Origin of the sequence: Colwellia sp. MB3u-41 (assembly GCF_014076845.1) — a bacterium.
Classification (GTDB): domain Bacteria; phylum Pseudomonadota; class Gammaproteobacteria; order Enterobacterales; family Alteromonadaceae; genus Colwellia_A.
The window spans coordinates 1-55,321 of sequence record NZ_JACGUT010000080.1 but is presented as its reverse complement, the minus strand read 5'-3'; the positions used below and the strand labels follow the sequence as shown (position 1 = coordinate 55,321).

The 55,321-nt window shown below is 36.8% G+C and carries 45 protein-coding genes; 29 read left to right on the top strand and 16 right to left on the bottom strand.

Annotated elements, in window-relative coordinates; all coding sequences use genetic code 11:
• Positions 1-147: 147 nt before the first annotated feature.
• The gene (locus tag H4J73_RS13435) at positions 148-1,368 is read right to left on the bottom strand and encodes a response regulator (RefSeq protein WP_182181237.1); all 1,221 of its coding nucleotides are present in this window, start codon (positions 1,366-1,368) and stop codon (positions 148-150) included.
• A gap of 503 nt (positions 1,369-1,871) precedes the next feature.
• The gene (locus tag H4J73_RS13430; protein ID WP_182181236.1) at positions 1,872-2,042 is read right to left on the bottom strand and encodes a hypothetical protein; all 171 of its coding nucleotides are present in this window, start codon (positions 2,040-2,042) and stop codon (positions 1,872-1,874) included.
• A gap of 207 nt (positions 2,043-2,249) precedes the next feature.
• On the opposite strand from H4J73_RS13430, the gene H4J73_RS13425 reads away from it, so the two are divergent.
• From H4J73_RS13425 to H4J73_RS13415, 3 genes are all read left to right on the top strand, one after another.
• Entirely contained in the window at positions 2,250-3,452 is a 1,203-nt protein-coding gene (locus tag H4J73_RS13425; RefSeq protein ID WP_259366699.1) for a GNAT family N-acetyltransferase, read from the top strand.
• Positions 3,445-4,047: a DUF938 domain-containing protein gene (locus H4J73_RS13420; RefSeq protein ID WP_182181235.1), complete on the top strand. Its 603-nt coding sequence runs from the start codon at positions 3,445-3,447 to the stop codon at positions 4,045-4,047. The genes H4J73_RS13425 and H4J73_RS13420 overlap by 8 nt, the downstream gene beginning before the upstream one ends.
• A gap of 70 nt (positions 4,048-4,117) precedes the next feature.
• Complete coding sequence (locus H4J73_RS13415) at positions 4,118-4,729, top strand: alpha-ketoglutarate-dependent dioxygenase AlkB (protein WP_182181234.1); 612 nt, start codon at positions 4,118-4,120, stop codon at positions 4,727-4,729.
• A gap of 243 nt (positions 4,730-4,972) precedes the next feature.
• On the opposite strand, the gene H4J73_RS13410 is transcribed toward H4J73_RS13415, so the two are convergent.
• Positions 4,973-6,793 (bottom strand): alpha/beta hydrolase, encoded by a 1,821-nt coding sequence (locus H4J73_RS13410; RefSeq protein ID WP_182223431.1) that lies wholly within the window; start codon positions 6,791-6,793, stop codon positions 4,973-4,975.
• Between the two features lie 134 nt (positions 6,794-6,927).
• On the opposite strand from H4J73_RS13410, the gene H4J73_RS13405 reads away from it, so the two are divergent.
• Together H4J73_RS13405 and H4J73_RS13400 are read left to right on the top strand one after the other, a co-directional pair.
• Positions 6,928-8,343 carry a winged helix-turn-helix domain-containing protein gene (locus tag H4J73_RS13405; protein WP_182223430.1) on the top strand — a complete coding sequence of 472 codons (1,416 nt, stop codon included), beginning with the start codon at positions 6,928-6,930 and terminating at the stop codon, positions 8,341-8,343.
• 5 nt (positions 8,344-8,348) lie between these two features.
• Positions 8,349-8,960 carry a hypothetical protein gene (locus H4J73_RS13400; RefSeq protein ID WP_182223429.1) on the top strand — a complete coding sequence of 204 codons (612 nt, stop codon included), beginning with the start codon at positions 8,349-8,351 and terminating at the stop codon, positions 8,958-8,960.
• On the opposite strand, the gene H4J73_RS13395 is transcribed toward H4J73_RS13400, so the two are convergent.
• Both H4J73_RS13395 and H4J73_RS13390 read right to left on the bottom strand, forming a co-directional pair.
• Positions 8,957-9,514 (bottom strand): class GN sortase, encoded by a 558-nt coding sequence (locus H4J73_RS13395; protein WP_182181231.1) that lies wholly within the window; start codon positions 9,512-9,514, stop codon positions 8,957-8,959. The two genes, H4J73_RS13400 and H4J73_RS13395, sit on opposite strands and share 4 nt — an antisense overlap.
• The gene (locus H4J73_RS13390; RefSeq protein WP_182224971.1) at positions 9,498-11,684 is read right to left on the bottom strand and encodes a marine proteobacterial sortase target protein; all 2,187 of its coding nucleotides are present in this window, start codon (positions 11,682-11,684) and stop codon (positions 9,498-9,500) included. The genes H4J73_RS13395 and H4J73_RS13390 overlap by 17 nt, the downstream gene beginning before the upstream one ends.
• 360 nt (positions 11,685-12,044) lie before the next feature.
• Here H4J73_RS13390 and H4J73_RS13385 point away from each other — a divergent pair, with 360 nt between their 5' ends.
• From H4J73_RS13385 to H4J73_RS13370, 4 genes are read left to right on the top strand one after another with little or no spacing between them, the layout of a single operon-like run.
• A complete protein-coding gene (locus H4J73_RS13385; RefSeq protein ID WP_259366701.1) occupies positions 12,045-13,469 on the top strand; it encodes a COG3014 family protein in 1,425 nt (474 codons plus the stop codon).
• A gap of 10 nt (positions 13,470-13,479) precedes the next feature.
• Positions 13,480-13,917 (top strand): YcfL family protein, encoded by a 438-nt coding sequence (locus tag H4J73_RS13380; protein ID WP_182181229.1) that lies wholly within the window; start codon positions 13,480-13,482, stop codon positions 13,915-13,917.
• A gap of 39 nt (positions 13,918-13,956) precedes the next feature.
• Positions 13,957-14,559 (top strand): penicillin-binding protein activator LpoB, encoded by a 603-nt coding sequence (lpoB, locus tag H4J73_RS13375; RefSeq protein ID WP_182181228.1) that lies wholly within the window; start codon positions 13,957-13,959, stop codon positions 14,557-14,559.
• Between the two features lie 30 nt (positions 14,560-14,589).
• On the top strand, positions 14,590-15,063 hold the full coding sequence (locus H4J73_RS13370) for a glycine zipper 2TM domain-containing protein (protein WP_182181227.1): 474 nt from the start codon (positions 14,590-14,592) through the stop codon (positions 15,061-15,063).
• A 50-nt stretch (positions 15,064-15,113) separates the two neighbouring features.
• Here the strand turns inward: H4J73_RS13370 and H4J73_RS13365 are convergent, their stop codons facing one another.
• The 4 genes from H4J73_RS13365 to H4J73_RS13350 form a co-directional block, all read right to left on the bottom strand.
• Complete coding sequence (locus H4J73_RS13365) at positions 15,114-15,299, bottom strand: hypothetical protein (protein WP_182181226.1); 186 nt, start codon at positions 15,297-15,299, stop codon at positions 15,114-15,116.
• 203 nt (positions 15,300-15,502) lie between these two features.
• Positions 15,503-16,996: a M28 family peptidase gene (locus H4J73_RS13360; protein ID WP_182181225.1), complete on the bottom strand. Its 1,494-nt coding sequence runs from the start codon at positions 16,994-16,996 to the stop codon at positions 15,503-15,505.
• Between the two features lie 521 nt (positions 16,997-17,517).
• Positions 17,518-19,503, bottom strand: coding sequence for a M28 family metallopeptidase (locus tag H4J73_RS13355; protein WP_182181224.1), 1,986 nt, complete (start codon positions 19,501-19,503; stop codon positions 17,518-17,520).
• A gap of 236 nt (positions 19,504-19,739) precedes the next feature.
• Positions 19,740-21,926, bottom strand: a complete 2,187-nt coding sequence (locus tag H4J73_RS13350) for a M4 family metallopeptidase (RefSeq protein ID WP_182181223.1) — start codon at positions 21,924-21,926, stop codon at positions 19,740-19,742.
• Between the two features lie 1,485 nt (positions 21,927-23,411).
• On the opposite strand from H4J73_RS13350, the gene H4J73_RS13345 reads away from it, so the two are divergent.
• The 3 genes from H4J73_RS13345 to H4J73_RS20820 are packed head-to-tail and all read left to right on the top strand — an operon-like array spanning position 23,412 to position 29,075.
• Complete coding sequence (locus tag H4J73_RS13345) at positions 23,412-23,930, top strand: shikimate kinase (protein WP_182223427.1); 519 nt, start codon at positions 23,412-23,414, stop codon at positions 23,928-23,930.
• 40 nt (positions 23,931-23,970) lie between these two features.
• Entirely contained in the window at positions 23,971-25,281 is a 1,311-nt protein-coding gene (gene sbcD / locus H4J73_RS13340; protein WP_182181220.1) for an exonuclease subunit SbcD, read from the top strand.
• On the top strand, positions 25,278-29,075 hold the full coding sequence (locus H4J73_RS20820; protein WP_182223426.1) for an AAA family ATPase: 3,798 nt from the start codon (positions 25,278-25,280) through the stop codon (positions 29,073-29,075). The genes sbcD and H4J73_RS20820 overlap by 4 nt, the downstream gene beginning before the upstream one ends.
• 48 nt (positions 29,076-29,123) lie before the next feature.
• Here H4J73_RS20820 and H4J73_RS13330 read toward each other — a convergent pair whose 3' ends face one another.
• From H4J73_RS13330 to gloB, 4 genes are all read right to left on the bottom strand, one after another.
• Positions 29,124-29,957 carry a hypothetical protein gene (locus tag H4J73_RS13330; protein ID WP_182181218.1) on the bottom strand — a complete coding sequence of 278 codons (834 nt, stop codon included), beginning with the start codon at positions 29,955-29,957 and terminating at the stop codon, positions 29,124-29,126.
• A gap of 212 nt (positions 29,958-30,169) precedes the next feature.
• A complete protein-coding gene (gene asnB, locus H4J73_RS13325) occupies positions 30,170-31,834 on the bottom strand; it encodes an asparagine synthase B (protein ID WP_182181217.1) in 1,665 nt (554 codons plus the stop codon).
• Between the two features lie 210 nt (positions 31,835-32,044).
• On the bottom strand, positions 32,045-33,661 hold the full coding sequence (locus H4J73_RS13320) for a LysM peptidoglycan-binding domain-containing protein (RefSeq protein ID WP_182223438.1): 1,617 nt from the start codon (positions 33,659-33,661) through the stop codon (positions 32,045-32,047).
• Positions 33,662-33,855: 194 nt separating this feature from the next.
• Complete coding sequence (gloB, locus tag H4J73_RS13315; RefSeq protein ID WP_182181216.1) at positions 33,856-34,686, bottom strand: hydroxyacylglutathione hydrolase; 831 nt, start codon at positions 34,684-34,686, stop codon at positions 33,856-33,858.
• 73 nt (positions 34,687-34,759) lie between these two features.
• Between gloB and H4J73_RS13310 the strand changes: the two genes are divergently transcribed.
• Positions 34,760-35,506, top strand: coding sequence for a class I SAM-dependent methyltransferase (locus H4J73_RS13310; protein ID WP_182223425.1), 747 nt, complete (start codon positions 34,760-34,762; stop codon positions 35,504-35,506).
• Between the two features lie 30 nt (positions 35,507-35,536).
• Positions 35,537-36,298: a Nif3-like dinuclear metal center hexameric protein gene (locus tag H4J73_RS13305; protein WP_220460091.1), complete on the top strand. Its 762-nt coding sequence runs from the start codon at positions 35,537-35,539 to the stop codon at positions 36,296-36,298.
• Between the two features lie 175 nt (positions 36,299-36,473).
• Here H4J73_RS13305 and H4J73_RS13300 read toward each other — a convergent pair whose 3' ends face one another.
• Entirely contained in the window at positions 36,474-37,232 is a 759-nt protein-coding gene (locus H4J73_RS13300; protein WP_182223424.1) for an ElyC/SanA/YdcF family protein, read from the bottom strand.
• An 87-nt stretch (positions 37,233-37,319) separates the two neighbouring features.
• Between H4J73_RS13300 and H4J73_RS13295 the strand changes: the two genes are divergently transcribed.
• Positions 37,320-37,613 (top strand): hypothetical protein, encoded by a 294-nt coding sequence (locus tag H4J73_RS13295; protein WP_182181213.1) that lies wholly within the window; start codon positions 37,320-37,322, stop codon positions 37,611-37,613.
• Positions 37,614-37,667: 54 nt separating this feature from the next.
• On the opposite strand, the gene H4J73_RS13290 is transcribed toward H4J73_RS13295, so the two are convergent.
• Complete coding sequence (locus H4J73_RS13290) at positions 37,668-38,726, bottom strand: alkene reductase (protein WP_182181212.1); 1,059 nt, start codon at positions 38,724-38,726, stop codon at positions 37,668-37,670.
• A gap of 145 nt (positions 38,727-38,871) precedes the next feature.
• Between H4J73_RS13290 and H4J73_RS13285 the strand changes: the two genes are divergently transcribed.
• The 14 genes from H4J73_RS13285 to H4J73_RS13225 all read left to right on the top strand — a co-directional run bounded on the left by H4J73_RS13285 (position 38,872) and on the right by H4J73_RS13225 (position 54,463).
• Positions 38,872-39,453 carry a TetR/AcrR family transcriptional regulator gene (locus H4J73_RS13285; RefSeq protein ID WP_182181211.1) on the top strand — a complete coding sequence of 194 codons (582 nt, stop codon included), beginning with the start codon at positions 38,872-38,874 and terminating at the stop codon, positions 39,451-39,453.
• Between the two features lie 65 nt (positions 39,454-39,518).
• Entirely contained in the window at positions 39,519-40,622 is a 1,104-nt protein-coding gene (locus tag H4J73_RS13280) for an efflux RND transporter periplasmic adaptor subunit (protein WP_182181210.1), read from the top strand.
• Positions 40,623-40,660: 38 nt separating this feature from the next.
• A complete protein-coding gene (locus H4J73_RS13275; protein WP_182181209.1) occupies positions 40,661-43,717 on the top strand; it encodes an efflux RND transporter permease subunit in 3,057 nt (1,018 codons plus the stop codon).
• Positions 43,714-44,382, top strand: a complete 669-nt coding sequence (locus H4J73_RS13270; protein WP_182181206.1) for a response regulator transcription factor — start codon at positions 43,714-43,716, stop codon at positions 44,380-44,382. The genes H4J73_RS13275 and H4J73_RS13270 overlap by 4 nt, the downstream gene beginning before the upstream one ends.
• Positions 44,383-44,429: 47 nt before the next feature.
• Positions 44,430-45,770 carry a HAMP domain-containing sensor histidine kinase gene (locus tag H4J73_RS13265; RefSeq protein WP_182181205.1) on the top strand — a complete coding sequence of 447 codons (1,341 nt, stop codon included), beginning with the start codon at positions 44,430-44,432 and terminating at the stop codon, positions 45,768-45,770.
• A 459-nt stretch (positions 45,771-46,229) separates the two neighbouring features.
• Positions 46,230-46,775 (top strand): TorF family putative porin, encoded by a 546-nt coding sequence (locus H4J73_RS13260; RefSeq protein ID WP_259366708.1) that lies wholly within the window; start codon positions 46,230-46,232, stop codon positions 46,773-46,775.
• Between the two features lie 64 nt (positions 46,776-46,839).
• Positions 46,840-47,574 (top strand): ABC transporter substrate-binding protein, encoded by a 735-nt coding sequence (locus H4J73_RS13255; protein ID WP_182181204.1) that lies wholly within the window; start codon positions 46,840-46,842, stop codon positions 47,572-47,574.
• Between the two features lie 449 nt (positions 47,575-48,023).
• The gene (locus tag H4J73_RS20590) at positions 48,024-48,245 is read left to right on the top strand and encodes a hypothetical protein (RefSeq protein ID WP_259366703.1); all 222 of its coding nucleotides are present in this window, start codon (positions 48,024-48,026) and stop codon (positions 48,243-48,245) included.
• 23 nt (positions 48,246-48,268) lie between these two features.
• Complete coding sequence (locus H4J73_RS20585) at positions 48,269-48,430, top strand: hypothetical protein (RefSeq protein ID WP_259366704.1); 162 nt, start codon at positions 48,269-48,271, stop codon at positions 48,428-48,430.
• Positions 48,431-48,492: 62 nt separating this feature from the next.
• The gene (locus H4J73_RS13245) at positions 48,493-49,986 is read left to right on the top strand and encodes a methyl-accepting chemotaxis protein (protein ID WP_182181203.1); all 1,494 of its coding nucleotides are present in this window, start codon (positions 48,493-48,495) and stop codon (positions 49,984-49,986) included.
• Positions 49,987-50,323: 337 nt separating this feature from the next.
• Entirely contained in the window at positions 50,324-52,105 is a 1,782-nt protein-coding gene (locus tag H4J73_RS13240; RefSeq protein WP_182181202.1) for an ABC transporter ATP-binding protein/permease, read from the top strand.
• 34 nt (positions 52,106-52,139) lie between these two features.
• On the top strand, positions 52,140-52,688 hold the full coding sequence (locus H4J73_RS13235; protein ID WP_182181201.1) for a DUF1415 domain-containing protein: 549 nt from the start codon (positions 52,140-52,142) through the stop codon (positions 52,686-52,688).
• A gap of 89 nt (positions 52,689-52,777) precedes the next feature.
• Positions 52,778-53,566, top strand: coding sequence for a hypothetical protein (locus H4J73_RS13230; protein WP_182181200.1), 789 nt, complete (start codon positions 52,778-52,780; stop codon positions 53,564-53,566).
• A 42-nt stretch (positions 53,567-53,608) separates the two neighbouring features.
• Positions 53,609-54,463 (top strand): glucosaminidase domain-containing protein, encoded by an 855-nt coding sequence (locus H4J73_RS13225; RefSeq protein WP_182181199.1) that lies wholly within the window; start codon positions 53,609-53,611, stop codon positions 54,461-54,463.
• Between the two features lie 48 nt (positions 54,464-54,511).
• On the opposite strand, the gene H4J73_RS13220 is transcribed toward H4J73_RS13225, so the two are convergent.
• The gene (locus H4J73_RS13220) at positions 54,512-55,291 is read right to left on the bottom strand and encodes an outer membrane protein OmpK (RefSeq protein ID WP_182181452.1); all 780 of its coding nucleotides are present in this window, start codon (positions 55,289-55,291) and stop codon (positions 54,512-54,514) included.
• Between the last annotated feature and the right edge of the window lie 30 nt (positions 55,292-55,321).

Genomic DNA, 55,321 nt, shown 5'->3' with positions numbered 1-55,321 from the left:
CTAATGACTAATGACTAATACTATCGTCAATTACTTGCTTAAAGAGAAAGTGGTCAAAGTTATTTATGATTTATTATTTATAGTTATAAATAATAAATAAGTAAGTAAGGGGGCGGTTGATTTTTGAGCGTACTATTCACAAAAACCTTACGGCTTAATTGTATTTTCAATTAAAGGAATATTATTTTCCTTAAACAGCTTAGATATAATGTTTTGGGTTAAAGGTTTAATTAAATAGCCTTTAGCGCCTAATTCAATCGCTTTTTTAACTATTTGTTTATTCTTATTGCCTGTTAACATGATCAACGGTGTATCAAGATTTTTTCCATTGGTTTGTTTCATTTGGCCCAAAAGATATAACCCGTTAGTATCTGGTAGGCTAACATCGAGCAAAACAATATCGAAATGTATATTGTTAAGAGCAAGCAATGCTGTTCTTCCGGTACTAGCGGTTTTGACATCTAGCTTATATTTATTCAGTAAAGTATTTGTTAAATGTATGCTAATGGGATCATCTTCTACTAATAACAATTTAATAATACGCGAATTGTTATTATTTTGTATCTTCTCTAGTTCTTTCTCAGCATTCTCACTACTTGCATTGTAAAGTTTGTTAAAAGACGTTGGCGGGTTAATATCATTATTATTTTGAGCGTTATTTTCCAGCGCATTAATTAATCCACTTAACAAATCTAATGCTTTATTTTGTAATTCTACCAATCTGGGGCGAATTTCGTCAGAGCGTATTGACGCTAAAATATTTTTAACAACACCAAGGTTAATGTCAACATTGTGATGACATTTAATTTGTTCTGTGGCTTTGTTAATAGAATTTTCAACGTCGGTAATACTTTCTTCAAAAGACAGTCTAAGCTTTTCCTTTAGCTCTAGGCCATGCAGTACAGTTTCTCTAATTTCTTTTGCGTAAGACTCTTTTTGATAAATATATTCTAATGCCACACTTTTTTTCAGACCTACTCCGAGTTTAGCCAGTAAATTTGAACACACAACAACCGCACGTTTTTTCTCATAAAGTGGATTTGTAATTATATAATCATCAATAATATCATTCTCGTAAGCTTCATATGCTTCATTTTCTTCCCCTGCAGAAATAACAGAGATAATAAAGTGCTCACAAGTTGGCTTTACTAATACAGATTTAAGCGAACTATAATAGATCATTAAAGATCGTTGAAAAGTGGTTGTATCGATAAGAATTATTTTAGGTGTTTCATCTTGAAGCTGATTTTCAAGTGCAGATAAAGCGGTAACGACCAGTACTTTATCAAAGTGATCAATTAAGACTTTAATTAATAACTCGCTATCGCCACGCTCAGCGGTATATAAAATAATGTTGTGATGTTGCAATTGCTCTACTCCTTAAGCCAAAAATCTACTCTTAACTTCACTAAGTTCGACATTTTATTATTAATTTTAAGGTACTTACATTTATCGAATATAAGTTAGCATTTATACCTTCCTTGCTAATATGAGTATAACCCAACATTGTTATCAATACTTTGGATATCTTTCATATCATGAAGTCGTTCAATATATGAAGATTAAATGTTAAATTATGAGGGAGAAGGCTACAACGAGAATTTTTTTCAGGGTTAATGACAGCGGTTGACGTCATTAATGACGTTTTAGGATATCGCGTATTAGGCTTTGAACATATAATGAAATACGTACACTGTGATGGATTTTTGGGGCAGTAATACTGACACCATCCGTTATCGCCAACACCATGGTATCAATTAGCTATTGGCAATCGTCGCTCAGTATACGTTTAACTTCAGTCGTTCTTTTCCATAAAACGGCATTGCCTCATTGAGCGATGGAATAGGGTTACTTTTAGTTTGATGTATTTATTAATCTTTTGTTGTAATCGTCACTTCAATATTTTTACTGTCGCCAGCAAACCACTTTTGCACGTAAATAGATCCTAAAATAGGCGGCATGCCATTTTCTGGTACTTCTTTATATCGAACACTGTTTTTATTATGTTTCTCAAATTCGAATTTAATGACTTTTTCTGACACCGCTAGCTCAACCTTTATTTAATATTTTCCGGTATTGTATAAGCGTCAGTCAATAAATCCTAGTATTGTACGTTGCTTTTATTGCGGTTACTTTTTATAAATACTTTGTTTTGTAGTGCACCAAGCTTATTATAGGAGTGCTAGCTATATTTGAGTAGATTGATGAAATAAACCTTACCTTTTAAAATTTCTTTAATAAGACTCGACTTGGCGGTAACCTTACAGGCATTAAATTATAAACAGCCATCGTTGGTGAGAAAAATACACTTGAATACTGAGCTAAAAATTGATTTTATTAATGACATTGAGAAGATAAATGCGGGTGATTGGCAGCATTTAAAGGATTCATCTTGTCCCTTTCTTTCTTATGAGTTTTTTAAGGCGCTTGAAAAAAGCCAATCGGTAAGTACTGAACAAGGTTGGCAAGCCCATCATTTGGTCGTAACCACTGAAAATGAAGTAACGGCGATCATGCCGATGTACTTGAAAAGCCATTCGTGGGGGGAATATGTTTTTGACTGGGACTGGGCAGATGCTTATAAACGAAATAATATTCATTATTACCCTAAATTAGTGGCTACCATTCCTTTTACACCAGTGAGTAGCGATAAATTACTCTCTTCACAGGTTGAAATAAAGGCATTATTTCAGTCATTAATGGAGCATTGTCAGCGAAAAAATATTAATAGCTGGCATATTTTGTATTGTAAAGAAATAAAGGCCCCCCTGCCTAAAGATGTTTACCAGCGTAATACCGTGCAATTTCATTGGTCTAATTACGGTTATAAAACATTTGATGATTTTCTGCATACTTTTACTTCGCGTAAAAGAAAGAATACTCGTAAAGAAAGGTTATCAATTCTCGATCAAGGTATTGAAATACGTCAGCTGAAAAAAAATGAAATAACAGAAAAAGATCTCGACTTTTTTTATTTAACGTACCAACTAACCTATTTAAAAAGAGGCCATCAACCTCACTTGAACTCTGCGTTTTTTAAGCAAATATTGCTTAACATGACGGATAATATTCTATTGATTATTGCCAGTCATGACCAAGAAGATATCGCTTGCGCGCTATTTTTTTATGATGATACGCATTTATATGGGCGTTATTGGGGCTGCACTCGACACTATAATAATTTACATTTTGAGCTTTGTTATTATCGAGGTATCGAATTCTGCATTCAGCATAACTTGAAGGTTTTTAATCCCGGCACACAAGGTGAACACAAAATTCAAAGAGGTTTTGAACCCATTTTAACGTACTCTTACCACTGGATAAAACATCCTGCTTTTAAAGAGGCAATTAAAGCGTTTTGTCAACAAGAGCAAAAGCATATGCTAATGTATCAACAACAATGTCAGCAATTATTACCTTTTAAACAGGTGTTAAAAAAACATAATGAATAAGCCCTTTTCTCAAGCATGTGACAATAATAAATCACCCATTTTAAATGTTTTGAAAAAAGTGTTTTCAAGCAATAAGCATGTGCTAGAAATTGGTTCAGGCACTGGGCAACATGCTGTTTATTTTGGTCAGTATTTACCCCATTTAATATGGCAAACCAGTGATCTATTAATAAACCATCAAGGTATTAATACGTGGTTAGATGAAACACCAGCGACTAATGTACAAAGGCCTATTGTTGTTGACTTAAATCACGACTGGCCTGTGCCTAATAAAAATATGCGGTTTGATAGCGTATATACCGCTAACACATTGCATATAATCAGTTGGCCCTTGGTGATTAAATTTTTTGAGGGCCTTGCACAAAACTTAACGGCTAAAGCAAATGTCTGTATCTATGGGCCCTTTAACTATCAAGGCAGATTTTCTAGCGAAAGCAATGCTAATTTTGATCTTTGGCTTAAGGAAAGAGATATAAATAGTGGTATTCGCGATATAGAAGCCATTTTATTATTAGCAACTTCAGCGGGCCTTCATTTAGTTGATGATCATGTAATGCCAGCGAATAATCGTTTATTAGTTTTATCAAAAAAATAAGATACGCGTCAAAAACTGATGTTGTCATATAAACAGCTAAACTTTGCATACGAGGTATAATAGTAGAGCCATGAACTTATTCCCCACCTTATTAGAACAACCGATTAATCTTTTACCTTACGATGGCGAGGTCCATTATTTTGGCGAAGTTATGTCATTACTCGACTGTGATTATTATTTCAGCTGCTTGCTTAATCATAGCGATTGGCAGTGCGACAAAGCGATAGTCTTTGGTAAACTTATCGAAACTAAAAGAAAGGTTGCTTGGTATGCTGAAAAAAGTTTTCGTTATACCTACTCAAACATCATGAGAACCGCTTTACCTTTTTCACCCGTGTTACTTTCCTTGAAAGCTCTTGTTGAACAACATACCGGTGAAACCTATAATTCTTGCCTGCTTAACCTTTATCACAACGGGGAAGAGGGTATGGCATGGCATAGTGATGGGGAAAAGAATTTACAAGAGTTAGGTGCTATTGCTTCGTTGAGTTTTGGTGTCGAAAGAAAATTCGCTTTTAAGCATAAACAATCAAAAAAAGTGATTGCATTACCCTTGAAAACAGGCAGTTTATTAGTGATGAAAGGGGTTACCCAACAGCATTGGTTGCATCGTTTACCACCGAGTAAGTTGATAAAAGACGCAAGAATAAATCTAACGTTCAGAACTATTGTTGATGATTAATGTCGTGTTTACACTGCAATTTTCGATAATAAGCTAAGTTATAGCAATATAGAGTAAGGTTGTTGATACGGCGATAAAGTAGATTTGACGCTCCGTTTAATACAACTGATTATACAGCCTTAATGCAAGTTAATATTATGTCAGTGCTATGTTGATGTTAAGTGCTCTGAACGTTAATTCCCCTCACACCTTGCACTATGGATGTGAGGGTAAATTTATGTACTTGTTGTTATGTTAGCGATGTTAGTTATTTTCCAAGTGTAATATCGTTTTTATAATTTCATCAGGATGCTGAAATACCGCCATATGATCACTATTTATTAGTGGAACATATTGACCTCCCGATGCTTTGCTGATGAATTGACTCCACTGTGATCCTTCTTGCTGCCATAACAATAAAGTATCAAGATACTCTGGTTCTGCATTTTTTATATCATGAGATTCAAAGTCAGTGTCAATTACCGTGATTGGAATTGATGTTGACATTTTACTGCCTAATACGGCGGCTAAGTCGTCATGATAGTTGATGATTTCTTTCGCTCGAATAAGTTGTTTATCAATATCTGCTCTGCCTTGGCTGATTAAATCAAAATATGACCAATCCATCATATCCTTGTAGTCTAAAGGGATGAGTTCGTTGATTGTTGAACGCTCATCGTTGAGTTTATCTAACGTTTTTTGTGTCCAATTACCTTGTTGAATATGTTCGATTAACGTATCCCCAGCTTTTCGATACCAAGAGACAGGCCAGTCTTGGTAAAGGGCGATAGAATGTGGTAATAAAATGTCGGGGTCAATCCAAACCATGCCTTTAAGATGGTCTGTGACTTGTAAGGTTTGAGAGTTCTGCCATACATGAGCTAATATATTTGCGCTGGCGAAACTAACCATAATGAACTCGTCTTCATTAAGTATGGCAAGTGTTTTATCTAATGCCGGTGCAAACGATGCATAAGAAGGTTGTTCAACTAAACTACTAAAGCCATTACCGTAACGTTCTATAACATGCACACGATTGGTTCTGGCAATTAAAGGTTGTAATAGCGAATACCATGCACTGTCACTATGATAATTTTTATTAAATCCTGACAGGAGAATAATAGCGGGTCCGGAATGTTCAAGCCCCATGCTTCGCACATTTACATCTTTGCTATGCTCTTTTTCTATCCGGTATAAACTAGTGTGTTTATCGAACTTTTTTTTACTCACTGAATCAAAAAAGTTAATCACTTGTTTGGTCGTATCAAAATGAGTAAATGCCCAACTATGGCCACCATCTTCAATAGCGACTAGTTGATTAATATGGGACTCATTTTTAAAGGTATACTTTGAAATATCGTTACTTTTTTCAAATTCTACATCAGCATCAATGTTGTTTTCTTTGGCGATTAAATGAATGGCCGATTCACTTGAAATCAGTCCAAAATTTGAATGTATTAATCCTTCAAATGGCAACGTGGTATCCTTTTTACCATGGACCATCAAGTAATTAGTGCTATGTTCAATTTGACATTGCAGAGAAAGATTATCTGACATAGGTGAAGCAACAGAGGCTATCGAATTAAAATTTAGTTTACTGTTACACATCAAATTTTGGGTGAAAAGCCCGCCTTGAGAGAAACCTACTGCGTAAAGTTCATCGTCAATAATATTGAACTTCGTTTTTACATCAGCCACTACATCTTCAACAAAACGAAGGTCGTCAATGCCTAAACGGTGCGGTTTATTACAATGACAACCTTCATTCCACTCTTCTACTTTTGACTGCGGGTAAACGACAATATAATTGTCTGAAGCAAATTCAAATTTAGTCAAACTTCGCATGCTTTTTGCGCCCTGCATAGAGCCGTGAAACGCAAGTAACAGTTTATAAGATTTTTGAGGATCAAAGTTTGTATTGGGTGTGGCGATATAATAACTTCTATCGCTTAATGTTATTTTTGTTTTATCATTTAATTGCGAAGTTGTAATACTCGCGGTCGAATTTTTTTCGTTACTATTACAGCCTAAAAGTAGCCACATAATGACGACTGTTTTTAATGAAATGTATACATATAAACGCATTGTCTTTACTCTTTTTAGATAGGGGTTCTAGCAAATCATCTATTTATTTCAGCATAAACAGATCGAGCTTATGTTTTTAATATGTTTATGTTATCTTTTAAAATATAAAGTTATTTCAATATCATAGAGATTTTATGGCTGTTCATATCGCCAATGTTATATTCGATGTAAAGCAGAGAATACTAAAAAATGGTACTCAAAGTCGAAATCTTGAACCCAAAGTTTTCAACTTATTAACAACGTTGTTAGCTGCTGACGGTCAAATTGTCACGCGTGATCAACTGATAGTAAAAGTATGGAACAATCGTATTGTTGGTGACGGAGCTATTAATAGAACGGTGTCTCTATTACGTGGACACTTTTCGGCATTAACCGATGAAGCTGTTGTTGAAACAGTGCAAACTCAAGGTTATCGATTAATAGCCAAAGTGCTTGAAACTGAGCAAGAAACAACTGAAGTTGAAACAAAATCAGCCAAAAATGCCCCGGTAATAAAAGCAATGTTTAGCTTGAAATCGATCAGTTTTATGGTAATTGCCTTACTGGTGATAATTGCCTTACTGGTGAACATGGTATTTTTGAACGATTCATTTAAGCTGAACAGTTTTACTCATCAAAGTAACCTTTCGTTAGTCAGTGGGCCATTAATTGGTTTGAAAGGATGGGAGTATCAGCTTTCAACAACCGAATCTGGTGATAAAATATTATTTCATCATTTAGATGAAAACAACAAACAATCGGTGTATTTATACGACTCTAAAACACATACTAAACAGCTTGTGTTAATGAATGCCTTTGCGGCAATTAATGGCAATGGAAAAAATATTGTTTTTTCAACAACCATTGATAATCAGTGTTCAATGGCGGTTTATGATGTATTAACAAAGGAAAAGCACACATTATTTACCTGCGATGAGCCACCAACCTCATTAGTTTGGGGACAAAATGATACCTTTTATTTTAATAAGCGTTTCAGTAAATCTCATCCATACCAAGTATTTAGTTATAATATAAAGACTAGCCGATTAAGACAAATAACAAATCCAAGCAGTAAAGATAATACCAAGGGTGATTTTCACTTCTCTTATAATAGTCAAAATAATCACTTAGCTATTATTCGTTATATTAATGAAAATAAATCCAAAATCATTATTAACGAAGCAGAATTTCAAGTGGCAGAATATACGGTAGATCTGCGGGTGAGTAACCTTGTTTGGCATCCAAATAAAAGTGCATTAATTATTGCAGATAATAATAATCTTTATGTTTTAAACGCTGACAGCCGATACCAGCCATTAAAACAACTAGCATTCAAAATTAACTCATTAGCGGTTATTCCAAGTATGAAAGCGCCTTCATTATTAGTGAGTAGTTCCAGTATTGTTAGTGAAATTGTGAAATATGACATTCACAATAATCGTGATGTCGTTTGGCAACAAAGTGCACGAGCAGAGCTACTGCCGCGCATGCAAGCTAATACAAAATTAGTGTTGTCAACGCGTTACAAGAGTCATCATTGGTGGAAAATAGAAGGCAGCGAAGCAACTTAATTGATGTGAAATTACCCTTTGATTTGCAGTTCGTTCGCTATGAACTGTCTGACGACGGGAAACGTGTATTATTTACTAAACATGGTGTCGTTTTTGAGTTAGATCTCGAAAAAGGTGTTTCTGAAGCGGTATTTTCTGAGCCAAAAAGTAGTTATGTTGCCAACTATGATAAGCGTAATAAAGAAGACATTATCTATAGTAGCAACCATTCTGGACATTGGCAGTTATGGTTATACCAACGCGCTACGAATAAGCATAGTCAACTGACTTATTCTGGTGGATACAGTGGCAGAATTATTGGGCAGTATCTTTATTATTCTAAGTTTACTGTAGACGGTTTGTGGCGTAAAAAACTAGCAGAGCCAACAGAATGGCTTGTAATTGAAGATTTTAATCGCATCAATTGGCTTAATTGGCAGGTTATTAATAACCAACTGTATTTTTACCGAAAAGCTACGGGGATTTGGCAGCATGACATTGAAACGGGTGAAGAACAATTATTGATGACAAAACCTCATGATTTTGTTCACCAATATGTAGTGTCGCCTGACCAATTAAATATTTTCTGGGTACGGCTAAAACCGATTGAAGGGGATATTTATCAATATGAATTTTAGATTTTTAGTGCGGTTATCACATACCTTTCATTGCTGTTGATCGATGTATTTGTAAAAGGGTAGCAAGTGATTAAAATTAACTGCGAGTCATTGGCTGAAATTGGTAGATAGCCTGCTGAAGCGTCAATAATATCAATCGTTTCAACGTGATAACGCTGGTTTTGACCATTTTCGTCAGTCAATGAAATTATATCGTTGATAAATACCTCGTCGAGAAATGAAAAGTGACTATCTCGATGTCCGGCAACCACAAGTGGTTGCTTACTCATGGTTTGATTAAAAGGGGCAATGGCACCGACTGAAAAAGCCAATGTGGTGGCATCTCCGCCGTTAAGCACGACAACACGTTTGTTTAAACGTTGAAATAAAAGTTCTGCAATTGGGTAAGTGTCAGCCCAAGGCCAAGGTTTAATTTTTTGCTTTAAATCAATGCTTTGATGCCAACTGTAACTCATTAATTGTTGAGATAGCCATCCTTTGGTGGGTAACCAACTGGCATGGAGACAAAGTAAGCTACCGATAACAAGCAGTGAGGTTTTAATGATGCTTTGCACGGCGAAACCTCCATTTGAAGCGTTTACTTGCGAGCCAGGTAAAGTCATAGAGGATGACCAATAATAATATCGAGAGGCCGAGCATAAATTGCAACTGCCAACCTATAGCTGTTTGCGGCATAGCAACCCGCAAACTCTCGTGGGCTTGGATCACACTGTATTTAGCTTTTTCAATAGCTGATAAGCTTTTTTTAGCGAGTAACAACGTAGTTTGGGGTTGTTTTTCTACGGCGATAAAACTGGTGTACGGAGAAATTATTTGATGATCTAGCGATGTACTAATAACGGCTGATTTTACCTGTTGGCTATTAGCTCCACTGACTAGACTATCGAGCAAACTCTCTATTTTTCTTCGAGCCCAAAGTGTTGAAGTACCTTTGAATGATTGCTGGCTATTAATAATTAATTGTTGGTACCAAGGCGCCGATGCTGTATTTCCCGATAATTGGATACTCGTCATAGGAAACTGGGATTTAAGTGCAACTTGCAATGGCTCACCGAAATACAAGTCAGGGATCTTTTTAGGATAAACTTCAACGTATTGATGAACTTGATTATCAAGTATTAATTCAATGTTCGTGATTGCTGGTCGACTTATTTTTTTCATGAACGCGCTCATTTTTACTTCAATTTCTTTGTTATTTTGTATAAATACATAACTCCCTCTACCAAACTGAGCCGCTTTCTTCATAAAATAGCCATTAGGTGCGCCACCAATGCCTACGGTATATAAACGAAAATTTCCTTGAGCGTTGCTCAGTAGCTGCATAAGCTCAAATTCGTTAGCGACAGCACCATCAGTCATAAAGACTATCTGGCGAATAGCTTTTGCTGATTGCATTGCACTTTTTTTCATTATTAAGGCGTTACTCAGTGGTCGATACATTTCAGTGCCGCCATCGGCCGTCAATTCGCTAATAAATTGCTGTGCGGTTGTAATATTTTTTTCTGTAGCCATGGTAGTGAAGGGAAACAATAATTGAGTTTCGTCATCGAAAGCGATGATATTAAAGCTGTCTTTTTCGTTAAGTTGTAATATCGCTAGCTTTAAACTTGCTTTCGCTTGTTCAATCGAGGGACCTTGCATTGAACCTGAAGTATCAATGATAAAAATAATATCTCGTGCAATGACTTGTGCTTGGTCTAATTTTGGCGGAAAGAATGTGAGTAAAGTATAATGTTCCCCTGAAATTTCTTGCGAAAAGCTGCTGACTTGAGCTTGAACGCTTGGCAATAACTGCCAGCTTAAAGTAAAGCTTTTATTAGACACCACGGGCGCTTTTTTTAACGTAATATAAAAACCGTTTTGATCACTATTTAACGGGCGCATTGTTATTTGATGACTCGCACTGAAGATAGAGGTAATAGCAACGCCAGCAGTTAACTTAATAGTTATTGATGATTGACTGCGAGCTATTGGCGGATAATGTAGTGTTGAACTTGTCGTTGAACTTGTCGTTGGGTTTTTCTTGGGACCATCAGTTATTTGATGGTATGAAAGTGGTTGATACCTTTTTGTTATAGCAAGAGGCAGGCGAAAATTGAATTTATTTTGATGATAAGATACGGGCATAATGAAAGTTAAAGTCACAACAACAGTTGATTGTGCAGGGATGTTTGCTATTTTATTCATAAATAAATTAGGACGATGTTGTTCAACTAAACTTGCTTTTTTACCTTTTGTTTTCGCTTTTTTATAAACAGCTCTTGCTGTTTCTTTTTCCATTATTTTACCCACTATCTCTTTATCACCAACGCTTATTAGTAATTTTTTTACCGCGGCACCTTCCGGTAAGGGAAATTGATAGGCCCCCTCTAAGGTAATCGCATGAGGGTTAATGAATGTTTGTTGCATTGTTACATGAGCCACCAAACCATTAATTTCAACGTCGGCCTTAATATCAACAGGAAACGTTGCACGCATTGTTGGGTTAGGGTGTTCAAAATGCAGTTGAGGCCCCTCAATGAGCGAATTATCATTCGCTATCATTTTGTCCATATCCATATTATTACTTTGTGCGAATGGTATGAAAAATAGGGCGAAAAACCCGATAAGTAATAATATAAGTGATATTTTCAACCATTTATTACGACGCTTTTTACGCTGTTGTCGGTAATAATAGGAGTCTTGATAATCTACAAATTTTAGGCTTTTTTTAGAAGAGAACATGCTTTGCTCTTGTTTTTATGTGGTGTGGGTATTTAAACAAAGCATTGAGTGTTAGTGCGGGCAGTATAAGGGCGAAGTACTGACAAAATATGTTTAAAATATGGCAGATAAGGTTTTTGTTGCACGTGAGCAACACCAAGCGTAATAAATTGGCTAAGTACGGGGCGAAATTTAAGCGCTAATGATTACCTATCAGTAAATATTGATCAAAAATTACAGAATTCTTACAATTTACTCACAATTTTTATATTGCCTAATTTACTGTTTAGTATTAATTTTACCGCTTAGCTAATGAAGAGTAGGAGTGGTTAATTAAGTGTTATCATATCCTCAACAATTTAGGGTTACTTGAAAGACTTTATGCTTAAAAATTTATCAATAAAAATTTGTCTTATGTTTTCAGTAGCAATGCTTGTTGGCTGCACATCTATAGGAATGAGTGACTTATTTTTTGGTTACAGTCAGCAAATGCAACCTTCTCGTTTAGCCCAGTTAAAAGGTGAGTTTGTTACCGCAGAAACATCGATTGTATCTGTTAATAAGCATCATAATAATTATGGCTTGAGTCAATTAGAGAAAGCACGCTTGCAGTTCCTTAATAATAATTGGGTAGCGAGTCAAAAGAGTTTTGAAATAGCCTACCAGCAGGTGCAGGCACAAGAGCAAGCGGCAAAAATACAAATAAGTAATGGGCTTCAAAAGGTCAGTGCAGTGGTGACTAATGATAATGCTATTGGGTATGAAATTCCTTCATACGAACAAGGTATGCTGCATTCTTATCAAGCTTTGAATTATTTATATCAAGGGCGGTTAGAAGGCGCTTTAGTCGAAGTTCGGCGTGCTAATTTAGTTCAAGAAAATGCGCTAAAAACAAACCAAGCCGAACTTTACAAAGCTCAAGAAGCTATGGCTGATAAAGGTCTTAACGCAAATGAATTAAACACAAATTATCCATCAATGGCTGGCTTAATTGGAGAGGTTAAAAATAGTTTTCAAAATGCTTTTACTTTTTATCTCTCAGGTTTGCTGTACGAAGCAGGTAAACAGCCTAATGATGCGTATATTGATTACAAACGGGCAATAGAAATTTATCCAAATAATACTTATTTGCAACAAGATGTACTGCGCTTGGCAAAAAAATTAGGCATGCATGAAGATTATACGCGCTTTGAACAGAAATTCGGACCGTACCAAGCGGTAAATCAAGAAAACTCAGGTCAAATAGTTGTTATTTTTGAACAAGGTATTGTCAGCGCAAAGCAGGAAGCCAGTTTGAATTTACCTGTTTTTAATACTCGCGCTGATTTTAAATTTTTTACTTTTGCTTTACCCGTATATCGGGGCAGTTTATCAACATTAATGCCACTGAATATTCGTCTTGATGAGAAAAGTTATCTATCACAAGAAATTGTTAGACTTCAGTCCTTAGCGAGTAAAGATTTGCAAGAAAAATTACCAGGATTAGTGACAAGACAAGCGATCCGTTTAGTTGCCAAAGAACAAATACGTCATAATTTGAGTAAGTCTGGAGGGGATGTCGGTAATATTTTAGCAAGCCTTTATAATATAGCATCGGAAAAAGCAGACACGCGAAGTTGGTCTAGCTTACCTGACAATGTACAAATAATGAGAATAAATAATATTGAGGCAGGGCATAAGACATTAGTAATTTCGTTTGCAGGTAAAAAAGAAGTGATTAATGTTGAGGTTACGAAGAATAAAACCACTTTAATTAATTTTACCGCAATAGGCGATTACACCGGTTATCAAACTATAAATATGTAAGGAGAAGAGTATGAAAAATTTCATTAGTCTTTCAGCGTTTATTATTATCAGTTCGCTTATTTTATTTGGCTGTGCAATGCCCATAACATCAGGAGCAGGCACCAGTGAGATGACGCAAGGCGATGACTTTTCAAAGCATTTAGAAGTACATAATCCTAAATTGGGGCAACAACTAAAAATTGTCGATGTTAAGTCTAGAAAGGCAAACGGCTTATTAGAGGTTAACGTAGCACTTAAAAGTACTTATAAAAAGTCTCTGAAATTGCAATATCATTTTAACTGGTTTGATGTGCAAGGTTTTGTTGTAGAATCACGAAAAACACCGTGGCAGCCAGTTGAATTACATGGTTTTCAGTCGACAATCCTAAAAGGACTCGCACCAAATGATCAAGTTGCTTCATTTACTGTCTATGTGAGGGAGGTTCCCGAAAAGGCATACAGATACTAAAAATTTAAAATTATTACGTTATTTATTAAGGAAGTACAAATGAAAAAATTAATTATTGCTACGACTGTTGGCTTAGCTATTACGATGGTTGCTGGTTGCGCACAAAAATCGGTTGTTCGCTATGGTGATGCTACGGCTGTTGAAACAACAGACATTAACTTTGGCTCTACCGATTTACAAAAAGTAGCAGGAGATATGACAGACTCTCTATTATTATCACCTGTTGTTGGTACGTTAACGCAAAATAAACGGCCAATAATGTTTGTTGAGCGCATTAAAAATAAAACGAGCGAGCACATCGATACAGAGTCAATAACTGATTCTATTTCTACTAAATTGTTACGTTCAGGGAAATTTCGGTTTGTTGATATGGGTCGAGTAGAAGCTGCTCGTGAACAAATCAAATTTCAACAAGGTGGTGGTATGGTTGATACAAGCAAAGCCGTGCAGTTTGGTAAGCAAATAGGTGCTGAGTATATGCTTTATGGCAATTTATCAAGCATTGTGAAATCTAACAAAGACAAATCTGATGTTTATTATAAATTTACTTTACGTTTAATGGATTTAGAAAGTGGACTTGTTGAATGGGCAGATGAAACTGAGATACGTAAAACTAAAGCGAAAGAATCGGTAGGTTGGTAACACCGCCATTAATCATTTAAGGAGGATATTGTGAAAACAATTCTATTTTCTTGTTTATGTCTATTGACTGTTTTATTAAGTATACCAGCGAATGCTGATTATGACAGGAACAAAGCGGTTCCTGTTAAAAAAGTCTTGTTCGGGACTGTTCAATCAGTAAGAAATATTACTGAAGAAGAGCTCATAGAAGATAAAAATAAGGGGTGGGAAGTTTTTGGTGGCGCACTTATCGGTGGCGCGATTGGAAATCAATTCGGTAGTGGCAATGGACGAGACGTTGCAACGGTTCTTGGTGCCTTGTTAGGGGGGGCTATTAGTCATAGCAAAAACCCTCAATATCAACGCAAGACCCTTCATTTAGTCGAGTTAATGATAAAAACAGAGGAAGGTAAGTTGTTTATGGTTGTGCAATACTTAGACTCAAAAATGATTTTCCAACGTAACGATGCTATTCGACTTATCTATCTGGAAAACGGTTCGGTACGACTTGATAAGCAAATGTAGAGAGTTTACAGACGAGTAGGGATTAACTTAATGGCTACTCGTTTGCTCTTTTAAATAATGACGACTTCGATATCTCGATCAATATATTGTTCAATATACAATTGTGCAATATCGCTATTACCAAACAGCTCCCTGATTTTTCTATAAGCACAAAACTTTTGTTTTGCGAGTCGTGGATCTTTACTTTTAATAAGAAATATCCATGTTTTGACCAGTGAAGGAGGGATTCTTCTCATATTATTACTCCATCAATAACATTTGACTAAGTATAGATAATAGAGGTAAAAAAGCTAAATTTTATTTTGTTATAATCAGAATATAAAATATGTATCAATGACTTTTAATGTGAAGATAAATTGTGCTTTAAGCTAAATGTAGGCATAAAGCCGCTAGATATTATTATGTAGCGGCTATTTTAGTTTTAAACTGTCCGTTAGATTTAGTGCTGAATTCCTCGTTTATTATCTTGCCAGCCTTGTTGTAAACCGAAGGTTTTCATTGCTTGTTCAATATTAAATTTTTCTACCATTTCTACCACCTGCTCTGCGGTTTGGCGTTGCCATGGAATTTCGTCAAGGTTAGCAATACCTAAAATAGTTGCGCCCATAATGGCTGAGTTTATTTTCAACTGCCACTGGTCTACTTTGTCAAAGGTGTCTGATTGTGCATGATAGTTTGAAGCATAATTAGCATTGGCTTGGTTAGCGACTAAATTTGCAATACCTTGCATCATAAAATCATAATTATCAGTACCAACAACCGGATCGATAACTTGGCTGAATGGACCTAATTCAGCAACTGGATGTAAGACACTGTCAACAGATGCTTTGATTTCTTCTCGACCATTAATAAAAAAGCCTGAAATAGCCCCCGTACCAATATCTATGATGGTAGCTAAAATATGATTATCTAACTCATCTATGTGTGTTTGCGTATACCCCCACGAACCGTACATACCTTGTTCTTCACCATTAAAGAGTACAAAGCGGATGGTGCGTTTAGGTACAATACCCAGTTTTTTGATTTGACGTGCAAGGTCAATGACTAAACTCACATTTGCGCCATTATCTAATGCGCCGGTCCCTAAATCAAAAGAATCTATATGCGCTCCTATCAAGACTATTTGTTCTGGGAAGGTGTCACCTGTTATTTCAGCGACAACATTATTAGCTTGATAAGATTTTTCACCTAATATATTTATCTTTGCGGTTAACTTAAGTGATTCGCCTGAATTGATTAAACGCTGAGTACGTTGAGCACTTTCTCTTTCCATCACAACAATAGGTAACTTGTTATCAACCCCAGAGCTTGGTAAGTGTCTATATAATAGGTTTTTTGGCCGTGAAGACATATAAATAATACCTGTGGCCTCTACAGCTAACGCTCTTTCTTCAATCGTTACGGCATTGGTATACTCTTGAAAAAGGCCATTAATGCCAATTTTATCATCCAAGATGTCGGTTTCAATAAGGAGCCATTTGTCTTTGAGATAAAGGTCGGTATTTACTTTTTCAAAATCAGACTCTGTGCCTTTATTTAGGTTAACAATTATTGCCGTAAGGCCTCGATAATGTGTCTTTTTAGTGAACGGCATAGCAACTATGCGTGGTGAAAAATTTATTTGGCGATTAAACACTTTAGCACTAATCGTTTTCTCTGACCAAGCCCGTGGCATTGTGAAGGGCTCTTTTTTTGCTGTTACACCGGCTTCATGAAATTTTTTCAACGCCCAGTTAACCGATTTTTTATTTGCCTGTGTGCCTGTTAAGCGGCCACCAATTTCATCAGTGAGTTGTTTTAAGTCACTAATAATCGGTGTAGGTGCTTTCAATGTGGTAATTAAGTTTTCAATGTCACTATTAAAAATCGACGTTGCGTAAGCCGCATTCATTAACAATGTAGGAATAAGCACTAAAGGAATAATTTTTTTCATAGGATTTCTTTTAATTTTTACCTATTCATAACGCTTGATGAATAATCAGTCAAGTTTGTTTTAGGTTTTACACGCATTTTCATATAAACATTCAACTAATGTGTCAGGAATTAGTTACGTAGTACATACCTTGACATCATTGATAAGACCACTTTTTAGAATGAAATATCTGATGGTGACTTTAATTTATTGTTATATTTGAATTTTATTTAACAAAGGTAATTTTTATACTATGTACAGACTAAAATTAAAAAACGCTCGAAAGCGCTTTTATTAGTTTTTTGTTAAATGTTCATATTTTATGAGATCACTTGATGCCCAGCATTGAACATCTTTACGTTCGTTTAGCTGTGCTTTCATTATCATAACGATAACTTTCATTGGCTTGGTGTCTTCATCATCAGTTTGTCGAACTAATGACGTTGTAATTAATCTGTTTTACTTAAGACACCATGATACTTAAATACTTAAATACTTAAATCCTTAAATCCAATGGAGGAAACCTTTCTTAAAAAGTTATTTTATTGCATCGAAGTCGCACCTATCATGTTAGCGATTATAGCCGTATTAATCCCTTGGTTATAACTGCCGGTTAGGTTCAAACCAGAAAATGCAGCGTAGCCATTGATCATTATATAATAAGTGCCACTACCATTACTGAGGCTACATAATTCGTTATTACCGCTAATATAGGGGCGACAATCATAGCTTGATGAAGTTGGTTTACTGGCATACTTTACAAACAGGTCTGCGTCACCACTGCCACCATTAATCGTAAATTTAATATTAGTAGCACCTGCAGGCACTTCCATGGTGTATTCCAAATTTTCATACCTTGCACCACTTAAATTTGTTTTGGGGATATTATTTTGTAACACATTAGTATTATCTGGTGGGATTGTTGATGTATCGTAACTTGGTAGTAGACTGACGTTACTGATTTGATCCCATGCTAATACCATTACGTGATAAGTGCCCGTTTCTATAGCTGTTATATCGCAGGTTTCATTACTCGTTGAACTCGTGCCCTTGCAATCGTAAATCGATGAAGTGGGCTCAGCGCCAAATCTAATATACAAATCAGCATCGCCACTGCCCCCACTTGTCTGAAAACTTAATGACGTAGCGTCAGCAGGTACTTCAAAGGTGAACTTAGTTTGCTCTTTTGCTGTGGCGGTGACCGTAACTGCTACATTGTTCTCTAATGTCGAGTCGTTTGGTGGGATAACAACGTCGCCGCTTTTAGCCAGTTCGCCAACAAAAGTAGCAGAAAGGCGTGCAAACTTTAATGCATGGGCTGAGTTAAAGCTACTGTCATTAGCGGTATGTATACTGCTGTTAATATCTGACATCGTAGATTCAAATGGCATCGAGGCAGGGTAGCCTTGGTTGTGCCACGAAGCATGATCTGAACAACCATAGCCACATTGGTCGAAGCCATAACTAATGTCAGACAAATAGGTATCGATGAGCTGAGTCATAAAGGTATTTTGGGCACCATTTGTGTAATCGGTCATAAAAACAATGTCTTTATTAGCGGTACCTTTGTAGCCCACCATGTCAAATTGTGCGACACCGATAATATTCAATCCTTGGTTTTTATAGTCTTGAGCAATAGCTTTTGACCCTCTCAAACCGACTTCTTCAGCAGCATAACCGATAAACTTGATTGTGCGTTTTGGTTTAAAACCACTCGCTATAATTGCGCGTAAGGTTTCGGTAACCACAGCAATACCAGAGGCATTATCATCGGCACCCGGTGCACGACTCGTACTTGGGTTAGACAAGTTTATCGAGTCTAAATGTCCACCTATGATGACGATTTCGTTGCTATTTGACGTGCCAGTGATCGTTGCAATAACAGAAGGTTGCTGAAAAGTATGATTGTACAACTCAACAGAAATATCACTACGTTGACTACTTATTGAAGCCCAATGGCTTTTTAACCAATTAGCCGACTGTACTCCTGTTGAACTCGTATAATAACGATTATTGTAGTTGCTGAGGGTATTAACGGTAGCTGTTAAGTTTGATGAAGATAATTGATTTAATAAGGAATTTACGCCCGTCGGATTATCAATAGTGTAACTCGTCACTACTTGCGGAGCTAATGCGATGTTTGTTGTGTATTGTTGAGCGGCTTCTAGTGATTCATGAAATATATATCCGCCACAGCGTTTAAAGTTATCATGCATGAATTCGCTTAAGTTATTTAATTGAGCTTCATCAATACTGACAATATTAATAGCATGGTTATGTGTAAGTGTTGTTGGTGTTTCTGAAATATTAAGCACTGACTGTTTAGGTTGAATATTTGTCAGGTTGAATTGTTTGCTGTAACTCTTATTAATCATAGTTACCGCATCGTTGCCAATGGAAATCCAAACTTTTTTATCATTATCTAGCGGACTTATATTAAGATCTATATTGTTATTTTCAAGTGTCGAAGCGGTACTCATTCCACTGAGTAAACTAAGCACAAGTAGGTTATTAGCTATCTTGTTCATGCATTTCTCTTTTAATTATTTATTATTTTTTTGAAAAATACCTTTTAGTACTCCATCTTGATTACCGTTACTTTTAGCGATTATTATAAAGCAGCAAAGCTGAATTTTAACGAAATAAAACTGTCGCGGTAAAAAAGGGAGTGGGCAAACATTGCTGAGTAAGCCTCTATAAGAAAAGGTAGAGTTTGTTGGAAATAAAAAGAGGGGCTTCGCCCCTCAATATTTTTATATAAGCATTAATTCGCTTTGATATTTAATGTTATATTTGACGAGGCGTTGTATCCTCTAACATCAAAATACCATGCACCTGTAGCAGGGCTGGTAAAATTACATACTTCTTCATTACCATTTTTGTATGGACGACAATCGTAATTCGAGGTCGTTGACTGAGCACCTTCTCTTACGTAAAGATCGGCATCTCCTGTTCCACCAGAAATAGTGACTGTCAAGTTAGAATATCCACTGGCTAAGTTTTCAGTAAATCTTTCCCAAGCACCCGAATTAATTGCATTAATATTGTAAGTAATATCAATTGGGTCGCCTGGGTTAGTACCACCATCTTCAACAAAGCTACCAGTTAAAGAAGTACCACTGATCGCATTCCAAGCTTCAACCATGACATGATAGGTGCCAGTTTGTGCTGATGAAATATCACAGGTTTCATTACTTGACGAACTGGTACTTTTACAGTCATAAGTTGATAATGTAGGTTTAGAACCAAATTTAACATACAGGTCAGCATCACCGTTCGATCCACTCGTCACAAAATTCAAATCGGTTGCTCCAGCAGGTACTACTAAGGTATAAAAAAGTTGATCTTTTGCACTACCAGACAGCCCCGTTTCTGCAACACCATTGGTTAAAACACTATCAGTTGGTGGTACGCCACAGTTACTTGAACTTGCATCAGAATTAACGCCAACTGACGCTAACGCAGATTTTACATCCGCCGTGCTGTAGCCTAAATCACAAGCTGCATCGATTGCGCCGTCACCGGCAGAATCCCAATTAGTATTCGATGTCCAATAAAATTTGTTAGCATTCGTCATCACCTCAAATGCCTTGCGAGTATTCCATCCCGTTTTATTTGCTAACAAATAGAATGCTTTGTTAAAAACACCTGAGCTATGATGAACATCCATTCCTGACGAATAATCTGACTGATTACCTATAGATCGGCCATCGAGGGTTGGATCATCCATGTATCGCAAAGCGCCGTTACCTTTAAATATCTGTTCACCTACTTTCCAATCATTCGTTCCTGTCATAAAGTATTCTGCTGCTTCACCTGCCATATCTGAAAAGGCTTCATTTAAGCCTCCAGATTTTCCCGAATAAACAAGCCCAGAATTTTGCTCGGTATAGCCATGAGACACCTCATGCGCAGAAACATCTAAGCTAACCAATGGATAAAAGGTATTTTGACCATCACCAAAAGTCATTGCTGTACCATCCCAAAAAGCATTTTCGTAATTATTTGAATAATGCACTCGCATCTGCAGTTGAAAAGTTAAGGGAGGCTCGCCAAACCAATCATTGTACATATTATAAATAACGTTACCGAAGTAATGAGCATCATTAAGCGGTGAATAAGCGCCGTTAATTTCTTTGGTGGTATTTTCTGGGCAAGTATAACTAAAGGCATTTGAACCACTAGTGCCATTATTTAAATTAATCGTTTTTACATTGCTATTAATCATCGTACAGGTAGAACCTGACTGGCTTACCTCTAAGTAACCAAAGTCTGTACCGTATTGATACTTACCTGTTTTAGCATTACCGCCAGGGCCAGTGCCATCGGCAGTTTGTAAATTATCTAAATGCAGTAGTACCTCACCAGTATGGGCATCGATAATATAATAAGGTCGAGCAGGCGTTTCTCCATATTGAACAAAACTCACTTCATATACGAGTTTAGCGGTGTCGTTCTCGTCTTGCCAAATAGATAATGAAGACGTTTCATTCAATGTCGTTACTGGGCTTGCTGAGAGAAAACCACCAAAACTTATTCCTTTAGTGCGCAGTAAAGCCTCTTTAGCGGTAAAGGTCGGAGTTACATCCTTAATATCAGCATCTATATTGTTCAGTACAGAGCCATGTGCATGTTTAAAGCTACTATCACTTTTTTGAGAGATAACAGCGTCATCATTAATTACGGGTATTCCCTGGTAAAACTGTTGATAGCGGGTTGTACTATCACCATTATCTAAAGTGAAATTACCTTTAACTTGTAGTGTATTACTGTCAGATAACCCCAGAAGTTGCGCAGGAGCGTTATTTAAAAGACTTGATGTATTTTGAGATAATGCTGAAATAGTTGCATTATCTCCGTTTAATAGCTTTCTTTCAGCCGCGTCTACACTGAACGTGCTTATTAAAGTAATAGACAATGCACTTAAAATAAACGTTTTATTATTTTTCATTTTTATACCTTTTATTATTTTGTTTTACTGCATACCAGGGTATGCACCGTTAGAGATAGAAGTCTGCAGATACTTAATAAACTAAGAGATGATCGTTCAGTAGCCACATTATTTTGGTATGCAAACAACGTATTAATCGTAAAACCGCTTTCTATTGTGCTCACTCTATAAAAGCATTGAATCAGTTCGTTTCGTTTCTTTATTTTACGAAACACCATGTAAAAAAATACAATTAATTGTTACAATCGTGTTGCATAATTGTTAAAGCTAGGCGTTATTTTTGAGAATGCAAGTTTTATAAAAAGTATTAATTTTAGAATGAAGAAATAGACAGAGATGGTAATAATGAGTGAGGGTAGATATACAGTTCGACGTTTATTTGTAAAATCAATGATGAAAAACGCTTTCTTTAAGGAGAAAAAAGTGTTGTTAAAAGTTTACAAATACCTCAAAGGTAACAATTTTTTTAACATCTTTAATACTAATTTTAAACATTTAGCCCTGGTGTAAGTTTGTTCAGTTTAACTTAAGTTACTTGTAGTTAAGGATATTACGATGTTGTACTTAGGTGATGAGTTTAAGGAATGAGCTGAATAATTATAAAAATAATATAATTAATTAAAGGATAATATAATGATAAAAACATCTCCAGTTCCAAGAGCTATCTAATATGCATTACTTGCTGGTGTCTTTAGTTTAATGCTTGTTTATGCTTAAGAAGTAGGCGCAGAAAAAGAAGTTGAGCGAATTTCTGTTACGGACTCTCCTCTTAAAAAGGCAGAGTTTTCGAACGCTTCACCTATTCATATGATCACTGCTAAAGACCCAATGAAAACGGGTGTTAGAACCGTGACCAATTTATTGCAAAATACCTCGATGACAAATGGTCGGCAATTCGATGATTATGGCAAACTACATATCTGCTATGCATTCAGCTGATGATGTAAGTGATACAGCTAAATGTGATGAGTTTATTAAAAATGAAGATTTGGCGGGTAAGCCATAAACCGTTCCGGTTTGTTCAGCAGACCGTGCTGTTTATATCAACACATCATTGACTTATAAAGGTGAAGACTTTTTAGTAACCGCCGGTATAAAAAATGTATTTGATAAAGCACCTGAATTAGTTGACTTAACTACTGGGTTGAATCGTGGCAACATGGTTACTTCATCAGGATATAACTTATACGGACGTGGTTTTTTCTTAAATGCCTCATATCGTTTTTAGCGATTAATGTATTAACCACTTAACAGCAAGGGCAATACGAATGTATTGCTCTTTTTATTAAGACAATATTTACTCTAGTGGCAGAGACCGATAGAGTATTTAATTCACCAGTGTCTATATTTATTATCACGGTGAGCATGGTTAGTCAGACTATTTGAGACAAGATGAACTTGCTGACTTTGTATTAAAATTCTAAATTTTTATAATGAGTTAAGGTACACTACCCTTCATGATAATGTGATAGAAAGGTTAGCTGCTTGCAAAAAATTATTATTTTTGGCAATTCCGGATCAGGTAAGTCTACGCTTGCTAATAAATTAGCTATAGATAAGGGGTTAGCACACTTAGATCTTGATACATTAGCTTGGTTAGCAACATCACCGCCTAAAAGAAAAAGTCTTCTAGATTCAACTTTTGAGATTGATGCATTTACACAACAGCATGAAAGTTGGGTAATTGAAGGTTGTTACAGTGACTTACTTGAGCAGCTTACTATTAATCGAGAAGGTAGATTATTAAAGGATAAAAAGAAAGCATTAGCTAATGAAATTATATTCTTAGATTTACCGATAGAAACATGCATTATCCATGCTAAAAATCGCCCCTGGGAACCTCATAAATATCCATCAAAGCAAGATCAAGACAATAATTTACCTATGCTCATTGATTGGATTAAGGCTTATGAGACCCGAACAGATACTTTTTCAAAGCTCGCTCATCAAAAGTTGTACAACCGTTTTATGGGCAAGAAAACGATTATCTATAAACATGACTAATTATTCACTCATCAGTTTTACAAAACGTTAAGATAAATTTATGAAATTTCGTATTCTTCACACCTCAGATTGGCATTTAGGCCAAAATTTTTACGGTAAAAGTCGGGCAAATGAACACCAAAAATTCTTGAACTGGCTACTAGAACAAGTCAGCGAGCATGCTATTGATGCGGTGATTGTTGCTGGCGATATTTTTGATACCGGTACACCACCAAGTTATGCCCGAGAAATGTATTTTGATTTTATTGTTAATATGCACAAAAAAAAATGTCAGTTAATCATCCTTGCTGGCAATCACGATTCAGTCGCTATGCTTGGTGAATCTAAACAATTGTTATCGCATTTATCGTGTCAGGTTATTACCAGTGCTAGCGATATCCTTGATAAGCAAATTATTACGCTAAATAATAAAAAAGGTCAGGCTGGGGCCGTGCTGTGCGCCATTCCATTTATTCGCCCTCGCGACATAATGACCAGTAGTGCAGGACAATCAGTAAAGGAAAAGCAACAATCGTTGCAGCAAGCTATCAGTGAACATTACCAAAATTTATACCAGCAAGCGCAAGATCTTGCGCTGTTAAGTCATGACGTTAAATTACCTATTATTGCGACCGGACATCTTACGACCGTTGGTGTAACAAGCAGTGAGTCTGTTCGCGATATTTATATCGGCACACTTGAAGCTTTCCCCGCTAATGCTTTCCCTAACGCAGACTACATTGCACTTGGCCACATTCATCGTAACCAACGCGTAGCTAAATCAGAGCATATTCGCTACAGCGGTTCGCCCATAGCATTGAGTTTTGATGAAGCAACTCAAACTAAAAAAGTGTTAATTGCAGAGTTTGAACAAGGTAAACTTAGTCAGGTTATTGAGCAAGACATTCCCTGTTTTCAACCCTTGTTAATGGTAAAAAGTAAATTAGAGCACCTTACCCAAGATATCAATGAGTTAGTTGATACGCTAAATAATTCAGAAAAATTGTTAGCAAAAGATCAAAAGATTTGGCTTGATATTGAAATTAACAGTGCAGAATATTTACAAGATCTAACACCTCGTATTGAGGCACTGGTTAAAGAATTACCTGTTGAAGTCTTACTGGTGCGGCGCAGTAAAAAGTCGAGGCAATCAATGCCAGAGAGCCAAAAAAAAATTACCTTGAACGAATTGTCTTTAAGTGAGGTCTTTGCCACGCGATTACTTCAAGAAAATTGGCAAACTGACCTCGAAGTAAATCAAAAGATTCGACTTGAAAAAATGTTTGCACAAACCTTAGAGCAAGTTCAAGAACAAAATACAGCCAGTGAAAGTCACGTTGAAAAAACGCAAATTGCAGGTGAAACTAAGTGAGAATATTAAGTTTACGATTTGAAAACATAAACTCGCTCAAAGGAGCCTGGAAAATTGATTTTAGCCAAGCCCCTTTTGATAATAGCGGCTTATTTGCTATTACTGGGCCAACAGGTGCAGGGAAAACCACAATATTAGATGCTATTTGTTTAGCGCTTTATCATCAAACGCCTCGCTTAAATATTTCAGACAAACAAAATCAATTAATGACCCGTCATACGGCTAATTGTTTAGCTGAAGTTGAATTTGAAGTAAAAGGCAAAGCCTACCGAGCCTTTTGGAGTCAAAGACGTGCTAAAAATAGTGTTGAAGGAAATTTGCAAAAGCCAATTGCTGAACTTGCAGAAATATCTACATCCTTAGAAGGTAACGATCAAATATTAGCGACTAAAGTGTCACAAGTACGCTTAGAAATAGCGCGTTTAACAGGCTTAGATTTTTCGCGTTTTACTAAGTCGATGATGTTATCGCAAGGTGAGTTTGCTGCTTTTTTGAATGCGCCCAGTAATGAACGAGCAGAGTTATTAGAAGAATTAACGGGTACTGAGATATACGGACAAGTTTCACAGCAAGTTTATCAGAACCATAAAAATGCCAGTAACGATTTAAAAATATTGCAAGCGCAAAGCCAAGGAACGGTCGTTTTATCAGCAGAAGAAATAACGTCGCTTACGCTTAAACTTGAACATCTTACCCAGAATGAAAAACACTTAGCTTTAACCTGTGAACTGTGGCAAAAAGCGCAAAGTTGGCAACAAAAATCCCTTGAAAACCAAGAAAACATTAACGCTATTCAAAGTAAACTGCAGCGCGAAGCGCAAAAAGAAGTTGACGCGAAAGATGATTTAACAAAATTAGCGTTATCAAAACCTGCTGAAAAATTAAGGCCTATTTTTGAGCAACAAGAAAATAAAAAGCAGAGACAAAAACAATTAATTATTAGCAATAATGAACTGCTTACTACCTGTAAAAATGTTGAAAAGGACACCATTATAGCGCAACAAGCTTTCGAAGCATTAACGACAGAACAGGGGGCTAAACAATTAGCTGATCAAGCACTTGAAAACTTGATTATTGATAAAGTGCTCCCACTTGATAACCAAATAGAGTATCTGTCTAAGCAAGAAAAAGAATTAGCTAATAAACTCATCGTGTTAATAGATGCTCAGCACTTATCAAAAAAGAATTGCGAAAATCTTGTTAAAAATCAAGAGCAACAGCAAAGGAAGTTTACTGAAAACGAACAATTTATCAGCAATAATAAGCTGTTAAAAACCTTACCAGAAAAATTACCTTTATGGCAAAGCCAATATCAGCAATTAGCGCTTACAGAACATGAACTACAACAGCTTTTTGCTGACCAAGAAGGCTTACATTCACAACAGCAAGCACTTGAACATCAACAAGAGAGTCAGCAAACATTATTGCACAATCATCAGCAACGTAATGATGAACTGCTTATACAAGTTGAGTACCATCAACAAGAAAAAATCAAAATTTTAGCGAATACGTCACTGATTAATGAACAAGTATTACATGACAGATTACAAGCACTTCAAGGACAAATAGCACCGCAAATTACGGTAGTTGAAAATGCCCGTCGTTTTGCCCTTTTGGCTAATGAAGTGGTAAATATTCAAGCTATTATCACTGACCAAAGTTTAACATACAAAGACGTTTCAGAGCAGATCATTGCCTTGCGCTCACAATATCGAAATGTGCAGTTAACACGTGATGACGTGGCAAAAATTTTAGCGCAACAAAAAACTATTATGTCGTTAAGTCAGCATCGAAGTAACCTACAGCACGAGCAAGCGTGTCCATTGTGTGGTTCAGTTGAACATCCGGCTATTGATGAATATATAAAGTTAGACCGTGCAGAGTCTTCAGAGCACCAACAAAGGTTTGAGCAATTAACAGAACAATTACAGCAACTCGAACACCAAGGCAAGGCGCAAGCAGAGACACAAGCACAGTTAAAGGCTGAGCTTGATGTCGCTCATAAAGTGCAACAGGAAAAAACAAAAGAGCAGCAAGGCTTATTAAGCCAATGGCCCTCAAAAGCACAGCCGCTTGGTTTAGATTGTTCGTTAGCTGATTTATCCTTTATCGAGGCTTTTATTGCAGAACGAGAGCAGTTGCTCGATAACCTGAACAAAACCAATGTAGCACTACAACAAGCTGAACAACGCTTTCAGCAGTACCAACAACAGCTAGCACACGTTGAAAAAGAACAGTCAACCATACAAAATCAAGTTGTGCTCTTAGCGAATAATCTAGAAAACATTCTAAAAAGTTTACAACAATTAGCCACTCTTTTAGCCAAAAAAGAACAAAGTAAAGCTGAAACCTTTGCAGATTTTAAAGCAAGTATTACCTTGGTAGAGCAGCAAATCAACGTTGAAAATACAAAGGTTTCAGCGACGCCGCTCTTCAGTGATAACAATGGATCTTTGCCGAGTCAGGAGGTTTTTTCTAGCTGGTTTATTGAAAAAAACAAACAAGTGAAACACTACCAGTTTACGGTTCAACAACAAGAACTACATTTTCAGGGGTTAACTGACTTAAAACAGCAATTGGTGGTTGCGCAAATACACGATAAGCAACTCAATGAAGACTATGGCGATGTTAGTCAGGCGCAACAGCTATTTATTATTGAACTCAAACAAGCGCAACAGCAACGCTTGAGTCTTTTTGAAAATAAAAGTACGAGTCAAGTGAGAGCCGACATCGCTTTAAAGCGAAAAACCACCGAAGATAAACTTAAGGACTTACAACAAACTTTTCAGCAAAACATGGAAGCACATCAACATCAGCAAGGGCTTTTAAAGAGTGCTGAGCAGCAGTTAAACCATATTAACGAAGAAGTTGATTCACTGAGTTTAGTGTGGAAAAACGCGTTAACACAGAGTGACTTTGTTTTAGAGAGTGATTTTATCAGCGCTTTACTGCCGGTTGAAAAGCAACAGGAACTTCAACGGCTTTTAGATACCATCACGAAAGAAAAACAATATTTACAAACATTACTTGAACAATCTCAGCAACAACTGGGTATGTTGGCACTTGAACAAGCATCGATAGAAGAAGCTGGCATTACTGAGGTGAATGCGCAGGCAATTGCAGAGCAACTGTCAGCATGTAAAGAACAGCTAAAACAAGAACAGATAAAAATTGGCCAGTTAGGTCAAACATTAAAACATGACGAAATTCAGCGTGAGCAGCAACAAGGCTTATTTGAAAAAATAATAGAACTACAAAAAGAGGTTGATGACTTAGCTCACTTAAATGGGTTGATTGGCTCAGCCGATGGCGCTAAATTTAGAAAGTTTGCTCAAGGGTTAACACTGGCACATTTGGTGTATTTAGCGAACCAACAACTTGAACGCTTACATGCTCGCTATCAGCTAAAGTGTCAGCAATCAGAAGCACTAACGCTTGAAGTACTTGATACATGGCAAGCAGACAGCATACGCGATACTAAAACACTTTCCGGAGGTGAAAGTTTCTTGGTGAGCTTGGCATTGGCGTTAGCATTGTCTGATCTAGTGAGCGCGAAAACCAGTATTGATTCTCTTTTCCTTGATGAAGGATTCGGCACACTTGATAATGATACGCTTGAAGTCGCTCTTGACGCCTTAGACAGCTTAAACGCCAGTGGTAAAATGATCGGTGTTATTAGCCATGTTGATACACTAAAAGAACGCATACCTGTGCAAATAAAAGTCAAAAAACGTAGTGGTCTAGGAGTAAGCGAGTTAGAGCGTCAGTTTACGTTTTCTACAGAAAAAGCATAATACATAGCGTAGGTTGTCAATTCACCTACGCTATTATTGTCTAACGTCTTAAGAACCGCCCCCTAAAGGTGGTGCTGTTTTAGCGGGGATGCTTTTAACGTATTGAGATAACGTTGTTTCTAAGTTTTTTACTTGCAGCAATAATTGCTTGTTTTTTTCACCCAGTTTGGTCACTCTGCTTGCCAGTGATATTTGTTGTTTGTCTCGACGTTGCGAATTTGACTCTATTGCTGATAATTCTAATGATAACGTTTTAATTTGCTCTCTCAGTTTTTCCGAATTCTTTAATTGTTCTTTCACCGCGTCAATCGAATATTCTGTTGTTACTTGTTTGTCATTTATTTCTTCAATAGTGGCTAACGTTGAGGTAACTTGTTTTCGCTGAGCTAACGATATATCGGTGAGTGACTTACTGTCTCTTTGTAATGCTTTTATTTGAGACTGGTTCTTTCGCCATGCAGAAGCCCAAAGTTTATCCATTTCATTCCACAGCTTATCACTTGTCTTGCCCAGTGTTTCTAACCTGACTTTCATCTCTATTGTTGACTCACCCATTTCTTCACCCGTAGCTGAGAGTTGGCGCTCTAGTCCCATAATACGTTGCTCAGCTGAAGCGATAATGGCATGAGTTTTGATATCTTGTTGATAAATCCAATAGGCAGCAACACCTAATAATAAGTAGATTAAAAAAGTGGAAAATTTTGATAAAGTTGATAATGATGTTGATACATTTTTCTGAGACTTCTCTACTTTAGGTTTAGCCAAAGTGTTATCTACAGAACTTGGAGGCACTGCAGAATAAGTTCGGGTATTTTTAAACGCTTCAACCTGATCTTTATCAGGGGTAATACTTGGCATGTTGTGATCAATTTGCTTAGTCAAAATATTTTCCTGTTTGTACAATTTTTATCATTATTATTTTATCGGTTATTCTACACAATTATTTTTTGATTTATTCAAATTAATATGATTATTTTTATTTGATTGAGGAACCTTTGCCATCGTCATCCATGACACCATGACATACCGTTCATCCTGAACATAAAAAACCGATAAGTAGGCTTATCGGTTTTATCTTTATTTAACTATCACCGTTAGTAACTTTCGTTATGAACACTCAATACAGCACGGCCTGATGGGTCAGTATTATTTTGAAAGCTTTCATCCCAAGCTAATGCTTCTTGTGTACTACAAGCGACTGATTTACCGCCAATAACACAATCGGCTGCCGAAGAAAGTGGAAAGTTATCTTCAAAGATAGCACGGTAGAAATAAGCTTCTTTGCTGTCTGGTGTATTTACTGGGAATTTAAAATTAGCTGTTTCAAGCTGTTGATCGGTAACCTGAGATTCCACATGTGCTTTTAAACCGTCAATCCATGAATAACCTACGCCATCAGAAAACTGCTCTTTTTGACGCCACAAAATCTCTTTCGGTAAATAACCTTCAAAAGACTCACGTAAGATAGCTTTTTCCATTTTACCATTGCCACACATTTTGTCTTCAGGGTTGATGCGCATAGCAACATCCATAAAGTTTTTGTCTAAAAATGGTACACGGGCCTCAATGCCCCAAGCTGACATTGATTTATTGGCACGTAAACAATCAAACTTGTGCAATCTGTCGAGCTTACGGTTAAGCTCTTCATGAAATTCTTGGGCGTTTGGCGCTTTATGGAAATATAAATAACCACCAAAAAGTTCATCAGCACCTTCACCAGACAGCACCATTTTTATACCCATAGCTTTAATTTTTCGCGCCATTAAATACATAGGCGTCGACGCTCGAATAGTGGTTACATCATAGGTTTCTAAGTGATATATAACTTCTTGAAGGGCATCAATGCCTTCTTGTTCAGTGAAAACAACACTGTGATGAATAGTACCAATACTATCTGCTACCGTTTTCGCAGCAATTAAGTCAGGAGAGCCTTCAAGACCACAGGCAAATGAATGAACTTTTGGCCACCAAGCTTCAGCTAAATCGTTATCTTCAATACGACGAGCCGCAAATTTTTGTGTGATCGCTGAAATTAACGACGAATCTAAACCTCCTGACAATAAAACACCGTAGGGCACATCGGTCATTAAGTGACTCTTAACCGACTCTTCTAATGCTTCACGAATTTTTGTTTTGCTGGTGGTATTATCTTTAATGGCAGAATATTTTTGCCAGTTACGTTTATAATATTGTTGTAACTCACCAACACGGCTGTCTAAAATATGCCCAGGAGGAAACTCACTGACTGTTTTACAAATAGGCATTAACGCTTTCATTTCAGAGGCAACATAAAAGTTACCGACTTCATCGTAACCCGTGTAAAGCGGGATGATACCCATATGGTCGCGGGCAATTAAGTAAGAATTGTCAGTTTCATTATATAAACAAAAAGCAAACATCCCTTGTAGTTTGTCAACAAAATCAACGCCAAATTCTTCATAGAGTGGCAAAATAACTTCACAATCAGAGCCCGTTTGAAATTGGTAATCAATGGTCAGATTTGATGCGAGGGTTTTATGGTTATAAATTTCACCGTTTACGGCGAGAATGTTTTTCTTATTTTCGTTATATAAGGGTTGAGCACCATGCTCAGTATCAACAATGGACAAGCGTTCATGCACTAAAACAGCATGATCACTACTATAGATGCCTGACCAATCAGGACCACGGTGACGTAATAAACGAGAAAATTCTAAAGCTTTTGGACGAAGTGCATCTGCACCTGTTTTTATATCTAATATACCAAAGATCGAACACATTGAAGCGCTACTCCTTTAAATTATTAACAAATTGTGGGGTGACCTATAAATTAAATAGCTTATAGGTAAGAGCCACTGTGCCAGTTATAAAAAATTTATCAAGTGCTATTTGTTCTTAACAACTTATAAAAGGTTATATGTCTAATTTTTTATCATAAAAAAACGCTAGTGAGTAAACCCAATAGCGTTTGGTATATATTGTGCTATCCCTTAAATATTATTGGTCACATCAACCGAGAGCTTTATCATTTGGCCAGGTTGTAAATACTTTGTACGGTTTAAGCTGTTCCAGCGTTCAATGTCACGAATCGAGACATTGAACTTATCAGCAATACGTGCAAGAGAATCGCCACGTCTTACCTTATATCTGATGTTACGCATAATCGCTTGATCTGCAGGTCGATACAATTTCTCGTTTGCCAAATTCGACTTGGTCACCTTAGTTTTTTGCCATATAACAAGTTTTTGTCCCAGCTTTAAAACATCACGTGGTGCCATGCCGTTCCATTTGGCAATACTGCGACTACTCACATTATATGCTTGCCCAATATCCCATAAGGTATCACCAGATTTAACGATATGAGACGATTTCTCTCCGCTACGTTGACGATTCTTGGTCGTTGCCAATCGTTGCTTTTGCGAAAATACGTAACTATCAAGTGATTGTGTAGCAACAGGAATTAATAAGTGCTTGCCGGCACGAATTTGTGTTCCTTTGATATTATTAATTTGTTTAATTAATTTGATGTCAGTATTAAATTTATGAGCAATTTCACCTAAATTATCACCATTTTTAATTTTATAACGCTGCCATGCTAAGCGATCTTTTTTTGGTAGTTCGGCAAGTTTTTTCTCAAAGTTAGCCACTTTATGGTTGGGAATTAATAAACGATGTGGACCATCTGGATCAGTAGCCCAACGATTAAAACCAGGGTTCAATCGTTGTAATTCAGCCAATGACAAATCGGCTAATTTAGCCGCTTTTGCTAAATCAAGCTGTGACTCTATATTAATGTTAGTGATTTGACTCTTATTTTCAATTTCATAAAGCTTGATATTAAAGTCGTCGGGGCGACTTATAACATCAGCCAGGGCAAGTAACTTTGGAACGTAGGCTCTGGTTTCTCGGGGCAAATCTAAAGACCAAAAGTCGGTAGGTAAATTTTTACGCGCATTTTTTTTCATCGCACGCTTTACACGGCCTTCACCAGAATTATAAGCGGCGAGCGCTAACAACCAGTCGCCATCAAAAAATTTATTTAAATATTTTAAATATTTAATCGCTCCTTGGGTTGATGCAATAACATCGCGGCGTCCGTCATACCACCAGTTTTGCTTCATATCAAAACGTTTACCAGTGCCTGGGACAAATTGCCACATACCTGAAGCACGGCCATGAGAGTAAGCAAAGGGGTCAAAAGCACTTTCAACAATGGGTAAAAGTGCTATTTCTAATGGAATATCATTTTTTTCAAGCTCTTGAACAATATAAAAAATAAAAGGCTCTGAACGCTTAGCAACACGGTCAAGATATTCAGGATGTTTTACAAACCAGTTGCGCTGAGATATTACCCGTTTGTCTTCTGGAATATCGAAGGTAAACTTAGTGCGAATACGTTGCCAAATATTATCAGAAACGTAAATATCATCGACTATTTCAGGATCGGTTAAAGTAAATTCAACATCAGCGACAGGATGAATAATATCAATGGTTTCATCCGTTAATATCGCTTGATTAATTTCAGCCGTACTGGCTATTTGCTGTTCTTGCGTATTTGTTGCATTGACTCCGTTATTACTTTGTAGGGAGGTCGCTTGACAACCCATTAATATAATAGTGGCTGAAATAGAGAGTGAAAGCGGTAAAGCTTTTGAAAAACAATGCTGTTTAGAAAGTAATTCTTTTGATTTTTTTAAAAAATAGTTCATGTATTTACTGTATTATTGTACTTGAGGTTAGTTTCACTTATTTAGCGTCCTTATTCAAGGGTGACATCAATGAAAGGCTTGAAAATAATGCGTTAAAATTCATTTTTCCACTGCCTAATAATGGTAAAAGTTTCTACTGTATCTGTTGGTTTTTTGCCACTGAAGTCAAAGGCACTATTGATAATTTCTTGCTGGTGACAACGTAAAAAAGGATTGATCTTTTTCTCAAGTAAAATTGAGGTAGGTATGGTTGAAATATTATTTGCTCTGCGTGTTACCACTTGGTTATAGTAGTGAACCAATTCGGCATTTTGCGGCTCTACCGCAAGGGCGAATGTTAAATTGGCTAAGGTGTATTCATGAGCGCAATAAACATGTGTTTTATCAGGTAAGTCAGTTAAGCGTGTTAAGGCACTCAACATTTGTTGTGGTGACCCTTCAAATATGCGCCCACAGCCTCCAGAAAATAAGGTGTCGCCACAAAAAACAACATCACTTGTATAGTAACCAATATGATCTAGCGTATGCCCCGCAAGATCAACTATCTCAAACGACAATTCAAGTGCGGTAATCTCAATAACTTGTTTGCCTTTTACCCGAATATCAGCATGTGCTATTTTTTTATTTTCAGGCGCATAAACGGTTAATGGCCAGCCTTTACTTAGGCAATAATCTTTTAGTTCAGCGACACCACCGGTATGATCAGCATGATGATGGGTAATTAAGATAGCGCAAAGCTGTAAATTATTCTCTTCTAAAAAAGTAATACAAGGTTCAGCATCGCCGGGATCAACCAGTGCAACAGGCTTTAGCATGCTTTCATGGACAGGCTTTACATCGGGCGAAGTTATTGCCCAAAAATAATTGTCAGTAAAAGCGGGAATGGCTGTAACCAAAATTGGCTTTAGTGTTTGACTTTGCACGTTAAATCGTCCTCAATAAAGGTAAAGTAAATAGTATACCTGTAAATGAACCGAAAAGGCGTATGTAAAACTTATGAAACCAGCTTTGGGTTATCGCCAACCTCATTATCCTAATTCTTGGCAAGCCTTGCCTAACGGTGAGATCATTGTTAAAGCAATAGATCAAGTATTGGCGCCATGGTGGCCAAAATTTTTTGGTTATCATTTATTAAAAATTGGAGCGCTTAGTGGATATATTGACAGTTCAGGCTGTAGTATCAAGCATCAAGTTAATTTGGTAGAACCAAAACGAGTGGGGGATATTATTGCTCATGTCGATGATTTACCGTTTTTAGAACATAGTATCGATGTCTGCTTGTTAAGCCATGTATTAGAGTTTTCACTTGACCCTCATCATGTTGTCAGAGAAGCAAACCGTGTTTTGATCCCCAATGGCTATCTTGTGATCACCGGTTTTAATCCGTTTAGTTTAGCGGGTCTAAATAAATTTATTCCCTATCGCAAGCATAACACCCCGTGGAATGAACGTTTTTTTTCTGCTATGCGCGTAAAAGATTGGCTGCATTTAATGGGCTATGAAATATTAGTTGATGAAAAAGTAATACATTCTTCTTTATCGGGTAGGTTAAGCCAAGGTAAAATTATTCAAGTTTGGCAACAACTTGCCAGTGAATTTTTACCAAATTTGGGTTCTGTTTACGTGTTAGTGGCCAAAAAGCGAGTTCATCCATTAACACCGATTAAGCCTAAATGGGCAATAAGACCAAAGTTCAAACAGGTAGAAGTACCGAGTATGAATTCTTCACATAAAATTAAATAACAGCTAAGCCTTTAAAAAGAGAGTGCCGATATGATCCATCGTAATGATTTAGAAAGGCATCTTAATGCCTTGCTAAAACCTGAACAAATTAAAGATTTTTGTCCTAATGGTTTGCAAATACAGGGCAGTGATGAAATCCATAAAATAGTAACAGGTGTAACGGCAACACAAGCGTTAATAGAGCAAGCTATTGATGAGAAAGCGGATGCTCTAGTCGTACATCATGGATTTTTTTGGAAAAATGAATCTTATGTTATTCGCGGGATGAAGTATCAACGGATAAAAGCATTAATAGCTCATAATATTAGCTTGTTTGCTTATCATTTACCGCTAGATATTCATCCTGAGTTAGGCAATAACGCGCAACTTGCTCAATTGTTTGAAATAAATAATGTGCAGCCGTTAGAACAGGGCAATCCGTTAAGTGTCGCTGTGCGTGGTGAGTTTTCTCATCATATTTCTGGTAATGAGCTTAGTACACGTATTTCTGAGCAACTCGCGAGAAACTGTCTACATATTGCGCCACCATCAGATAAAAAAATAAAGACAGTTGCTTGGTGTAGTGGCGGTGGTCAAAACTATATTGAGCTCGCTGCAGAGCAAGGCATAGACGCTTTTATTAGTGGCGAAGTTTCAGAGCAAACAACACATGTTGCGAGAGAAATGGATATTCATTTCTTTGCTGCAGGTCATCATGCTACTGAGCGTTACGGCGCAAAAGCATTGGCCAAGCATCTTGAAAAAGAATTATCTATTGCCACTGTTTTTATAGATATTGATAACCCTGCTTAATCAATATGGTCAGTTATGTGAATGAAAAGTGACACATAACTGACCATCATTATTAGCTCCCTGGTCGTTATCTCAAATACATTTCTCGTTATACTGAAGTTATTTCAGGATCTTGCACTTTAGAATGTAAAAACCGGATATTGAAATGAGTTTCGCATGACGGTAACACCACCAATTACTCGCTCTTTAACCATTGAATCGCACGACCCAAGCTTTCATACCAAGCATGAGTTGTTTGTTCGAGGTGCATAGGTGTTGGTAAATAATCTGTCCAATATTTTTCATCATCCATGCCTTTGGTCCATTTTCCTGCTGGTGCGGCGATTGGATAGATACCTTGTTGTTGAAAGTATTTTATAGCGCGTGGCATATGGTCTGAATTAGTCACTAAGACAACATTCTTCCCACTGACTCTAGGGGACATTAATTGTGCTTCTTCTTCTGTATCTTGTGGAAAACCTTCGACAATTATCTTTTTCTCTGCCACCCCTAATAGCATTGCTGCTTGTTTAACTTTCTCAGCATTACTCGTTTCGTCATAACCGGCATAGCCAGAAGTAATTAATTGAGCTTCTGGATGAATACGTGAAATACGTATAGCCTCTACAAGGCGTTGCAATGAACAAATGGCTAATTCACTGGTCGCTGGTAATTGAGCATCTGTGGTGTGCGCGCACCCTAATATAATAATGTAATCTACTGGCACGCTTGAACGGGTAAAAGCACGGTGGTTTTCTTCAATAGGGGCCATTAATAAATTAGCAAACGGACGAAATGATCCTAACGTTAACAACAGCGTTGCGAATATTAGGCAGTAAAAACTGAGTTTCTTTTTATAATGATAAAAAATAATTGCCAGCAAGAGTAATAGGATGACCATACTTAATGGCATGATCAAGGCGCTGACAATCTTTTTAAGTAAAAATAGATCCATAATTATTCTTAGTTCATTATATATTTTCAATGTTATTCAAGATTATAATCATCATTAATATTACTTAAAACATAAAGTTGAATTTAAATGCCACATTGTTATGAATTTGCCGTATTTTCAGTGATCAAAGCAAATCAAAAGCGAGTCATTGAACTTAGTCAACGACTGTTTGAAGAAATGAATAATGAGAGGAATATTTTGGTATCACATAATATTCTTGTTAAAACGGATAATGATGAAGAAATATCTTGGCAGTTGGTTTGGTTAAATGAAGAAGCGGTTGCAGAAAACGCACAAAAATGGTCTACATTTCCTAGTAGTCGTGAATTAGAGTCATTGGTGGGGGAGAGACTTTACTATGGATATTTTTTGGCTATTTAATTAATCGCTTAAAGAGGCGTGAGGCGAAGCAATCTATGCTCCACCTCATTACTATTATAGTAAACTTGTTAACATATCGGCATTGTATTCAACTAACTTCTTATTTTCACGGACTCTAGCGACATAGTCAGGGTTCGCAATAAAAGGGCGCCCAATAGCAATAAGGTCAAATTTGTTAGCAGCAATTGCGCTACTTGCAGATTCAGGCGTATAACTTCCTACACCCACTAAGGTTTGACTGTAGTTAGCGCGAATATAACTTGACGCTTGACCATCTAAATAATCAAATTTCATTGAATCATCAAAGATGCCCAAATGTAAAAAAGCAAGGTTACGGTGCTCAAGTTCTTTGAGGAAATAATCAAAAACATGACGGTCTCTTGCATCTTCAGACATGAAAAAATAGGCGCCCGGGCTTATTCTTAATGCGGTTCTATCTTTACCGATGCTGTCAATAACGGCGTCAACAACCGCTAATGGAAAACGTGACATGTTTTCAGGTGTCATGCCATATTCATCAGTGCGGCGGTTGCTGTCATGATGAAGGAATTGGTCAATTAAATAGCCATTTGCACCATGAATTTCGACACCGTCAAAACCGGCTTTAATAGCATTTTTTGCGGCTTGAACGTAATCAGCGATTAATTGTTCGATATCTTGATGAGTAACCGCTTTGGGTACTTGGTAGTTCAAGTCACGCATTCTCGGTACTGTACCTTCAACACCGACCGACGAAGGAGCTAAAACATCAAGAGATCCATTGTTGTTGTCTTTGAAAAAATGAGGATGAGCAACACGGCCTGTATGCCAAAGTTGGGCAAATATTTTACCGCCTTTATTATGAACCGTCTTAGTAACAAATTTCCACGCATTAATTTGCTCTTGTGTAAATAATCCTGGTGTATTTGGGTTACCTTGCCCATCAGGGCGAATAATTGTTGCTTCAGAAATTATCAACCCAGCTTCTACTCTACGACCATAATATTCAGCCATTGCTACCGTGGGTACTAGGTTGTCATCAGCCATACAGCGAGTTAATGGCGCCATTAAAATACGATTATTTAAAGTGATTGTGCTATTTAATGAATAAGGTTGGAATAAATTATTGGTCATTGTTCTCTCTTTTAATGTGTTTTTTCTTTCTTGAATATCCGTTCAAGATAGCGCTATTTGAACGATCATTCAAGTATTTTTTTGAATGATCGTTCAAAATTAAGTATCATGTCGATACCTTAAATACAGATGTTAAGTTTTAATCATGAGAAATGCTGAGTTTGACCGAGAAAAAGTACTGAGATCTTCGATGAGCTTATTCATGGAAAAAGGCTATAGCAGAACCAGTATGCCCGACTTGAAAAAAGCGACAGGTTTACACCCAGGCTCAATTTATTGTGCATTTGAAAATAAACGCGGCTTACTTTTAGCGGCTATCGCGCAATATAAAGCCGATCGTAATGTGGAATTCTCACATTTTTTCTTAACCGATGATACGATTCTGTCACAATTAAAAAAATATTTAGACCATATGGTCAGTGAATGTGTGAGTGGAGATCCAGCTAAAGGCTGTTTATTTATCAAAACACTTTACGAGTCAACAGAAGAAGATAAAGAGGTACAAGCGGTCATTGCTGAAAATGTATCTCAATGGCAACAAGCGTTAACAGATAAATTCAAGCAAGCACAAACAGCTAAAGAATTATCATTAGATAAAAATAGCGAACATCTAGCCCGTTTTTTAGTCATGGGTATTTATGGCCTACGTACTTTTGCGCAATCCAATCCTGATCAAGACACTTTGCAAGCCTTAGCAGAACAATTATTTAACAGCATTCGTTATTAACCTGTCGTTAACTGTAAAGCCGTTATAATGTAAATATAATTGAAAATTTTTTCATGGAGTTTCGTATGCGTTTATTTTTATTAGCTTTTTCTGTTATCACTGTACTTTCAGGTTGTGATAAAGAAGAACAACCTTTTAAAGAGGCTATTCGTCCTATTGCTTGGCAAGAAGTTCAGCAGTCTTCTTTTGACCAAGTACGCCGTTTATCGGGGACTATTTACCCCGTAGAAGAAGCTAATCTAAGTTTTGAAGTGGGTGGAAAAATACAATGGATAAAAGTTAAACTTGGCGATGAAGTCAAACGCGGTGATGCGCTTGCTCGCTTAGACCAGCGAAACTTTAATCTGAGTCGTCAATCTGCACAAGCTAACTTACAAAAAAGTTATGCCGCATTGTCTGAAGCTGAAAATGAATATAAACGCTATGCAGAACTATCATCGAAAGGTTTAGTGTCAAAGTCAGGTTTTGATAATGCCAAAGCAGCATTTGAATCAGCGACCAGCGCGGTAAATATTAGCAAGACACAGCTTGATATTGCTAAAAAAGACTTAAGCGATTCAATATTAACGGCACCTTACAACGGTAAAATAACGAAACGTCTCAGCGAGCCATCAATGCAAATTTCTCCGGGCCAAGCCATTTTTCAAATTGAAGGTGACGATGGTTTAGAGGTGCAAGTGATGGTGCCTGAAACGATGATCAGAGATTTATCTAAAGGCAATGAAATTGATATTCATTATCCCGCTTTTCCTACCTTAAATAGTAAGGGCACTATCGCTGAAATCAGTTCGCGCGCAGCAACCGCGAATGCTTTTCCGGTGACGATCCTCATCAATACCGAACTTAAAAATTTACGAGCAGGTATGACGGCAGAAGTCGATTTTACCTTTCAAGGTATTGGTCGTACAGGTTATCAGGGTAAAGCTTTCCATTTACCCATATCAGCGCTAGCGGCAGATGAAGGGCAAAAATCGTATGTTTTTGTTTATAACGTTGAACAGCAAAAATTGCATAAACGTATGGTACAAACCGAAAGTATTTTAAATAATGAAGTATTGGTTTCTGCCGGTTTAGCTTCTGGAGAAATTATTGCTATTGCCGGTGTTTCTTTTCTGCGTGATGGTCAATCGGTTCAATTGCTTGATAAACATGTAAAGCGTTTTAATTAATAATGTCATCTGATGACTAAAGACTTTAGAGACCAATTATGAATTTAACTAAAATTGCTTTTACTTATCGAAAATCCATTTTAATGGTGCTGGCATTATTACTCATCAATGGTGTTTTTGCCTATTTGACTTTACCCGCACAAGAAAATCCAACCATTACCATTCGCAAAGCGATTGTGACAACTTCTTACCCAGGGATGGCACCTGAACGTGTTGAACAATTAATTACGCGTGCCATTGAAAAAGAAATCAGAAAAATTCCTGAAGTTGAAAAACTTACATCGACCTCAATGACTGGCCAATCAGTGATCCACGTCGAAATTTACGATCGCTATTTTAATCTAGATAACATTTGGCAAGACTTACGTAATAAAGTTAAACAAGCGCAGATGAATTTACCCGAGGGTACTCGTCCACCTTTTGTTAATGATTCGTTTGGTGATGTTTCCGTGGTCACTTTAGCCTTAACTGCTGACGGTTTTAATTTAGGTGAAATGTACGATATTTCTAAACATATTCGTGACAATTTATACAGTGTTTCTGGGACTAAAAAAGTTGATATTATTGGCGTTCAAGCTGAACGAATATACCTTGAAGTAAAAACAGCTAAACTTGCTCAGCTGGGTATTTCACCGCGCAGTATTATCAGCGAACTGCAAAATCAAAATATTATTAGCCCCGGTGGCCAAATTGATACGGGTTTACGTTCCATAGTGGTCGAGCCAACGGGTAATTTTTCTTCACTGGAAGAAATAGGTAACACTCATATTAGGATCACTGGGACTGATGATACCATCGCGCTAAAAGATATTGTTAGCCTGCGCCGAGGCTTTATTGATCCGCCAGATAAACCTGCCTACTTTAATGGCGAACCCGCTATTATGTTTGGGGTTTCCATGCTGCAAAAATATAATTTATTGGAATATGCGCCAAGAGTTAAAAACATGGTTTCGCAAATTGAAAATACTTTACCCATAGGTTACAAAATCAATATTGCAACGTATCAGGCCGATCAAGTTCAAAAATCTATCCAAGGGGTATCAATCAATGTAATACAAACATTAGTCATTGTTTTATTAGTTGTTATCTACTTCTTAGGATTGCGCACCGGTTTAATTGTTGGCTCGATTGTCCCTTTTGTAATGTTAACGACTTTAGCAATTATGCAATTTACCGGTATGACATTAGAGAAAATGAGCCTAGCGACACTTATTATTGCGCTGGGTTTACTGGTTGATAACGGTATTGTCATCGCTGAAGACTTTAAACGAAGAATCGAGCAGGGCATAGACCGCTTTGACGCTATGTGCCAAGGGGGGAAAGAGCTTGCGATGCCTTTACTCAGCTCATCAGTGACGACCATTTTATTCTTCTTACCGTTAATGCTCGCTGAACATGTTGCAGGTGAATTTACCCGCTCGGTATCGCTTGTTATATTAATTACTTTAATGACTAGCTGGGTTTTAGCCTTGTGCGTAACACCTACATTCTGTTACTTCTTTATTAAAGTTGAAAATAATGGCGATAAAGCGGTAGATAAACCAACAGAAAATTCAACAAAATTTTATCAAGTATATGAAAAATTCCTGCATTGGGTTTTAGCCCATAAAGCGATTTTTATGGCAATGATGGTGATCACGTTAATCGTATCTCTTAGTGGCTTTGGCTTGTTAAAAAAGCAGTTCTTTCCTGACTCTGACCGCACTCAAGTAATGATGTACATAGATTTACCTAACGGTACATCAGCGAGAGAAACGAATCGTCAAATGCACGATGTGTTTACTTGGTTGGACGATAAAACGTATTTTCCTGAAATTACTAACTATTCTGGTTATTCTGGTTTTAATGGTCCACGTTTTGTCTTAACACTGAACCCCGAAGATCCAGCAAATAACAAAGGCTTCGTTGTTATTAATGTTAAAGATGGCACGCAATTAAATACTTTTGTGAATAAACTTCATAACGGTATTATTGAAACTTTCCCCAATGTTTCAGGCCGTGTTAAGCGGATGTTTGCGGGCCCTTCTGATTCTAGTTCTATTAGTATTCAAGTAAAAGGTCCTGATAAAGACATTTTATATGAAAAAGCTAAAGAAATTATGGCGGTATTACAAGCGGTTCCTTACACTAAAAATGTGCGTACTGATTGGGAAAACCGTATTGTTAAAATGCAGGTTAAAATTGATCAACATCGAGCACGTCGTGCAGGTGTGACCTCTTCTGATGTAGCCACGGCATTACAAGGTTATTTTAGTGGTGCTAATGTTACCGAGTATCGCGATGGCGATGATATTATTCCTGTGGTGTTTCGAGCAGAAGAAGAAGAACGTTTCAATTTAGATAGGCTTAGAACTGTTTCAATATTCTCAAACCAATCAGGATTATCAGTACCTTTATTTCAAGTGGCTGATTTTATACCTGTTAATCAGTATGCAAAAATTCAACGTGAAAACATGTTTACGACCATCACGATTGAAGCCAGTAATACTGAAATGACCGCTGAAGATTTAAAAGTGATTATTGATGCTGATATCGAAGCATTAAAAGGCGATTTACCGGTCAATCATTTAATTGAATATGACGGTGTTATTGTGCAGTCAAAAGAAGCACAACAAGCTCTTGGTGCTAGTATGCCGATGGTTATTGGTTTGGTGTTAGTGTTATTGGTCATGCAATTTAATTCGTTTCGCCGCGCTTCAATTATCGTCCTGACCATCCCTTTGTCACTCATTGGTACCGTTGTTGGTTTATTGGTGATGAGCGCACCTTTTGGCTTTATGGTGACGTTAGGTATCTATAGCTTGGCAGGTATTATTATTAACAATGCGATTGTCTTAATTGACCGAATAGAAATAGAACGCAAAGAAGGTAAAAATGACTACCAAGCGATTGTTAATGCATGTTTAACACGCTTGCGACCTATAACGATGACGACAGTAACCACGATTATGGGCTTGTTACCGTTGTTGATGGACTCAATGTCAATGTTTTACGGTATGGCTACAGTATTAGCCTTTGGCTTAGGTGTTGGCACGATTTTAACCTTAGCCGTTGTGCCTGTATTGTATGCCAGTTTCTTTAAGATCAGTCGATGATAGTGCATGTCTTACTCGTTGAAGATGACTTAGACTTAGCGACAACCGTTATTGATTATCTTGAATTAGAAGGTATAACCTGTGATCACGCAGCTAACGGAATTGCGGGACTACAGCTTATAAACACTCATCATTTTGATGTCATGATCCTCGATGTTAATATGCCGCGCATGGATGGCTTAACGGTTTGCAGAAAAATGCGAGAGCAGGGCAACAACACACCTATTTTGATGTTGACTGCTCGAGATACATTAGATGATAAACTGGCTGGCTTTGCGGTAGGTTCAGATGATTATTTAGTTAAACCCTTTGAAATGAGAGAACTTATTGCCCGTATTCATGTGTTAGCAAATCGCCGCAGTGGTCAAACGAACCTATTATCACTGTTCGGTCTTGACGCTGATTTTGGCGCTAAAACATTAAAACGGCAACAACGTACCTTACAATTGTCACCAACAGGTTGGAAAATCCTTGAAGTACTGATGCGAAAATCGCCTGAGGTTGTTTCAAAAAAACAACTATTACAATCTGTTTGGGGACATGAGCTACCAGACAGTGACAGTTTGAAAGTCCATTTATTTAAATTGAGACAACAAGTCGATACCATCAATGAAATTAAGCTTATTCATACGGTGGCGGGACAAGGTTTTGTTTTTCGTGCATGATGAGATTAATGAACATTATAATAGCTACTTTATAGTTAATAATTGATATGAGTAAAACTAAGAAAAAACCACAAACCCTTCGTCGATACGTTTTAAAAGTACAAAGCATGATTGCCTTAATTATCGTGCTTAGTTACACCTTAGTGATTAACTTTTATTTTATTCATGGGCTTGATGAAGCTAACTTTCAGGATCTTCATTTAGAAAGTAATGATTTTGCACGTCAATATCAAAAAAATATCGACCATCCACTGCCTAATACCATTCACTTTCAAGGTTTCTTAGGTTGGAAAAATCTTCCCATCGAAATACGAGAGCACTTTGCTGCCTTTGAACATGTAAAAAAAATGGCGATGGATAACATTCGACTATTCAGTGAAGACACTTTTATTTCATGGCCAGAGCAGGCTATTTTTGTTATTGCACAGCCATTATTTGATGGTAAAATTTTTTATTTAGTACGAAAAATAAATATTAAACAATATGATGCCTTAAGCCAAATGGGAATCAGTAAAATGTTCCAGCTAACGTGGCCAATCGCATTAATATTCCTGTTAGTGATGCATTTCTCTGTCCAGTTATTACTTAAACGAACGTTAAAACCCTTTTACCGTATTGGTGATTGGGTTGAAAGTTTAACCCTTGAAAATGTTGAACAAGATACGCCAAATTTTGAATTTTATGAATTAACAGCGATCGCTGTTCAACAGCAAAAAGCGCTATTAAGGCTCAGTGCTATGCTTGATAAAGAACAAGATTTTTTACGCCATGCAAGTCATGAGTTACGAACCCCGATAGCGGTTGTGAAAAGTAACAGTGAATTATTAACCCGAATATTCTCTAGCGAAAATAATAAAGACAAAGGTGAAGAGTCTTTAGCCCGTATCAGTAGGGCAGCACTTAATATGCAACACACCACAGAAACACTATTATGGCTCAGCCAAGAACACTCCATAGAGCAAAGCAATCAACAAACATTAGCTTTAGTCGAAATAGATTTAAATTTGATGATCAAAAACTTGGTTGAAGATAATGCGTACTTATTACAAAGTAAAAAAGTTGAAATAACACTTAAATTAACAGCTACTCATATTAAGGTACTTGAAACACCTTGTCGTTTGATCCTCAACAACCTAATTCGCAATGCATTTCAATATACAGCAGAAGGCGAAGTTATTATTCAATGTAGCCAAGGCCTCGTTACCGTTGAAAATATTAATATAAGTGAAGGTGACTTTGATCACAGTGGTGCTGATTACGGTTATGGTTTAGGTTTAAGGTTAGTTGATAAAATCGTCAATAAAATGCATTGGTCATACCAAAATAATGATGTAAGTGGAGGCCGTAAAGCGATCGTTGATTTTCAAACCCCTATTGAGTTTACCTAACTTTATCTTTATCGAGATGGGTTAATATCTTGGCGTAGTAGATAAATGGGCTTTAGGGGAAAGTAACACACATTTCTCACACCCTATTCATTACGGAGCTGATGATTAGACAATAACAGCTATATCGACTAATTATTATCAATGGAAACAGTTAGAAAGCAGAATTAATACAGCAAGTACCAAATACCATACGACTTAAATGACTCACCTGCTGTCTTTATTGTTCTACAACCGTCCTTCAGCGACCATCAGCTAACGTTTATTTTAGTAACCTATAGACAAGTTCTTCACCATCAATGAGTTGAGTTAGCTCACCTATTAAATAAGTTCAGTAAAATATTGTTATTAAGTGATCAGTGTCTATAATTTTATAGATATTTTTTATTGGACTAACTTAATGTAAAAACATTTAATATTGGTAACAACTTTACTTACCATGTCTTCATCTGCGTTCGCTGACTGGTATCAACGGTTACAGTAGCAAGCGATTATCTTTTTAATGGTGTTAGCCAAACAGATGAGGGACCAGCACTTCAAGGAAGTCTTGATTGGTCAGGTGCGGGTGGTTGGGCGTCAAATGTTGATTTTGGTGATGATACGAATATTGAAGCAGATGTTTATCTTGGTTATTACACGGCGGTAAATGATATCGTTAATCTTGATGTTGGCGTTGCTCAATATACTTATAACGGCGCAAGCTATAGCTCTGACGGTAACTATACTGAGATATATACTAAATGGAATTTTGGCGCTACCGATTTAAACTTTTGGTATGCTTGGGATTACTTTGGAACAGGGGCAGGTCATTACATTGTTATGTTAAATCATACTTTTACCATTAATGATGAGTTAACTTTATTAGTGGGTATTGATAGATCGACCAGCTTAGATGATGACAAATGGCAATGGGAGCCCGGTAGTGACAGTTATACCCCTGGCAAGTCACCAGTCATTTTAGCACGAATGGTTTCGATTTTTCTTTGGGCATTCACGGAACTGATTTAGACACTTATGGCGACACTACTTTACTGCTTACTGTTGCCCGTACCTTTCAATTTTAGGAGTTTTCATGTTTCATAAATTAATAAAAACTATTTTGATTTTATCTTTTAGTGCACCCGCGTTTAGCGATACCGTCCATCTAACCTCGTTAACTTGGCCACCATATTCAGGAAAGACTTTAAATGAACAAGGCGCTTCAGTTGCTGTAGCTAAGGCTGCGTTTAAGGCCATGGGACATGAGTTGAAGGTTGATTTTTTCCCTTGGAGCCGTGCTGTAAAACATGCATCGCAACCAGACTCAAAATATGCAGGTTACTTTCCTGAGTATTACTATGAGTCAAATGAGTTTTCATTTTCTAATCCTATGGGGAAAGGCCCTTTAGGATTAATTGAAAACAAGAAAAAACCCATAGTATGGTCTGCGGTTAAAGATTTAACGCAATACAAAATTGGCGTAGTGCAAGACTATGTGAATACGGCTGAAGTTGATGCATTAATTGCTAGTGGCGAAATAAAAGCGCAAACCGCTACCTCTGATGAAACCAATATTCGTAAAGTTGCGGGTGGTCGAATTGATGCTGCGGTTATCGATACCAATGTTTTTAGTTACTTACTAGCGAATAGCAAAGACTTAGAAAAGGCGCAAGAACAAGTACAGATGAATGCTAAGTTGTTGACAGAAAAAGAATTGTTTGTTGCCTTTAAAAAGAGTACCGAAGGTCAGCAATGGTTAGCTATCTATAATGAAGGGTTAAAGAAGATTGATATTACGGCGGTGATGAAAAAATATTTGAATAAATAGGACCTTATGTCAATTATACATAAAGAATAGTTATTCAGGCTAACTCAATAGATCGCTGTATTTATGCACTTTGTTATTAATAAATATGATAACTGTTAATTAAAAGTAGATGTGTTTAATTCACCCAGCTATATACTATACAAGATTAATACGATGGAACGGGTTATTGGTTTACTTACTATTATCATGTCGCTGCTCGCATCTGCAGCGACAGCTACTATTCGTGCGAACGACTGGTTTCCTATGAATGGGACCCTAGTAGTGAGAAGCAAGGTTATATGATTGATATGGCTACAGCAATGTTTACAACAGCAGGTCATACTGTTGATTACAAGGTAATGCCGTTGGAAAGGGCGATAAACTCAGTGTGTGAAGGTAAGTTTAACTGCGTTATTGGAACGTATCCTGAAGATGCTCCCGATTTTATTTTTCTTTCCTAGAACGGGGGAATGGATGGTACGGTATATAATGCTAATAATGCATTAACTTGGCAGTTCATGGGTTTTAATTCGCTATTAACTCAGAAAGTAGGTGTTATTAGTGGTTATGCCTATGGCGAAGAGCTTGATGCGTTAATAAAAGTCGACCAGATGTTTTTAAAGATGTTTCAGGAACCGATGCTTTGGAACAAAACTTTAAAAAACTCGTCAATAATCGAATTGATATTGTAGCTTAATCGGTTTCAGTAGCGCATGTGAAATTAGAAGAACTTGGTTTTAATGATGCACTAAAAAGCGCAGGGACTAACGCTAAGAAAGCACCGATTTACATTGCTTGTTCACCAGTAAAACCGAGTAGTAAAATGTACATTGAATTAATCGAGAAAGGTACAGAAAGACTTAGAAAATCTGGGTAGATTAAAGATATTCTAGATAAATATGGCCTACAAGACTGACACTAAAGAGGTATAAAAATTATATGAATGTTACTAAATCTATTTCATTTAAACTTATTTTTTCAGCATTGATTATTGTCACCATACTCGTCATTTCTTTTGGCGTGTATGATTATATGGCACAAAGTAATCTACTGAAAAATAAGCAAATAAATCAACTTTCTTTGGTCGAATCTCGATTAAAACTTAATTTGCCTTCTGCAGTTTGGAATTATGAAGAAGATCAAATGAAGGGTATATTAAACTCTGAGCAACAATCAGAAGATATCGCATTAATAGAAATAACCAATGAAGCTAAAAAAACAATATCTCAATCAAAAGGAAAGAAAACAAACGAAGCAATCACTTTTAAATTACAACATCTTGAAGACGGTCAAAGTACCAGTGTTGGTAATGTTACTTTATTTATTGACAGTTCTTCAATAGATATCGAGTTGTCATCTTTAGCTTCTCGCATCATTGTTAAAGGAGTCTTGCTTGACGTATTTTTAATTTCAGCGATCTATTTTTTATTTGCGAAATTAGTGACGCAGCCTTTAAGTGAAGTTGCTAATGCTTTAGAGAATATTGCGCGTGGAGAAGGCGACCTAACGCAGCGATTATGCGTTAAACGTAAAGATGAAATAGGCCTTGTTGCAGAGTCATTCAACGTCTTTGTAGATAAAATTCAATTGCTTGTTCAATCTATTCAATTGTCGGTAAAGCAGACTTCAGAGGTGTCAGAAAATGTCTATCAAGCTTCTGAGGCCAGTCGTGGGCATTTAGAAAACCAGCAGTCTGAAACGGATCAGGTGGCTACCGCCATCACTGAAATGTCTGCATCGGCAAAAGAAATTGCTAATAATGTTCAGTTAACTGCAGGCTCAGCAGAGCAAGCAAATCAAGATGCACGAGCCGTATCCGCTATTATTAAAGAGTCTATTGAGTCGATAAATGGCTTATCTGATCACCTTAATGAAGCGACCAAGGTGGTTGGTGCCCTTGAGGATGATGTTAAAGGTATTGTTTCAGTCTTAGATGTCATTCGCGGAATTGCCGAACAAACAAACTTATTGGCGTTAAATGCTGCCATTGAAGCGGCTCGTGCTGGAGAGCAAGGACGCGGTTTTGCTGTGGTAGCAGATGAAGTTAGGGCTTTGGCCAGTCGAACTCAAGAAAGCACCGCACAAATTCAGCAGACCATTGAACGTTTACAATCAGGAGCTAAATCAGCTGTTCATGTTATGGAAGATAGCCAGACTAAAAGTAAGGCGTCGGTTGAAAATGCACTCAGTTCGGGAGAGTCTATTAGTAGCATTTTAAATTCTACAGAACAAATTACTGAAATGGCGACGCAAATAGCTTCTGCGGTTGAAGAACAAAGTACTGTCGCAGAAGAGTTAAGCAGCAACGTTAATAGAATTGTTAGCGCAGGTCACAGCAGTTTAGAACAATTAAATGCGATGACGAAAAATTCTCAACTTATGCAAAGTTCTTCAGATGAGCTCAATAAATTAACACAACAATTTAAAGCTTAATGTAAGGCATTAAATTTTTAGGAACGTAAATTTATAGGTATGTAATTCTATTACTGATAGATTTTAATCATGTATTTGAAGGGAGTGGACTTTAATAACCCTGATGTTTTCATTCACTCTTAGAGACGATAAAAAACTCAATAATTAAAGTCGTTTTATAGGCTTTGAGGAAGTGCCGAGCTTAATATACTCAGTTTATAGCCGCTATGGTGTGGCACAGTTTTTTGAATTAAGCACCCAAAAGATGTTGTGTTCGCTATAGGCTGCTTTTCTTAATTGCTTTAAGTGATTAAAGCCGTTAAAGTCTGCCTAATTCCTACCAGAGTAATATTCCTTAATGCGCAGATCTTCGTACCCGTCACCTGAAAATGCTACTATTAATTGGCGAGTGCTAAAGTCACTTATTCCTTACCTACTTGAATTTAAAGTGCGTATAGGTTTTGCGTTGTTTTGTTTGGTGTTAACTAAACTTGCGAGTGTTTATCTTCCTTTTATATTAAAAGATATTGTTGACGGGCTTGATGCTCAACAAGAAAATAATATTTTCATTGTGCCTTTTGCTTTAGTCGCCGCTTATGGTTTGGTGCGTTTAACTATCGTGCTACTTGCAGAAATACGCGACACCTTATTTGGTCGCGTTACTGAACGAGCGATCCGCCGTATAGGTTTGAAAGTTTTTGAACATTTACATCAACTTGACCTAGATTTTCATTTGAACCGCCAAACAGGTGGACTCTCGCGTGATATTGACCGTGGCACGTCTGGGGTTAACTTCTTAATGCGTTTTATGGTCTTTAATATTGTGCCAACCTTACTCGAAATTGTGATGGTTATTACTATATTATGGGTGAATTATGGCATTTGGTTTGCGTTGATCACCGGTCTCTCTATTACGTGTTACATCGCTTACTCTATCTATGCAACTGAATGGCGAACTCGATATATTCGAGCGGCAAATAAAGCTGATTCATCAAGCAACACACGCGCAATAGACAGTTTGTTAAACTATGAAACAGTCAAATATTTTACCAACGAATCTTATGAATCAAATGCCTACGACAGTCAATTAGCCGACTGGGAAAAAGCCAAGATGCAAAACCGTTTATCGTTGTTTGCATTAAATGGTGGTCAGGCCATTATTGTGTCGTTAGCAATGACCGCAATGTTAGCATTAGCCGCTTACCAAGTGACCCATCAACAAATGACTTTAGGGGACTTTGTATTGGTTAACGCTTTTATGATGCAATTGTTTATACCCTTGAACTTTTTAGGTTTTGTCTATCGAGAAATAAAAGGCTCTTTAGCAAATATCGAACAAATGTTTACGTTATTACAAAAAGTCCCTAAAGTTGTTGATAGTAAAAATGCGAAAGAATTGACGTTAATTGATGGTGCGATTATATTTGATAATGTTAGCTTTTTTTATGATAAGACAAGACCTATTCTAAAAAATGTTTCATTTGAGGTTAAAGCGGGTCAAAAAGTGGCTGTTGTTGGAGAAAGTGGCTCTGGAAAATCAACCTTGGTTAAACTACTTTTCCGTTTTTATGACTGTCAACAAGGCCAAATTAAAATAGACGGTGAAGCTGTAATTGATATAACTCAGCATTCACTCAGAAAAAATATTGGGATTGTGCCACAAGATACCGTGTTGTTTAATGAAAGTTTATTTGAAAATGTTAAATATGGGAATGTGAATGCGAGTCACGCGGAAGTCGAGGAAGCTGCGAGGTTGTCACACCTCAGTGAATTTATTAGTTCATTACCCAGCGGGTTTGATAGCGTTGTCGGCGAGCGTGGTTTAAAGCTATCAGGAGGCGAAAAACAACGGGTTGCTATTGCTCGAACTATCTTGAAAAATCCAGCCATTTTAGTGTTTGATGAAGCAACGTCCTCGCTTGATAGTCATTCTGAACAAGCTATTTTAAAAGCAATTAAAGACGTTGCTAAGGATCACACCAGTCTAGTGATTGCCCACCGATTATCTACGATTGTAGATGCAGACAACATTATTGTTTTGCACAAAGGGGAAATAATTGAACAAGGTGATCATCAAACGCTGCTAAGCAAGCAAGGTCATTATGCTAATATGTGGCAATTACAACAAAACAACGCGTAATGAAAATTTGTGAGTTAAAAATGATTGATAAAAAATGAGTACTGCTGATGTTTTACAAACCCAGCAGTGGCTAGAAGAAATTATTATTGGTTTAAATTTTTGCCCTTTTGCGAAAAAAGAGTTTGTGAATAACACTATTCATTATCAACTTTGTGAGGCTAGAAAAATAACCTTAGCGTTAGAAGAGTTAACCAAGCAATTTGAAAAATTGGTGCACGAACCTACTGTTGAAACAACATTATTGATCTTTAATGAAGGCTTTAAAGGCTTTGAAAACTATTTAGATTTACTCGACCATGCGAACGATCTATTAATAGCATTAGGCTATGAGGGGGTCTTTCAACTCGCTAGTTTCCATCCTGATTATTATTTTGAAGGTGAACCATTCAATGCAGCTTCTAATTATACTAATCGCTCGCCATTACCAACCATTCATTTAATTCGAGAAGCGAGCATGGAAAAAGTGTTGTCTGTTTATAAAAATCCAGGAAATATACCTAATAATAATATTGTTTTGGCCGAAAAAAAGGGCGCTCATTACTTTCAAACTATTTTACAGCGCATTGCTAAATCTCACTCATAGTATTATTATTTTTTGTAGATAATTTATGCTGTTTCCAATATAAACCAACTTGTTATCATGTTGAAAATTTAAAAAAGGTAGTTATTTTTGTGAATGAAAAAAAAGTAGTACAAATGGGTGGTAGTATAGAAAAATCACTAAAAGGTGAATATACCATCGATGTTTCTTCAGTCTTAAAAGAAGCTTGGCAGTTAACACTTCAATCTCGTATTGCTATTAATTTAGGTTTGTTTTTCACCCTTGTGTTAGGTGTTATTGTGTCACTTTTGATCAGTAATGCGATGGGAGGAATTGAGCAGGTTATTCAAGATCCACAGTCGACCACATTATTAAATATCGTGGTCACTATGATCATCTATCCTTTTTTAGTGGGGGTAGAAATGATGGGGGTTTTCCATGCCGTTGGCTTAAAGACCAACAGTAAATTGATCTTTGCTTTTTTAAAAAGAGGAAGTTGGGTTGCTGTTTGTGCGTTGCTAACGTCAGTATTAGTAACGTTAGGAATGAGTTTATTTTACTTACCCGGTATTTATTTAGCCGTTGCTTTATCACTCACCTTACCTTTAGTCGTAGAGAAGAAACTATCTCCAATAAAGGCGATCATTTTGAGTTTACAAGTTACCCGTTTTCAATGGTTTAAGTTACTCGCCATTTATACCTCTTTGTTTTTAGCTTTATTTTTATCAATATTACCGCTAGTGATTATTGCTAACACTCAATTTTCAGTGATTGGTGTTATGTTTTTCTTAATTGCATTAACTTTTTTAGCACCACTATTTTATAATGTTAAAGGTATTTTATACCGTGAGATTTTTGGAATGCAGCTGCAAGCAGTTGATGTACCGGCGAGCCAAACAAGTGACACATTTTCAGCTTAACTCTCTACAGACATAAATATGATTGTCAGTAAAAAGGACACTATGAAAATTCAAACTATTTTAAAAACTTTGTTAATCAGTGCATTAGTTATTGGACTTGTTGCTCCTTTTACATTTCTCAAACCGACACTTGCCCCTCCACCGTTGATTGTTAATAAAGTTGTACCCGTGGTTATGGCCAAAGAAAAAATAGTTGAGCAACCCCTTCATGACGTTAACCTACCTAACTTTGCTTCTATTCGTGATGTAAAAGCTAAAAAGCGTCAATTTTTTCAATATATTTACCCCGCAATTGTAAAAGAGAATAGAAATTTACTTGCCTTAAGGCTTGAAGTTTTGACTATGATTGAAGTGCTTTTTCTAGAAGAAAACCTTATAGAAGAGCAACAAGCGTTACTTAACCGGTTAATAAAAAAGTATAAAGTTAGTGAGAAAAATTCACCATTACAACAGCTTAATGAATTACGGTTACGTATTGATGTGGTGCCTATTGAATTAGCGTTAGTACAAGCCGCTAATGAATCTGCTTGGGGAACATCTCGATTTGCTCGGATCGGTTTGAATTTTTTCGGCATGTGGTGCTATCAGAAAGGTTGTGGCATGGTGCCAAGTGGCAGAGACAACGGCGCTAAACATGAAGTAGCCGCATTTAATAGTGTCGAACATGGTGTGCAACGTTACTTACATAATATTAATACCCACCATGCTTATGGTGTTTTTCGCACAATCCGCGGACAATTGCGTGCACAAAAGCAGCCGTTGTCTCCGCAAATATTAGCGACTGGTTTAATGCGTTATTCAATTCGTGGTACTGACTACGTGTTAGAAATTACTGAAATGATCCGTCATAATAAAACCTATTTTGACAACATACGGGCAAAGCTAAAAACTATTTAGTAGCTTTCAGTGATAAACTCGCTAGTAAAATTATTAATGTTAGCATTTTTATAAATGAAGCTTAACTAATAAGCTAACAACGCTTTGATTATCTAATCCGTTAATGCCATATTTATTATGCCAGTAGGAATATTCGATACCCAGCTCCATAACTTTTCTCTTGGAGAAGTTATGGCTTAAATCCCATTTCAACTGCGGGTTAAAGTGAAAATCTGCACTATGGTCATCAACCGCTGACGACCAATCAACAAAACCATCCAACATAAAATTTTGTTCACCAACACTAAACGGATAACCCCAAGAGAGCGTGAGTTGAATATCATTATCAGTCTTATCATTGCTAGCATGGTATAAGTTTGTATTTACAAAGGCAAAGCCACTTATATCCCAAGCAGCACCTAGGCCAAGTAAGTAATTATTGAAAACAAAACCCACTCCATTATCATTACTGGTGTTATGCTCCCAAGTACTTGCTACATATAAATCTTTAATAGCTGCGAAGGTTACTTCTTTATTGGTTAAATAACTCATACTTAATCGCGGTGACAATTCGCCATAGGTTGAGTTGAATTTACCATTTTTTGCATCACTGCTCGCTGTAGTTCTATCAACAAAGAAGAAGGTATCACCCCAGTTATGACCTGATACATGCTCAAAAGTCATGACATTAACATTATCATTACCAAGGAGTTCAAAATCACTGGTATTCTTCAAATAGCTCATGCTGTTGTCACTCCATAACGTTTGGGCTGAAGATGAAAATGCTAGTAACGACAAGATATTCATAATGGCCAAATTTTTTAAATATGTCTGTAACAAATTATTCATAATAATTGACCTTATGATTATGCAAATAAA

Coding starts and splice junctions, on each gene's coding strand:
- H4J73_RS13420 (WP_182181235.1), top strand. CDS start 3,445: ATGAATAAGCCCTTTTCTCAAGCATGTGACAATAATAAATCACCCATT.
- H4J73_RS13415 (WP_182181234.1), top strand. CDS start 4,118: ATGAACTTATTCCCCACCTTATTAGAACAACCGATTAATCTTTTACCT.
- H4J73_RS13410 (WP_182223431.1), bottom strand. CDS start 6,793: ATGCGTTTATATGTATACATTTCATTAAAAACAGTCGTCATTATGTGG.
- H4J73_RS13405 (WP_182223430.1), top strand. CDS start 6,928: ATGGCTGTTCATATCGCCAATGTTATATTCGATGTAAAGCAGAGAATA.
- H4J73_RS13390 (WP_182224971.1), bottom strand. CDS start 11,684: ATGTTCTCTTCTAAAAAAAGCCTAAAATTTGTAGATTATCAAGACTCC.
- H4J73_RS13385 (WP_259366701.1), top strand. CDS start 12,045: ATGCTTAAAAATTTATCAATAAAAATTTGTCTTATGTTTTCAGTAGCA.
- H4J73_RS13380 (WP_182181229.1), top strand. CDS start 13,480: ATGAAAAATTTCATTAGTCTTTCAGCGTTTATTATTATCAGTTCGCTT.
- lpoB (WP_182181228.1), top strand. CDS start 13,957: ATGAAAAAATTAATTATTGCTACGACTGTTGGCTTAGCTATTACGATG.
- H4J73_RS13365 (WP_182181226.1), bottom strand. CDS start 15,299: ATGAGAAGAATCCCTCCTTCACTGGTCAAAACATGGATATTTCTTATT.
- H4J73_RS13360 (WP_182181225.1), bottom strand. CDS start 16,996: ATGAAAAAAATTATTCCTTTAGTGCTTATTCCTACATTGTTAATGAAT.
- H4J73_RS13355 (WP_182181224.1), bottom strand. CDS start 19,503: ATGAACAAGATAGCTAATAACCTACTTGTGCTTAGTTTACTCAGTGGA.
- H4J73_RS13350 (WP_182181223.1), bottom strand. CDS start 21,926: ATGAAAAATAATAAAACGTTTATTTTAAGTGCATTGTCTATTACTTTA.
- sbcD (WP_182181220.1), top strand. CDS start 23,971: ATGAAATTTCGTATTCTTCACACCTCAGATTGGCATTTAGGCCAAAAT.
- asnB (WP_182181217.1), bottom strand. CDS start 31,834: ATGTGTTCGATCTTTGGTATATTAGATATAAAAACAGGTGCAGATGCA.
- H4J73_RS13320 (WP_182223438.1), bottom strand. CDS start 33,661: ATGGGTTGTCAAGCGACCTCCCTACAAAGTAATAACGGAGTCAATGCA.
- H4J73_RS13310 (WP_182223425.1), top strand. CDS start 34,760: ATGAAACCAGCTTTGGGTTATCGCCAACCTCATTATCCTAATTCTTGG.
- H4J73_RS13305 (WP_220460091.1), top strand. CDS start 35,537: ATGATCCATCGTAATGATTTAGAAAGGCATCTTAATGCCTTGCTAAAA.
- H4J73_RS13300 (WP_182223424.1), bottom strand. CDS start 37,232: ATGGATCTATTTTTACTTAAAAAGATTGTCAGCGCCTTGATCATGCCA.
- H4J73_RS13295 (WP_182181213.1), top strand. CDS start 37,320: ATGCCACATTGTTATGAATTTGCCGTATTTTCAGTGATCAAAGCAAAT.
- H4J73_RS13290 (WP_182181212.1), bottom strand. CDS start 38,726: ATGACCAATAATTTATTCCAACCTTATTCATTAAATAGCACAATCACT.
- H4J73_RS13285 (WP_182181211.1), top strand. CDS start 38,872: ATGAGAAATGCTGAGTTTGACCGAGAAAAAGTACTGAGATCTTCGATG.
- H4J73_RS13280 (WP_182181210.1), top strand. CDS start 39,519: ATGCGTTTATTTTTATTAGCTTTTTCTGTTATCACTGTACTTTCAGGT.
- H4J73_RS13275 (WP_182181209.1), top strand. CDS start 40,661: ATGAATTTAACTAAAATTGCTTTTACTTATCGAAAATCCATTTTAATG.
- H4J73_RS13270 (WP_182181206.1), top strand. CDS start 43,714: ATGATAGTGCATGTCTTACTCGTTGAAGATGACTTAGACTTAGCGACA.
- H4J73_RS13265 (WP_182181205.1), top strand. CDS start 44,430: ATGAGTAAAACTAAGAAAAAACCACAAACCCTTCGTCGATACGTTTTA.
- H4J73_RS13255 (WP_182181204.1), top strand. CDS start 46,840: ATGTTTCATAAATTAATAAAAACTATTTTGATTTTATCTTTTAGTGCA.
- H4J73_RS20590 (WP_259366703.1), top strand. CDS start 48,024: ATGGATGGTACGGTATATAATGCTAATAATGCATTAACTTGGCAGTTC.
- H4J73_RS13245 (WP_182181203.1), top strand. CDS start 48,493: ATGAATGTTACTAAATCTATTTCATTTAAACTTATTTTTTCAGCATTG.
- H4J73_RS13240 (WP_182181202.1), top strand. CDS start 50,324: ATGCGCAGATCTTCGTACCCGTCACCTGAAAATGCTACTATTAATTGG.
- H4J73_RS13235 (WP_182181201.1), top strand. CDS start 52,140: ATGAGTACTGCTGATGTTTTACAAACCCAGCAGTGGCTAGAAGAAATT.
- H4J73_RS13225 (WP_182181199.1), top strand. CDS start 53,609: ATGAAAATTCAAACTATTTTAAAAACTTTGTTAATCAGTGCATTAGTT.
- H4J73_RS13220 (WP_182181452.1), bottom strand. CDS start 55,291: ATGAATAATTTGTTACAGACATATTTAAAAAATTTGGCCATTATGAAT.